Origin of the sequence: Pseudomonas morbosilactucae (assembly GCF_023241665.1) — a bacterium.
In the GTDB taxonomy this organism is placed as follows: domain Bacteria; phylum Pseudomonadota; class Gammaproteobacteria; order Pseudomonadales; family Pseudomonadaceae; genus Aquipseudomonas; species Aquipseudomonas morbosilactucae.
Genome location: NZ_JALQCX010000037.1, coordinates 56,035 through 112,025, shown reverse-complemented (window position 1 = coordinate 112,025; position 55,991 = coordinate 56,035). Strand labels below are relative to the sequence as shown.

55 protein-coding genes and 1 pseudogene (2 of these 56 only partly in view) are annotated in these 55,991 nt (G+C 61.8%); 37 read left to right on the top strand and 19 right to left on the bottom strand.

All coding sequences use genetic code 11. The features are described 5' to 3' along the window. From M1B35_RS20325 to M1B35_RS20285, 9 genes are all read left to right on the top strand, one after another. A protein-coding gene (locus M1B35_RS20325; protein ID WP_268262877.1) for an ATP-binding protein crosses the window boundary here: on the top strand, positions 1-1,114 show its 3' portion. The gene continues 149 nt to the left of window position 1, outside the view; the window shows 1,114 of its 1,263 coding nt (coding positions 150-1,263); its start codon lies beyond the left edge, outside the window; it ends in the stop codon at positions 1,112-1,114. After that, positions 1,107-1,667, top strand: a complete 561-nt coding sequence (locus tag M1B35_RS20320) for a response regulator transcription factor (protein WP_123337232.1) — start codon at positions 1,107-1,109, stop codon at positions 1,665-1,667. Before M1B35_RS20325 ends, M1B35_RS20320 begins: the two co-directional genes overlap by 8 nt. A 98-nt stretch (positions 1,668-1,765) precedes the next feature. Beyond that, positions 1,766-3,493, top strand: a complete 1,728-nt coding sequence (locus M1B35_RS20315) for an ABC transporter ATP-binding protein/permease (RefSeq protein ID WP_123337230.1) — start codon at positions 1,766-1,768, stop codon at positions 3,491-3,493. Positions 3,494-3,636: 143 nt separating this feature from the next. Beyond that, complete coding sequence (locus tag M1B35_RS20310; protein WP_123337228.1) at positions 3,637-4,386, top strand: FadR/GntR family transcriptional regulator; 750 nt, start codon at positions 3,637-3,639, stop codon at positions 4,384-4,386. Positions 4,387-4,777: 391 nt separating this feature from the next. Beyond that, the gene (gene kdgD, locus M1B35_RS20305) at positions 4,778-5,689 is read left to right on the top strand and encodes a 5-dehydro-4-deoxyglucarate dehydratase (protein ID WP_123337226.1); all 912 of its coding nucleotides are present in this window, start codon (positions 4,778-4,780) and stop codon (positions 5,687-5,689) included. A gap of 51 nt (positions 5,690-5,740) precedes the next feature. Then, positions 5,741-7,186 carry an aldehyde dehydrogenase family protein gene (locus tag M1B35_RS20300; RefSeq protein WP_123337224.1) on the top strand — a complete coding sequence of 482 codons (1,446 nt, stop codon included), beginning with the start codon at positions 5,741-5,743 and terminating at the stop codon, positions 7,184-7,186. A gap of 97 nt (positions 7,187-7,283) precedes the next feature. Further along, a complete protein-coding gene (locus M1B35_RS20295; protein ID WP_123337222.1) occupies positions 7,284-8,648 on the top strand; it encodes an MFS transporter in 1,365 nt (454 codons plus the stop codon). A gap of 12 nt (positions 8,649-8,660) precedes the next feature. Beyond that, entirely contained in the window at positions 8,661-10,214 is a 1,554-nt protein-coding gene (garD, locus tag M1B35_RS20290; protein ID WP_123337221.1) for a galactarate dehydratase, read from the top strand. 142 nt (positions 10,215-10,356) lie between these two features. Next, positions 10,357-11,298, top strand: a complete 942-nt coding sequence (locus tag M1B35_RS20285; RefSeq protein ID WP_268262876.1) for an AEC family transporter — start codon at positions 10,357-10,359, stop codon at positions 11,296-11,298. A 33-nt stretch (positions 11,299-11,331) separates the two neighbouring features. On the opposite strand, the gene M1B35_RS20280 is transcribed toward M1B35_RS20285, so the two are convergent. From M1B35_RS20280 to gatC, 6 genes and pseudogenes are all read right to left on the bottom strand, one after another. Next, the gene (locus tag M1B35_RS20280; protein WP_123337217.1) at positions 11,332-11,712 is read right to left on the bottom strand and encodes a carboxymuconolactone decarboxylase family protein; all 381 of its coding nucleotides are present in this window, start codon (positions 11,710-11,712) and stop codon (positions 11,332-11,334) included. 11 nt (positions 11,713-11,723) lie between these two features. Beyond that, the gene (locus M1B35_RS20275; RefSeq protein WP_123337535.1) at positions 11,724-12,764 is read right to left on the bottom strand and encodes a calcium/sodium antiporter; all 1,041 of its coding nucleotides are present in this window, start codon (positions 12,762-12,764) and stop codon (positions 11,724-11,726) included. Positions 12,765-12,814: 50 nt separating this feature from the next. After that, positions 12,815-13,189: a septal ring lytic transglycosylase RlpA family protein gene (locus M1B35_RS20270; RefSeq protein WP_268262875.1), complete on the bottom strand. Its 375-nt coding sequence runs from the start codon at positions 13,187-13,189 to the stop codon at positions 12,815-12,817. Positions 13,190-13,319: 130 nt separating this feature from the next. Beyond that, on the bottom strand, positions 13,320-14,765 hold the full coding sequence (gene gatB, locus M1B35_RS20265) for an Asp-tRNA(Asn)/Glu-tRNA(Gln) amidotransferase subunit GatB (protein ID WP_268262874.1): 1,446 nt from the start codon (positions 14,763-14,765) through the stop codon (positions 13,320-13,322). Positions 14,766-14,775: 10 nt separating this feature from the next. Further along, positions 14,776-16,226 (bottom strand): annotated as a pseudogene (gatA, locus tag M1B35_RS20260) (Asp-tRNA(Asn)/Glu-tRNA(Gln) amidotransferase subunit GatA). 16 nt (positions 16,227-16,242) lie between these two features. Then, positions 16,243-16,530 (bottom strand): Asp-tRNA(Asn)/Glu-tRNA(Gln) amidotransferase subunit GatC, encoded by a 288-nt coding sequence (gene gatC / locus M1B35_RS20255; protein ID WP_044461215.1) that lies wholly within the window; start codon positions 16,528-16,530, stop codon positions 16,243-16,245. A gap of 210 nt (positions 16,531-16,740) precedes the next feature. On the opposite strand from gatC, the gene mreB reads away from it, so the two are divergent. The 8 genes from mreB to tldD all read left to right on the top strand — a co-directional run bounded on the left by mreB (position 16,741) and on the right by tldD (position 27,912). Then, entirely contained in the window at positions 16,741-17,778 is a 1,038-nt protein-coding gene (mreB, locus tag M1B35_RS20250) for a rod shape-determining protein MreB (RefSeq protein WP_002555108.1), read from the top strand. Positions 17,779-17,920: 142 nt separating this feature from the next. Next, positions 17,921-19,009, top strand: coding sequence for a rod shape-determining protein MreC (gene mreC / locus M1B35_RS20245; protein ID WP_123337208.1), 1,089 nt, complete (start codon positions 17,921-17,923; stop codon positions 19,007-19,009). After that, entirely contained in the window at positions 19,009-19,500 is a 492-nt protein-coding gene (mreD, locus tag M1B35_RS20240) for a rod shape-determining protein MreD (protein ID WP_123337206.1), read from the top strand. Before mreC ends, mreD begins: the two co-directional genes overlap by 1 nt. Before the next feature lie 43 nt (positions 19,501-19,543). Further along, positions 19,544-20,149 (top strand): Maf family protein, encoded by a 606-nt coding sequence (locus tag M1B35_RS20235; protein ID WP_268262873.1) that lies wholly within the window; start codon positions 19,544-19,546, stop codon positions 20,147-20,149. A gap of 58 nt (positions 20,150-20,207) precedes the next feature. Then, a complete protein-coding gene (gene rng, locus M1B35_RS20230; protein ID WP_123337202.1) occupies positions 20,208-21,665 on the top strand; it encodes a ribonuclease G in 1,458 nt (485 codons plus the stop codon). Between the two features lie 75 nt (positions 21,666-21,740). Next, positions 21,741-25,544 carry a YhdP family protein gene (locus tag M1B35_RS20225; protein WP_268262872.1) on the top strand — a complete coding sequence of 1,268 codons (3,804 nt, stop codon included), beginning with the start codon at positions 21,741-21,743 and terminating at the stop codon, positions 25,542-25,544. A gap of 58 nt (positions 25,545-25,602) precedes the next feature. Continuing rightward, on the top strand, positions 25,603-26,442 hold the full coding sequence (locus M1B35_RS20220; protein WP_268262871.1) for a carbon-nitrogen hydrolase family protein: 840 nt from the start codon (positions 25,603-25,605) through the stop codon (positions 26,440-26,442). A gap of 27 nt (positions 26,443-26,469) precedes the next feature. Then, positions 26,470-27,912, top strand: coding sequence for a metalloprotease TldD (gene tldD / locus M1B35_RS20215; protein WP_268262870.1), 1,443 nt, complete (start codon positions 26,470-26,472; stop codon positions 27,910-27,912). A gap of 48 nt (positions 27,913-27,960) precedes the next feature. Here the strand turns inward: tldD and yjgA are convergent, their stop codons facing one another. Further along, complete coding sequence (gene yjgA, locus M1B35_RS20210) at positions 27,961-28,482, bottom strand: ribosome biogenesis factor YjgA (protein ID WP_123337194.1); 522 nt, start codon at positions 28,480-28,482, stop codon at positions 27,961-27,963. 108 nt (positions 28,483-28,590) lie between these two features. On the opposite strand from yjgA, the gene pmbA reads away from it, so the two are divergent. From pmbA to M1B35_RS20180, 6 genes are all read left to right on the top strand, one after another. Then, entirely contained in the window at positions 28,591-29,937 is a 1,347-nt protein-coding gene (pmbA, locus tag M1B35_RS20205) for a metalloprotease PmbA (protein ID WP_268262869.1), read from the top strand. A gap of 135 nt (positions 29,938-30,072) precedes the next feature. After that, positions 30,073-30,468, top strand: coding sequence for a FagA protein (locus M1B35_RS20200; RefSeq protein ID WP_123337190.1), 396 nt, complete (start codon positions 30,073-30,075; stop codon positions 30,466-30,468). Then, positions 30,461-31,837, top strand: coding sequence for a class II fumarate hydratase (locus M1B35_RS20195; RefSeq protein ID WP_123337188.1), 1,377 nt, complete (start codon positions 30,461-30,463; stop codon positions 31,835-31,837). Before M1B35_RS20200 ends, M1B35_RS20195 begins: the two co-directional genes overlap by 8 nt. A 27-nt stretch (positions 31,838-31,864) precedes the next feature. Beyond that, positions 31,865-32,314, top strand: coding sequence for a hypothetical protein (locus M1B35_RS20190; protein WP_123337186.1), 450 nt, complete (start codon positions 31,865-31,867; stop codon positions 32,312-32,314). Continuing rightward, entirely contained in the window at positions 32,315-32,926 is a 612-nt protein-coding gene (locus tag M1B35_RS20185) for a superoxide dismutase (RefSeq protein ID WP_268262868.1), read from the top strand. It begins immediately after the preceding gene. A gap of 31 nt (positions 32,927-32,957) precedes the next feature. After that, positions 32,958-33,851 (top strand): ZIP family metal transporter, encoded by an 894-nt coding sequence (locus M1B35_RS20180; protein WP_123337182.1) that lies wholly within the window; start codon positions 32,958-32,960, stop codon positions 33,849-33,851. 30 nt (positions 33,852-33,881) lie between these two features. On the opposite strand, the gene M1B35_RS20175 is transcribed toward M1B35_RS20180, so the two are convergent. From M1B35_RS20175 to M1B35_RS20130, 10 genes are all read right to left on the bottom strand, one after another. Continuing rightward, the gene (locus M1B35_RS20175) at positions 33,882-34,154 is read right to left on the bottom strand and encodes an HPr family phosphocarrier protein (RefSeq protein ID WP_060837549.1); all 273 of its coding nucleotides are present in this window, start codon (positions 34,152-34,154) and stop codon (positions 33,882-33,884) included. A 16-nt stretch (positions 34,155-34,170) separates the two neighbouring features. Further along, a complete protein-coding gene (gene rapZ, locus M1B35_RS20170) occupies positions 34,171-35,028 on the bottom strand; it encodes an RNase adapter RapZ (protein WP_123337179.1) in 858 nt (285 codons plus the stop codon). A 2-nt stretch (positions 35,029-35,030) separates the two neighbouring features. Then, positions 35,031-35,495 carry a PTS IIA-like nitrogen regulatory protein PtsN gene (gene ptsN / locus M1B35_RS20165; RefSeq protein WP_268262867.1) on the bottom strand — a complete coding sequence of 155 codons (465 nt, stop codon included), beginning with the start codon at positions 35,493-35,495 and terminating at the stop codon, positions 35,031-35,033. Between the two features lie 12 nt (positions 35,496-35,507). Further along, entirely contained in the window at positions 35,508-35,813 is a 306-nt protein-coding gene (gene hpf / locus M1B35_RS20160; RefSeq protein WP_016966642.1) for a ribosome hibernation-promoting factor, HPF/YfiA family, read from the bottom strand. 139 nt (positions 35,814-35,952) lie between these two features. Beyond that, positions 35,953-37,446 carry an RNA polymerase factor sigma-54 gene (locus M1B35_RS20155; RefSeq protein WP_123337175.1) on the bottom strand — a complete coding sequence of 498 codons (1,494 nt, stop codon included), beginning with the start codon at positions 37,444-37,446 and terminating at the stop codon, positions 35,953-35,955. A gap of 182 nt (positions 37,447-37,628) precedes the next feature. Further along, the gene (lptB, locus tag M1B35_RS20150) at positions 37,629-38,354 is read right to left on the bottom strand and encodes an LPS export ABC transporter ATP-binding protein (protein WP_123337173.1); all 726 of its coding nucleotides are present in this window, start codon (positions 38,352-38,354) and stop codon (positions 37,629-37,631) included. Then, positions 38,354-38,899: a lipopolysaccharide transport periplasmic protein LptA gene (gene lptA / locus M1B35_RS20145; RefSeq protein WP_268262866.1), complete on the bottom strand. Its 546-nt coding sequence runs from the start codon at positions 38,897-38,899 to the stop codon at positions 38,354-38,356. The genes lptB and lptA overlap by 1 nt, the downstream gene beginning before the upstream one ends. After that, positions 38,886-39,458, bottom strand: a complete 573-nt coding sequence (gene lptC, locus M1B35_RS20140; protein WP_123337169.1) for an LPS export ABC transporter periplasmic protein LptC — start codon at positions 39,456-39,458, stop codon at positions 38,886-38,888. Before lptC ends, lptA begins: the two co-directional genes overlap by 14 nt. A gap of 8 nt (positions 39,459-39,466) precedes the next feature. Next, on the bottom strand, positions 39,467-39,991 hold the full coding sequence (locus M1B35_RS20135; protein WP_123337167.1) for a KdsC family phosphatase: 525 nt from the start codon (positions 39,989-39,991) through the stop codon (positions 39,467-39,469). Next, positions 39,991-40,965, bottom strand: a complete 975-nt coding sequence (locus M1B35_RS20130; protein WP_123337165.1) for a KpsF/GutQ family sugar-phosphate isomerase — start codon at positions 40,963-40,965, stop codon at positions 39,991-39,993. Before M1B35_RS20130 ends, M1B35_RS20135 begins: the two co-directional genes overlap by 1 nt. Positions 40,966-41,227: 262 nt before the next feature. On the opposite strand from M1B35_RS20130, the gene M1B35_RS20125 reads away from it, so the two are divergent. From M1B35_RS20125 to hisC, 10 genes are all read left to right on the top strand, one after another. Continuing rightward, positions 41,228-42,037 carry an ATP-binding cassette domain-containing protein gene (locus tag M1B35_RS20125; protein ID WP_123337163.1) on the top strand — a complete coding sequence of 270 codons (810 nt, stop codon included), beginning with the start codon at positions 41,228-41,230 and terminating at the stop codon, positions 42,035-42,037. Continuing rightward, the gene (gene mlaE / locus M1B35_RS20120) at positions 42,037-42,834 is read left to right on the top strand and encodes a lipid asymmetry maintenance ABC transporter permease subunit MlaE (protein ID WP_123337161.1); all 798 of its coding nucleotides are present in this window, start codon (positions 42,037-42,039) and stop codon (positions 42,832-42,834) included. Before M1B35_RS20125 ends, mlaE begins: the two co-directional genes overlap by 1 nt. Further along, on the top strand, positions 42,834-43,301 hold the full coding sequence (mlaD, locus tag M1B35_RS20115; protein WP_123337159.1) for an outer membrane lipid asymmetry maintenance protein MlaD: 468 nt from the start codon (positions 42,834-42,836) through the stop codon (positions 43,299-43,301). Before mlaE ends, mlaD begins: the two co-directional genes overlap by 1 nt. Positions 43,302-43,312: 11 nt before the next feature. Next, positions 43,313-43,966 carry an MlaC/ttg2D family ABC transporter substrate-binding protein gene (locus tag M1B35_RS20110; protein WP_268262865.1) on the top strand — a complete coding sequence of 218 codons (654 nt, stop codon included), beginning with the start codon at positions 43,313-43,315 and terminating at the stop codon, positions 43,964-43,966. Continuing rightward, the gene (locus M1B35_RS20105; protein ID WP_123337154.1) at positions 43,963-44,268 is read left to right on the top strand and encodes an STAS domain-containing protein; all 306 of its coding nucleotides are present in this window, start codon (positions 43,963-43,965) and stop codon (positions 44,266-44,268) included. The genes M1B35_RS20110 and M1B35_RS20105 overlap by 4 nt, the downstream gene beginning before the upstream one ends. A 117-nt stretch (positions 44,269-44,385) precedes the next feature. After that, positions 44,386-44,637, top strand: coding sequence for a BolA family protein (locus M1B35_RS20100; protein WP_123337152.1), 252 nt, complete (start codon positions 44,386-44,388; stop codon positions 44,635-44,637). A gap of 25 nt (positions 44,638-44,662) precedes the next feature. Further along, positions 44,663-45,928, top strand: a complete 1,266-nt coding sequence (murA, locus tag M1B35_RS20095) for a UDP-N-acetylglucosamine 1-carboxyvinyltransferase (RefSeq protein ID WP_268262864.1) — start codon at positions 44,663-44,665, stop codon at positions 45,926-45,928. Between the two features lie 131 nt (positions 45,929-46,059). After that, positions 46,060-46,695, top strand: coding sequence for an ATP phosphoribosyltransferase (gene hisG / locus M1B35_RS20090; RefSeq protein WP_123337148.1), 636 nt, complete (start codon positions 46,060-46,062; stop codon positions 46,693-46,695). Between the two features lie 154 nt (positions 46,696-46,849). Then, a complete protein-coding gene (hisD, locus tag M1B35_RS20085; RefSeq protein WP_123337146.1) occupies positions 46,850-48,178 on the top strand; it encodes a histidinol dehydrogenase in 1,329 nt (442 codons plus the stop codon). 2 nt (positions 48,179-48,180) lie between these two features. Beyond that, positions 48,181-49,233: a histidinol-phosphate transaminase gene (hisC, locus tag M1B35_RS20080; protein WP_123337144.1), complete on the top strand. Its 1,053-nt coding sequence runs from the start codon at positions 48,181-48,183 to the stop codon at positions 49,231-49,233. Between the two features lie 45 nt (positions 49,234-49,278). Here the strand turns inward: hisC and M1B35_RS20075 are convergent, their stop codons facing one another. After that, a complete protein-coding gene (locus M1B35_RS20075; RefSeq protein ID WP_268262863.1) occupies positions 49,279-51,384 on the bottom strand; it encodes a TonB-dependent siderophore receptor in 2,106 nt (701 codons plus the stop codon). 84 nt (positions 51,385-51,468) lie between these two features. Further along, a complete protein-coding gene (gene algW / locus M1B35_RS20070; protein ID WP_123337140.1) occupies positions 51,469-52,623 on the bottom strand; it encodes a Do family serine endopeptidase AlgW in 1,155 nt (384 codons plus the stop codon). Between the two features lie 102 nt (positions 52,624-52,725). Between algW and M1B35_RS20065 the strand changes: the two genes are divergently transcribed. The 4 genes from M1B35_RS20065 to cysN all read left to right on the top strand — a co-directional run. Beyond that, positions 52,726-53,484 carry a Nif3-like dinuclear metal center hexameric protein gene (locus M1B35_RS20065; RefSeq protein ID WP_268262862.1) on the top strand — a complete coding sequence of 253 codons (759 nt, stop codon included), beginning with the start codon at positions 52,726-52,728 and terminating at the stop codon, positions 53,482-53,484. 256 nt (positions 53,485-53,740) lie between these two features. Beyond that, on the top strand, positions 53,741-54,658 hold the full coding sequence (gene cysD, locus M1B35_RS20060) for a sulfate adenylyltransferase subunit CysD (RefSeq protein WP_123337137.1): 918 nt from the start codon (positions 53,741-53,743) through the stop codon (positions 54,656-54,658). Between the two features lie 104 nt (positions 54,659-54,762). Next, positions 54,763-55,104, top strand: a complete 342-nt coding sequence (locus M1B35_RS20055) for a four helix bundle protein (RefSeq protein WP_268262861.1) — start codon at positions 54,763-54,765, stop codon at positions 55,102-55,104. Positions 55,105-55,157: 53 nt separating this feature from the next. Next, on the top strand, positions 55,158-55,991 hold the 5' portion of the coding sequence (gene cysN / locus M1B35_RS20050; protein ID WP_123337135.1) for a sulfate adenylyltransferase subunit CysN. 1,065 nt of this gene lie beyond the right edge of the window; only the first 834 of its 1,899 coding nucleotides appear in the window; its start codon is at positions 55,158-55,160; its stop codon lies off the right edge, out of view.

Here is a 55,991-nt window from a genome sequence, read left to right as displayed (position 1 = left end):
GGTGACCCTGGTGTTTTCCATGGTCCTGTGTGCCTTCACGGCCATTCGCCTGCGCACCTCGTGGCCGGTGACAGAGCTGGAATATGCCCTGCAACTGGCCTGTGACCTGTTTATCCACAGTGCCTTGCTGTATTTCTCCGGCGGTTCGACCAACCCCTTCGTCTCCTATTACCTAGTGCCGCTGACCATCGCCGCCGTGACCTTGCCCTGGCGTTTTTCAGTGGTGCTGTCGGGCATCGCCCTGACCCTCTACACCTTGCTGCTGATGCAGTTCTACCCGTTGGAGACCTTCCCCGTGGCTCGGGAGAAGATGCAGATCTACGGCATGTGGCTGAGCTTTGCCCTGGCCGCCGCCGTGATCACCTTCTTTGCCGCGCGCATGGCCGAGGAGTTGCGTCGCCAGGAGGAGCTGCGCGCCATCCGCCGCGAAGAGGGCCTGCGCGATCAGCAATTGCTGGCCGTGGCCACCCAGGCCGCCGGTGCCGCCCACGAACTGGGTACGCCTTTGGCGACCATGAGTGTGCTGCTCAATGAAATGAGCCAGGACCACCTCGACCCATTGCTGCAGGACGACCTGAAGGTGCTTCAGGACCAGGTCAAACTGTGCAAGCAAACCCTCCAGCAACTGGTGCGCGCCGCCGAGGCCAATCGCCGTTTGGCGGTGGAGGTGCAGGACGTCACCGTGTGGCTGGATGAAGCGCTGAACCGCTGGCACCTGATGCGCCCGGAAGCCAGTTATCGCTTCCTGCTGCTGGGCCAGGGCAAGGTGCCGCGCCTGGCGCCACCGCCGGACCTGACCCAAGCCCTGCTCAACCTGCTGAACAATGCCGCCGATGCCTGCCCCGAAGGGCTGGAGGTGCAGTTGGGCTGGGATGAAGAAAACCTCACCATCAGTATTCGTGACCACGGTCCCGGCGTACCCTTGGCCATCGCCGAGCAGATTGGCAAACCGTTTTTTACCACCAAGGGCAAAGGTTTCGGCCTCGGCCTGTTTTTGAGCAAGGCCAGCGTGACCCGCGCCGGCGGCTCAGTGAAACTCTACAGTCATGAGGAAGGCGGTACGCTCACCGAGCTGCGTCTGCCCCGTGTCGCCCCAGGAGAGCAACATGAGTGACGAGATCCAAGTCGAAGGCGAAGAACTGCCGCATTTGCTGCTGGTGGACGACGACGCCACCTTCACCCGCGTGATGGCAAGGGCCATGAGTCGCCGGGGGTTTCGTGTCAGCACCGCCGGCTCCGCCGAGGAAGGCCTGCTTATCGCCCAGCAGGACCTGCCGGACTACGCGGCCTTGGACCTGAAAATGGACGGCGATTCCGGCCTGGTGCTGCTGCCCAAGCTGTTGGAACTCGACCCGGAAATGCGCGTGCTCATCCTCACCGGTTATTCGAGCATCGCCACCGCCGTGGAGGCGATCAAGCGCGGTGCCTGCAACTACCTGTGCAAGCCGGCGGACGCGGACGATGTGCTGGCCGCGCTGCTTTCCGAGCACGCTGACCTCGACACCCTGGTGCCGGAAAACCCCATGTCGGTGGACCGCCTGCAGTGGGAACACATCCAGCGCGTGCTGACTGAGCACGAAGGCAATATCTCCGCCACTGCCCGGGCCCTGGGCATGCATCGCCGCACCTTGCAGCGCAAATTGCAGAAACGGCCGGTTCGTCGCTGAACCGCGACTGAACGAAAGTGCGCCGGGCATCGTGAAGAAGTGGGCCGATCTACTATGATCGGCCTCATACTTTTTCCCATCCCAACCGAGCCTGAACGATGAATCAGAACGCTGAATACTCTGCGGTCAACGATACGGTGCGCGGTGCTTTTTTCCGCCGGGTCTGGGCAATGACCACGCCTTACTGGCGCAGCGAAGAGAAGGGCAAGGCCTGGTTGCTGTTGATTGCGGTGATCGGCCTGTCGCTGTTCAGCGTGGCCATCTCGGTGTGGATCAACAGTTGGTACAAGGATTTCTACAACGCCTTGCAGAAGAAGGACGAAGCGGCGTTCTGGCAGTTGATCCTGTACTTCTGCGGCATCGCCGCCGTGGCGATCCTCGGCGCGGTCTATCGCTTGTACCTGACCCAGATGCTGACCATTCGCTGGCGGGCCTGGCTCACGGAGAATCACTTTGCCCGTTGGCTGGGGCACAAGAATTACTATCAGCTGGAGCAGGGCGGTTACACCGATAACCCGGACCAGCGGATTTCCGAAGACCTCAACAGCTTTACCAGCAGCACCTTGTCACTGGGCCTGGGCCTGATCCGCACCGTGGTCAGCCTGGTGTCGTTCTCGATCATTCTCTGGGGCGTGTCCGGCAGCATCGAAGTGTTCGGCTACACCATCCCCGGCTACATGTTCTGGTGCGCCCTGGTGTACGCGGTGGTGGGCAGTTGGCTGACGCACCTGATTGGCCGGCGTTTGATCGGTCTCAACAACCAACAACAACGCTTTGAAGCCGACCTGCGGTTCTCCATGGTGCGTATCCGCGAAAACGCCGAGAGCATCGCCCTGTACAACGGCGAGAAGAATGAGAACCAGCGCCTGAGCAGCCGCTTCGGCAAGGTCTGGCACAACTTCTGGGACATCATGAAGGTCTCCAAGCGCCTGACCTTCTTCACCGCCGGTTACGGCCAGATTGCGATCATCTTCCCGTTTATCGTCGCCGCGCCCCGTTACTTCGCTGGCAAGATCGAACTGGGCGAGCTGATGCAAATCAACTCGGCGTTCGGCAACGTGCAAGAGAACTTCAGCTGGTTCATCAGTGCTTACTCGGAACTGGCAGCCTGGCGCGCCACTTGCGACCGTCTGCTTAGTTTCCGCCAGGCCATGAGCGACAACGAGGAACGCCTGCCGGCGATTGACGTGCAGAACCAGGGCGAGGCCCTGCAGGTGCACGACCTGGGTCTGGACCTGGCGGACGGCCGGCACCTGTTGGCCGGTGCCGAGATGACCGTGGCCCAGGGCGAGCGACTGATGCTCAGCGGGCGCTCCGGCAGCGGCAAGAGCACCTTGCTGCGGGCGATGGGACGGCTGTGGCCTGCCGGCCATGGCGCGATTCGCATGCCCGACCAGCGTTATCTGTTCCTCCCGCAAAAGCCCTATCTACCCATTGGCAGCCTGCGTGAGGCGTTGAGTTATCCACAGGCGGGCGACACCTATGCCCATGAGCGTTATGTGCAAGTCCTGGAGACCTGCCGCTTGCCGCACCTGGTCGCGCGCCTGGACGAAAGCAATCACTGGCAGCGCATGTTGTCGCCGGGCGAGCAGCAGCGTCTGGCTTTTGCCCGGGCCCTGCTCTATGCACCGCAGTGGCTGTACATGGACGAGGCCACTTCAGCCATGGATGAGGAGGACGAGGCGACGCTGTACCAGGCCTTGATCGATCAACTGCCGGGCTTGAGCGTGGTCAGTGTCGGCCACCGCAGCAGCCTCAAGCGTTTCCACCCTCGGCATATCCGCATTGAACAAGGGCATTTGATCGAGCAGCCGCTGCCTGCTTGAGGCCTGAGTCATTGCCAGCGGCGCCTTGAGGGCGCCGCTTTTTGTTCGTCTTGAATTCGGCGGCGGGGCCCGGTTGTTCAACCACAATCGCAAACGCTGGCTGAGCTATGATGCGCCCTCAGTTGCCGACGAAGATGCCCACTATGGAAAACCAGAACGCCGCGTCCCGACTTCCCCGCAAGCGCCGCAGCCTCGCGCAGGAACTGGTGACGGTGTTGTCCGAACAGATCCGCGACGGCGAACTCAAGCGTGGCGACAAGTTGCCCACGGAGTCGGCGATCATGGAGGCCCATGGCATCAGCCGCACGGTGGTGCGTGAGGCGATCTCGCGCTTGCAGGCGGCGGGGCAAGTGGAAACCCGCCACGGCATCGGCACCTTTGTCCTCGATACCCCCAGCCCCAGCGGTTTTCGCATCGACCCCGCGACCGTAGTGACCCTGGGCGATGTGCTGGCAATTCTCGAGTTGCGCATCAGCCTGGAAGTGGAGTCCGCCGGCTTGGCGGCCCAGCGCCGCAGTGATGAGCAACTGGCGGCCATGCGTGCGGCACTGGATGAATTGGAGGCGCTGAACGCCATCGGCTCCGATGCGGCCGCCGCGGATTTTCAGTTCCACCTGCAGATTGCCCTGGCCACCGGCAACCGCTATTTCACCGACATCATGAGCCACCTGGGCACCAGCATCATTCCCCGCGCCCGGCTGAATTCCGCGCGCATCGTACGTGACGATCAGCAGCAGTACCTGCAACGCCTGGGGCGCGAACACGAAGACATCTACGCCGCGATTGCCCGTCAGGACGGGGAGTCGGCCCGCGCCGCCATGCGTCTGCACCTGACCAACAGCCGCGAGCGCCTGCGCCAGGCCCACGAAGAGGCTCAAGCCCAGCAGGGCTAGCCACCACACCTGCTGCACCCTCCCTCTAACGGGCCGACCAGCGCCGGTGGCAGACATTGATCTGTCGCCGGTGCTGGCCGGCCCGTTGTTCGTTTTGCGTTTTGTTTCAGATTACTCGCTTACATTGTAGGACAACGTACCTCAATGCGACTTTAGTGTGCCTGGGATGAATCAGCATCCGGGATGCGGGTGCCGGTGGCGCGCTATGTCACGGATTTAAAGGCTTTTCGTCTTTCTTCAGGCATCACTGGTCACGCGTCAGGCTCGGCTTTTTCCTCCGTACAGATGAAATGCGGTTGACGATTGTATTTTTAGTTGTACGATGACCTACAACTTCAGCCAGCCTGAGGTAATTTTTCATCACATACTTGTTTTCCAGGGTGTTCGCATAATGAATCCACAAGAACTGAAGTCCATCCTCTCCACCGGCCTGCTGTCGTTCCCGGTGACCGATTTCAATGCCCAAGGCGATTTCCATCGCGAGGGTTACATCAAGCGCCTTGAGTGGCTGGCCCCCTACGGCGCTTCGGCCCTGTTCGCCGCCGGCGGCACCGGTGAGTTCTTCTCCCTGGCCGCCAGTGAGTACTCGGCTGTGATCAAGACGGCCGTCGACACCTGCGCCACCAGCGTGCCTATCCTCGCCGGTGTCGGTGGCTCCACCCGCCAGGCCATCGAATACGCTCAAGAAGCCGAGCGCCTGGGCGCCAAAGGCTTGCTGCTGCTGCCTCACTACCTGACCGAAGCCAGCCAGGACGGGGTGGCCGCGCACGTAGAAGCCGTGTGCAAATCGGTGAAAATCGGCGTGGTGGTCTACAACCGCAACGTCTGCCGCCTGAACGCGCCGTTGCTGGAGCGCCTGGCTGAGCGTTGCCCGAACCTGATCGGCTACAAGGATGGCCTGGGTGACATCGAGTTGATGGTGTCGATCCGCCGTCGCCTGGGCGATCGCTTCACCTACCTCGGCGGCCTGCCGACCGCTGAAGTCTATGCCGCGGCCTACAAGGCCCTGGGCGTCCCGGTTTACTCCTCGGCGGTGTTCAACTTCATCCCGAAAACCGCGATGGATTTCTACCACGCCATTGCCCGCGAAGATCACGCCACCGTTGGCAAGATCATCGACGACTTCTTCCTGCCGTACCTGGACATCCGCAACCGCAAAGCCGGTTACGCGGTGAGCATCGTCAAGGCCGGTGCCAAGATCGTCGGCCACGACGCAGGTCCGGTGCGTGCCCCGCTGACCGACCTGTTGCCAGAAGAATATGAAGCGCTGGCGGCGTTGATCGACGCCCAGGGCGCCCAGTAATTCACCCAAGGCCGCTGAGCAATCAGCGGCTTTTTGCGTAAGGAGCTAGTCGTGGCAGAAGTAAAACGTTTCGATAACTACATTGGCGGCCAGTGGGTCGCAGGCGCCGACTATTCGAGCAACGTCAACCCGTCCGATCTGTCGGATGTGATCGGTGACTACGCCAAGGCCGACCTGGCCCAGGTGAATGCCGCCATCGACGCCGCTCGCGCCGCGTTCCCGGCCTGGTCGACGTCGGGTATCCAGGCGCGCAGCGACGCCCTGGACAAGGTCGGCAGCGAAATCCTCGCCCGGCGTGAAGAGCTCGGCAACCTGCTGGCTCGGGAAGAGGGCAAGACCCTGCCCGAGGCCATCGGCGAAGTCAGCCGCGCCGGCAACATCTTCAAGTTCTTCGCCGGCGAATGCCTGCGCCTGTCGGGTGACTACCTGCCGTCGGTGCGCCCGGGCGTCAACGTTGAAGTGACCCGTGAAGCCCTGGGCGTGGTCGGCCTGATCACGCCGTGGAACTTCCCGATTGCCATCCCGGCCTGGAAGATCGCCCCGGCCCTGGCTTACGGCAACTGCGTGGTGCTCAAGCCGGCGGACCTGGTGCCGGGTTCGGCCTGGGCCCTGGCAGAAATCATTTCCCGCGCTGGCTTCCCGGCCGGGGTGTTCAACCTGGTGATGGGCAGCGGCCGAGTGATCGGCGACGCCATGGTCAACAGCCCGAAAGTCGACGGCATCAGCTTCACCGGTTCCGTGGGTGTGGGTCGGCAGATCGCCGCCAACTGCGTGGCCCGTCAGGCCAAGGTGCAGTTGGAGATGGGCGGCAAAAACCCGCAGATCATCCTCGATGACGCGGACCTGGCCCAGGCCGTGGAACTGTCGGTGCAAAGCGCCTACTACTCCACCGGCCAGCGCTGCACGGCGTCGAGCCGACTGATCGTCACGGCCGGCATCCACGACAAGTTCGTCGCGGCCATGGCCGAGCGCATGCAGTCGATCAAGGTCGGCCATGCCTTGAAGAGCGGTACCGACATCGGCCCGGTGGTGTCCCAGGCGCAGTTGGAGCAAGACCTCAAGTACATCGATATCGGTCAGTCCGAAGGGGCTCGTCTGGTCAGCGGTGGTGGTTTGGTGACTTGCGATACCGAAGGTTACTTCCTGGCGCCCACGCTGTTTGCCGACAGTGAGGCCTCGATGCGTATCAGCCGTGAAGAGATCTTCGGTCCCGTGGCCAACGTGGTCCGCGTCGCGGATTACGAAGCGGCCCTGGCCATGGCCAACGACACCGAATTCGGTCTGTCGGCGGGCATCGCCACCACCTCCTTGAAGTACGCCAACCACTTCAAGCGCCACTCCCAGGCAGGGATGGTGATGGTCAACCTGCCGACCGCCGGCGTCGATTACCACGTGCCGTTCGGTGGTCGCAAAGGTTCGTCTTACGGTTCGCGCGAGCAAGGTCGCTATGCGCAGGAGTTCTACACCGTGGTGAAGACCTCCTACATCGGATCCTGAGTCCGTTGTCTCCCCGGAAGGCCTTGGCCTGAGGTCTTTCGGGGCGTTTCAAAAAGAATGTTGACCCGCATAAAAATAATTCGTGGGAGTGCATCGTATGCAATCGACCAAGCCGACCCGTGTCCGCTATTTGATCTTGCTCATGCTGTTTCTGGTGACGACGATCAACTACGCCGACCGCGCCACCATCGCTATCGCGGGCTCCAGCCTGCAAAAAGACCTCGGCATTGATGCCGTCACCCTGGGCTACATCTTCTCCGCATTCGGCTGGGCCTACGTGGCCGGGCAGATCCCCGGCGGCTGGCTGCTGGACCGTTTCGGTTCGAAGAAAGTCTATGCCCTGAGCATTTTTACCTGGTCGCTGTTCACCGTGCTGCAAGGCTATGTCGGTGAGTTCGGTGTCTCCACGGCCGTCGTTGCGCTGTTTATGCTGCGCTTCCTGGTTGGCCTGGCCGAGGCGCCGTCCTTCCCTGGCAACGCGCGCATCGTCGCGGCCTGGTTCCCCACGTCCGAGCGCGGCACCGCCTCGGCGATCTTCAACTCGGCGCAGTACTTCGCCACGGTGTTGTTTGCCCCGCTGATGGGCTGGATCGTCTACCGCTTCGGCTGGCAGCACGTGTTTATCGTCATGGGTGTGATCGGCATCGTGTTCTCGCTGATCTGGCTGAAAGTCATCTACGGCCCGCGCCAGCACCCGCTGATCAACGAAGCCGAGTTCCAGCACATCGCTGACAACGGCGGCCTGGTGGACATGGATCAGGACAAGGTCAAAGGCAAGCGCAACGACGGTCCGAAGTGGGACTACCTGCGGCAGCTGCTGACCAACCGCATGATGCTTGGCGTCTACCTGGGCCAGTACTGCATCAACGGCATCACCTATTTCTTCCTCACCTGGTTCCCGGTGTACCTGGTGCAGGACCGCGGCATGACGATTCTCAAAGCAGGTTTCATTGCGTCCTTGCCGGCCATCTGCGGGTTTATCGGCGGGGTACTGGGTGGGGTGATTTCCGACTACCTGTTGCGCAAAGGCCACTCCCTGACCTTCGCCCGCAAGGCGCCGATCATCGCCGGCTTGCTGGTCTCCAGCAGCATCGTGGCCTGCAACTATGTCGAGATCGAATGGATGGTGGTGGGCTTCATGGCCCTGGCGTTCTTCGGCAAGGGCGTGGGTGCTCTGGGCTGGGCCGTGGTTTCCGACACTTCGCCGAAACAGATCGCCGGCCTCAGCGGCGGCCTGTTCAACACCTTCGGCAACCTGGCCTCGATCACCACGCCGATCGTCATCGGCTACATCATCACGGCCACCGGTTCGTTCAAATGGGCCTTGGTGTTCGTCGGCTGCAACGCCCTGGTGGCTGTGTTCAGCTACCTGGTCATCGTTGGCCCGATCAAGCGCGTGGTGCTCAAGGAACCGCCAAGCAGCGGTTCGCCAGTGACCCAGCTTTCTCATGCTAATTCCTGAAGGGGCGGCATCATGCAGTTGATTGAACATGCCGACTCGCCGCGTTACATCCGCCTGCACGAGCGCGATAACGTGGTGGTCGTGGTTAACGACCAAGGGGTGCCGGCCGGCACTGAATTCGATAACGGACTGGTCACCGTGGACTTCGTGCCGCAAAGCCACAAAGTCACCCTGGTGGACATTCCCCAGGGCGGTGAAGTGATCCGCTACGGCCAGACCATCGGCTACGCCTTGCAGCCGATCCCGCGTGGCAGTTGGGTCAAGGAAGACCAGTTGCGCATGCCCACCGCGCCGCCCCTGGACAGCCTGCCGCTGTCCACCGAGGTGCCCGAGGCCCAGGCGCCGCTGGAAGGCTTTACCTTCGAGGGTTATCGCAATGCCGACGGCACTGTGGGCACGCGCAATATCCTCGGCATCACCACCACGGTGCAGTGCGTCACCGGGGTTCTGGACCACGCGGTCAAGCGCATCAAAGACGAGTTGCTGCCCAAGTACCCCCACGTCGATGACGTGGTGGCCCTGACCCACAGCTACGGCTGCGGCGTGGCCATCACCGCCACCGACGCCTACATCCCGATTCGCACCGTGCGCAACCTGGCACGCAACCCTAACCTTGGCGGCGAAGCCCTGGTCATCAGCCTGGGCTGTGAAAAGCTGCAGGCCGGGCAGGTGATGCACGACAACGACAGTTCCGTGGACCTCAGCGAGCCCTGGCTGTATCGCCTGCAGGACGCCAGCCACGGTTTTGGCGAAATGATCGAGCAGATCATGGCCCTGGCTGAAGTGCGCTTGAAGAAGCTCGACCAGCGTCGCCGGGAAACCGTGCCTGCGTCGGAACTGATCCTCGGCATGCAATGCGGTGGCAGCGATGCCTTCTCCGGGATCACCGCCAACCCGGCGCTGGGCTTTGCCTCCGACCTGCTGTTGCGGGCCGGGGCCACGGTGATGTTTTCCGAAGTCACCGAGGTGCGCGATGCCATCTACCTGCTGACCTCGCGTGCCCAGGACCAGGACGTGGCCCGGGAGTTGGTGCGGGAGATGGACTGGTACGACCGTTACCTGGCCAAGGGTGAAGCGGACCGCAGTGCCAACACCACGCCCGGCAACAAGAAGGGCGGGCTGTCGAACATTGTCGAGAAGTCCCTGGGCTCCATTGTCAAATCCGGCAGCAGCGCGATCAATGGGGTGCTGGGCCCGGGCGAGCGCTTCAAGCGCAAGGGGCTGATCTTCTGCGCCACGCCGGCCAGTGATTTTGTCTGCGGCACCTTGCAGTTGGCGGCCGGGATGAACCTGCACGTGTTCACCACGGGGCGCGGCACGCCCTATGGCCTAGCCATGGCGCCGGTGGTCAAGGTGTCGACCCGCACCGAGCTGGCTCAGCGCTGGCCGGACTTGATCGATATCGACGCCGGGCGCATCGCCACCGGGCGCGCCACGATCGAGGAGTTGGGCTGGGAGCTGTTCCACTTCTACCTGGACGTGGCCAGTGGCAAGAAGCAAACCTGGGCCGAGCAGCAGAAACTGCACAACGACATCACCCTGTTCAATCCGGCGCCCATCACCTGAGGCTGGGTATCCGGGCTGACCGACCTGCGTCCACAGGCCTGTTAGCCCGGATGATGGATCTGCGACGTAAATCCATGAGGTTCAACCGCCGACGCTGGCTTATCATTAGCGTCCTAACGACACTCCTCAAGGTTCACCTTCCATGTTGGCCATTTTCCTCGCCACCCTGAGCATTACCGCACCGGTCTTTGCCATGTTGTTTCTCGGTGTGCTGCTCAAGCGCGTGGGTTGGATCAACGACAACTTTATCCACACCGCGTCGGCCCTGGTGTTCAACGTCACCATGCCGGCGTTGTTGTTTCTGGGCATCCTCCATGCCGACCTGCACTCGGCGCTCAAACCGGGCTTGTTGATCTATTTTGCCGTGGCCACTCTGGTGAGCTTTGCTGGCGCCTGGCTGTGGGCCATCTGGCGTTGCCCCAGGGAAGACCGCGGGATCTACACCCAGGGGGCGTTTCGCGGCAATAACGGGGTCATCGGCCTGGCGCTGGCGGCCAGCATGTACGGCGATTACGGGATTTCCCTGGGGGCAATCCTCGCGGCCCTGGTGATCCTTTTCTACAACACCCTGTCGACCATCGTCCTGGCGGTGTACAGCCCGGTGATCAAGTCTGATCCGTGGAGCATCTTCAAGAGCGTGGTCAGCAACCCCTTGATCATCAGCGTGCTGTCAGCGGCGCCCTTCGCTTATTGGCAAATCAGTCTGCCCGGCTGGCTGGACAGCGCCGGCCAGGACCTGGCGGCCATGACCCTGCCCCTGGCATTGATCTGCATCGGCGGCACCTTGTCCATGGCGGCGCTGCGCAAAAGCGGCAGCCTGGCCCTGAGTTCGAGCCTGGTGAAGATGGTCGGCTTGCCGGTGCTGGCGACCTTTGGCGCCTGGTGGTGCGGGTTTCGCGGGGCCGAGTTGGGGATTCTGTTTCTGTACTTCGGCAGCCCGACGGCAGCGGCCAGCTTTGTCATGGCCCGGGCGGCGAATGGCAATCACGAGCTGGCGGCGGCGATCATCGTCATCACCACGCTGATGGCGGCGCTGACCACCAACATCGGGATCTTCGTGCTGCAGTGGGGCGGGTGGATATAACGCTGTTCGCCGGCAAGCCAGCGAAGAACGGGGTCACTGCGGTTGCTGGTAGGCGTCGATCACTTCCTGGGCCGCGCGGAAGGCATCAATGGCCGCTGGCACGCCTGCGTAGACCGCGCAATGCAGCAGCGCTTCACGGATTTCCTCGACGGTGCAGCCATTGTTCAGCGCGCCGCGCACGTGGCCTTTCAACTCTTGCGGGCATTTCAATGCGGTCAGGGCGGCGAGGGTGATCAGGCTGCGGGTTTTCAGCGGCAAGCCTTCACGGTTCCAGACGCTGCCCCAGGCGTGTTCGTTGACGAAGTCCTGCAGCGGCTGGGTGAACTCGGTGGCGTTGCCCAAGGCGCGATCGACGAAGGCGTCGCCCATCACTTGGCGGCGCATTTCCACGCCGGGCTTTTTCTCTGCAGTCATTGGTTTTCCCTCTAGTGTTGGCGGCGCCAGGCTCGCAGCGAACTGAGCAGCAGAAACGCCACCAGCGCCGGCAGGACGAAAAACAGCATCAGGTGTTCCAGCTTGCCGGCCAGGGGCATGCCGGTGGTGAACGACACCACATGCAGCCCGTACGCCAGGTACAGGGCGAGAAACAGCAGGCCCTCGGCCCGGGTCACGCGGTAGCCAGAATAGAACACCGGCAGGCACAACAGCGTCACGCCGAGCATCACGGGCAAGTCGAAATCCAGGGCGTTGGGCGAGACCGACAGCGGTGTCGGCGCCACCAGGGCGGTGATCCCTAGTACCCCCAGCAGGTTGAACAGGTTGCTGCCGATCACGTTGCCCACGGCGATGTCGCGCTGCCCGCGCACGGCGGCGATCAGTGAGGTGGCCAGCGCCGGCAGCGAGGTGCTGACGGCGATGATGGTCAGGCCGATGATGCGTTCCGACAGCCCCAGGTCAGAGGCCACGGTCACCGCGGCCTGCAGCAGCCAGTGGCCGGCGAGGGCCAGCAGTGCCAGGCCCAGCAGCATCAGCAGCAGGCTGCTCAGCCACGGAGCGGGCGGCGTCTGTGTCAGGTGTGGTGGGCGGTGGGCATGGCGCGACTGGTACAGCAGCAGGCCCAGGTAGATGACCAGGGCCGTCAGCAGGATCAGGCCGTCCACGGGCGTCAGTTCTTCGTTGTAGGCCAGCACGAACACCAACAGGCTGGCGCCGATCATCAGCGGGATGTCCAGGCGCACCAGTTGCCGGGAAACCCTCAGGGGAATGATCAGGGCCGATAAGCCCAGGGTGACCAGGATGTTGAAGATGCTGCTGCCGATCACGCTGCCCACGGCGATGTCGGTGTTTTCCGCCAGGGTGGCTTGCAGGCTGACCGCCATCTGCGGCGCGCTGCTGCCGAAGGCGAGGATGGTCAGGCCGATAATCAGCGGGCGCACTTGCAGGCGTGCGGCCAGGCGCACCGCGGCCCGGACCAGGAGTTCGGCGCCGGCAATCAGCATCAGCAGGCCGCTGAAAAGCTGGAGCACGCTGAGCAGGGGCAAATCGGCTAGTCCGAAAATGGGCAGGGCTCCGTCGATCAGTCGCTGAGGGCTTGCACGCGCACCCGTGCGGTGCCGCTGCGCAGCATACCCAGTTGTTCGGCGGCGCCCCGTGACAGGTCGATCAAGCGGCCACGGGTGTGGGGGCCGCGATCGTTGATGCGAACCACGACGCTTTTGTCGTTGCCCAGGTTGGTGACCATCACCCGTGTGCCGAAGGGCAGTTCGCGATGGGCGGCGGTCATGCCGTGCTGGTCGAAGGGTTCGCCGCTGGCGGTGCGTTTGCCGTGATGCCGGGCACCGTAATAAGAGGCGGTGCCGGTCTGGTCATAACCGCGCGGGTCGACCACGTGGCTGGTGGCGCAGCCGGCGAGCAGGGAGAGCAGGGCACAGGCACTAAGCAGACGCTTCATGGGTGAACCGCTCTCTTTGAGGGGAATTCGAGTGAATCGGTGTGTCGCGGGTGAGCGGCGCGGGCTGACCGGCCAAAACGAGGTGTCAGGCACCCTGTTTTCTCCGGCCAGCCGCGCGTTCACTGGATCGTCAGCCTTCGAGCTTGCTTTTCAGCAACTCGTTGACCTGTTGCGGGTTGGCCTTGCCTTTGGACGCCTTCATCGCCTGGCCGACGAAGAAGCCGAACATCTTGCCGCGCTTGGCCTCATCGGCGGCACGGTATTGTTCGACCTGCTCGGCGTTGGCCGCGAGCATTTCGTCCAGCACCGCCGAGATCGCGCCGCTGTCGGTGACTTGCTTGAGGCCACGCTTGTCGATGATCTCGTCAGCGCTGCCTTCGCCATTGGCCATGGCTTCAAACACGGTCTTGGCGATTTTGCCGGAGATGGTGTTGTCTTTGATGCGCAGCAGCATGCCGCCCAGTTGCTCGGCGGAGACCGGCGCCGCGTCGATTTCCAGGCCTTGCTTGTTCAACAGGCTGCCCAGTTCGACCATGACCCAGTTGGCCGCCAGTTTGGCGTCGCCGGCAATCTTCACCACGTGCTCGAAGTAGTCAGCCTGCTCGCGGCTCGAGGCCAGGACGCTGGCGTCGTATACCGAGAGGCCGAACTGCTCCTGGAAGCGCTCGCGCTTCTGCGGTGGCAGTTCCGGCAGGGTGGCGCGAACGTCATCGATGAACGAGTCTTCGATGACCACCGGCAGCAGGTCCGGGTCGGGGAAGTAACGGTAGTCGTTGGCTTCCTCTTTGCTGCGCATCGGACGGGTTTCGTCCTTGTTCGGGTCGTAGAGGCGGGTCTGCTGGATGACTTTGCCACCGTCTTCGATCAGCTCGATCTGGCGCCGCACTTCGGTGTTGATGGCCTTCTCGATGAAGCGGAACGAGTTGACGTTCTTGATCTCGCAGCGGGTGCCGAACTCGACCTGGCCCTTGGGCCGGATCGACACGTTGCAGTCGCAACGCAGGGAGCCTTCGGCCATGTTGCCGTCGCAGATGCCCAGGTAGCGCACCATGGCGTGGATCGCCTTGACGTAAGCCACGGCTTCCTTGGCGTTGCGCATGTCCGGCTCGGAAACGATTTCCAGCAGCGGTGTGCCGGCGCGGTTCAGGTCGATGCCGCTGGCACCGTTGAATTCTTCATGCAGGCTCTTGCCGGCGTCTTCTTCCAGGTGCGCGCGGGTGATGCCGACGCGCTTCATGGTGCCGTCTTCCAGGGGGATGTCCAGGTGGCCCTTGCCAACGATCGGCAACTCCATCTGGCTGATCTGGTAGCCCTTGGGCAGGTCCGGGTAGAAGTAGTTCTTGCGGGCAAACACGTTGTGCTGGCCAATCTCGGCATCCACGGCCAGGCCGAACATCACCGCCATGCGCACCGCTTCCTGGTTCAGCACCGGCAGCACGCCGGGCATGCCCAGGTCTACCAGGCTGGCCTGGGTGTTGGGCTCGGCGCCGAAGGCGGTGGAGCTACCGGAGAAAATCTTCGATTTGGTGGTGAGCTGGGTATGAATCTCCAGCCCGATCACGACTTCCCATTGCATGTGTTTCTCCTCAGAAGCCGGTTGGGGTGCGGGTGTGCCAGTCAGTGTTGAGCTGATACTGGTGGGCGACGTTCAACAAGCGGCCTTCCTGGAAATACGGGGCGAGCAACTGCACGCCGACCGGCAAGCCATCGACAAAACCTGCTGGCATGGACAAGCCCGGCAGACCCGCGAGGTTGGCGGTGATGGTGTAGACGTCTTCCAGGTACGCGGCGACCGGGTCGCTGCTCTTGGCGCCGATTTTCCAGGCCGGGTTGGGCGTGGTTGGGCCGAGGATGACGTCGACTTCATTAAAGGCAGCCATGAAGTCGTTCTTGATCAGGCGACGGATTTTCTGCGCCTTGAGGTAGTAGGCGTCGTAGTAGCCGGCCGACAGGGCGTAGGCACCGACCATGATCCGGCGCTGGACTTCAGTGCCGAAGCCTTCGCCACGGGAGCGTTTGTACAGGTCGCTGAGGTTGACCGGGTTCTCGCAGCGGTAGCCGAAGCGCACGCCGTCGAAGCGCGACAGGTTGGAGGAGGCTTCCGCTGGGGCGATCACGTAGTACGCAGGAATCGCGTGCTGCATGTTCGGCAGGCTGATTTCCTTGATCACCGCGCCGAGCTTTTCCAGCTCCTTGACGCTGTTGTGAATCAGCTCGGCAATGCGCGGGTCGAGGCCGGCGCTGAAGTATTCCTTCGGCACACCGATGCGCAGGCCCTGCAGCGAACCGTTGAGGCTGGCGCTGTAGTCCGGCACAGGTTCGTCGATGCTGGTGGAGTCGTTCGGGTCGAAGCCGGCCATGCCTTGCAGCAGGATCGCGCAGTCTTCAGCGGTACGCGCCAACGGGCCACCCTGATCGAGGCTGGACGCGTAGGCGATCATGCCCCAGCGCGAAACACGACCGTAGGTCGGCTTGAGGCCGGTGAGGTTGGTCAGGGCCGCAGGCTGGCGAATCGAGCCGCCCGTGTCGGTGCCGGTAGCCGCCGGCAGCAGGCGCGCGGCCACGGCGGCGGCCGAACCGCCGGACGAACCGCCCGGCACGTGTTCCAGGTTCCACGGGTTTTTCGCCGCGCCGTAGTAGCTCGACTCGTTGCCCGAGCCCATGGCGAATTCGTCCATGTTGGTCTTGCCCAGGGTCACGGCCCCGGCAGCGGCCAGCTTGGCGACCACGGTGGCGTCGTAGGGCGCCTTGAAGTTGTCGAGCATCTTCGAGCCGCAACTGGTGCGGATGCCTTGGGTGCAGAACAAGTCTTTGTGGGCGATCGGCGCACCGAGCAGGGCGCCGCTCTCACCGTTGGCGCGACGGGCGTCGGCGCCTTGGCCTGGGTCAGCGCCAGGTCTTCGGTGAGGCTGATGAAACTGTTGAGCTGAGGGTCCAGCTGGGCGATACGCGCCAGCAGGGTTTGGGTCAGCTCTTCGGAGGAAAACTGTTTGTCGGCGAGTCCGCGGGCGATCTCGGCCAGGGTCATGTGATGCATTGCAGGCTCTTTCCCTTTAGTCGATGACTTTCGGAACCAGGTACAGGCCGTTTTCGACCGCTGGCGCGATGGACTGATAAGCCTCGCGGTGATTGGACTCGGTCACAACGTCTGCGCGCAGGCGCTGGCTGGCTTCCAGTGGGTGGGCCAGGGGCTCGATACCGTCGGTATCGACTGCCTGCATTTCATCCACCAGCCCCAGAATGCTGTTGAGGGCGGAGGTGATGTGTGGAAGATCGGCGTCATTGAGGCCAAGGCTGGCCAGATGCGCGATTTTTTCCACGTCGGAGCGTTCAAGCGCCATGGGATTCTCCAGTGGAAAACAGAACGGAAGTCGTCCGTGTGTTAGATTGTCGGAACACTACCGCATTTCTACGGTCTTATGGCCGCGATCGAGGGGGTTGGTGCACAGAAAAGCGGCCAATTTAACATATTGGCGCCTTGCCCAAAATCCCTGTCGTTGTTAGAGTTTGCCGCACTTTTTTACCCACGCGTTGCCTAGGGTCCCTTTCCCATGTTCAAGAAACTGCGTGGCATGTTTTCCAGCGATCTTTCCATTGACCTGGGCACTGCCAACACCCTTATTTACGTGCGCGAGCGCGGTATTGTCCTGAATGAACCATCGGTTGTGGCCATTCGGACCCACGGTAATCAGAAGAGTGTTGTCGCGGTTGGTACCGAAGCCAAGCGCATGCTCGGTCGTACACCGGGCAACATTGCCGCCATTCGTCCGATGAAGGACGGTGTGATCGCCGACTTCAGCGTCTGTGAAAAGATGCTGCAGTACTTCATCAACAAGGTTCACGAAAACAGCTTTCTGCAGCCTAGCCCTCGTGTGCTGATCTGCGTTCCATGCAAGTCCACTCAAGTTGAGCGTCGTGCCATCCGTGAATCGGCCCTGGGTGCCGGTGCCCGTGAAGTGTTCCTGATCGAAGAGCCAATGGCCGCTGCGATCGGTGCCGGCCTGCCGGTTGAAGAAGCCCGTGGTTCGATGGTCGTGGATATCGGTGGTGGTACCACTGAAATCGCGCTGATCTCCCTGAACGGTGTGGTCTACGCCGAATCCGTACGTGTTGGCGGTGACCGTTTCGACGAGGCAATCATCACTTACGTGCGTCGCAACTACGGCAGCCTGATCGGTGAATCCACCGCTGAGCGCATCAAGCAGGAAATCGGCACTGCCTACCCAGGTGGTGAAGTACGTGAAGTCGACGTACGTGGCCGTAACCTGGCCGAAGGTGTGCCACGTGCTTTCACCCTGAACTCCAATGAAGTGCTGGAAGCTCTGCAAGAGTCCCTGGCAACCATCGTTCAGGCCGTGAAGAGTGCCCTGGAGCAGTCGCCTCCGGAACTGGCTTCGGATATCGCCGAGCGTGGCCTGGTGCTGACCGGTGGTGGCGCCTTGCTGCGCGACCTCGACAAGTTGCTGGCCCAGGAAACCGGTCTGCCGGTGATCGTCGCCGAAGACCCGCTGACCTGTGTTGCTCGCGGCGGTGGCCGTGCATTGGAAATGATGGATAAGCACACCATGGACCTGCTCTCCAGCGAGTGATTTCGCTGCAGGCATCTATGCTGTTTCGCTCACAGGCAGCACTTTGCAGTGCTGCCTGTGGCGTTTAACTTCTGTCAATCTGCATCCAGGCCGGTTTGATGCCTTATGAATAAAGACAACATTTGCCTGGGAGGAGCGGCTTATTAAACCGCTTTTCGCCAAAGGCCCCTCATTGGGCGTGCGCCTGTTGGTGCTGGTCGTGCTGTCGGTCGCGCTGATGGTGGTCGATGCCCGCTTCACACTGTTCAAGCCAGTGCGTAGCCAGATGTCGCTGGTGCTGATGCAGTCCTACTGGATCACCGACCTGCCGCAACGGCTATGGCAGGGTGTGGCCAGCCAGTTTGGCAGCCGTACCGAATTGGTGGCCGAGAACGAAAAACTCAAGACCGAGAACCTGCTGCTGCAGGGGCGCATGCAAAAGCTCGCGGCCCTGACCGAGCAGAACGTCCGTCTGCGCGAGTTGCTCAATTCCTCTGCGTTGGTCAACGAGAAGGTCGAAGTGGCCGAGTTGATCGGCATGGACCCCAACCCCTTCACCCATCGCATCATCATTAATAAAGGTGAGCGTGACGGCGTGTTCCTGGGGCAGCCGGTGCTCGATGCCCGCGGTCTGATGGGGCAGGTGGTCGAACTGATGCCGTACACCTCCCGTGTGTTGCTGCTGACCGACACCACCCACAGCATTCCCGTGCAGGTCAATCGCAACGGCTTGCGGGCGATCGCCAGCGGCACCGGTAATCCGGAGCGCCTGGAGTTGCGCCATGTGGCCGACACCGCGGATATCAAGGAAGGCGATCTGCTGGTCAGCTCCGGTTTGGGCCAGCGGTTCCCGGCCGGCTATCCGGTGGCGACGGTCAAGGAAGTGATCCACGATTCCGGCCAGCCGTTCGCCATTGTGCGTGCCGTGCCGACCGCAGCGCTGAACCGCAGCCGCTACTTGCTGTTGGTGTTCAGCGACCCGCGCACTGCCGAAGAGCGCGCCAACGACGCCGCCCAGGCCCAGGAAGCCCAGGATCAGCAAGGCGCCGCACCGGTCGTGCCGGCCACTGTGCCCAAGCCTGCGACCGCCGCTCCGGCCACTCCGGCAGCGGCCACCACTGCGCCAGCGCCTGCGGCTACCCCGGCCAAGCCTGTGGCCACCCCGGTCAAACCGGTCACTAAACCTGTGGTGAAGCCGGCGGCCAGCAAGCCGCCCGCTGCAGCACCGGCCACCACCGGAGGACGAGAATAATGCCGGGTACCAAATACTCCCAGAATGGCTGGATGGTCTGGTTGACGTTCGCCGTCGGCATGTTGCTCAGCGTCTCGCCGTTGCCGCAATTCATGGAAATCCTGCGCCCACTCTGGCTGGCCCTGTTGCTGGCTTTCTGGGCCCTGGCCCTGCCGCACAAGGTGGGCATGGTCACCGCCTGGTGCCTGGGATTGGCAGAGGATGTGCTGTACGGCACCCTGCTGGGCCAGAACGCCTTGATCCTGACCCTGATCACCTTCCTGGTGCTGTCCTTGCAACAGCGCCTGCGCATGTTCCCGATGTGGCAGCAGAGCCTGGTGATCCTGGTGATCTTCGGCCTGGCGCAGTTGGTCCAGCTCTGGCTCAGCGCCCTGACCGGCAACCGCCAACCCACCCTGGCCCTGGTGCTGCCCGCCTTGGTCAGCGCCTTGCTCTGGCCGTGGGTCAGCTTCGGTCTGCGTGGCTTGCGCAGACGTTTCAAAATCAACTAATTCGGTCAGGCATTGGCCCGCACCTCGACAGGGAGATGTCTTGATGAGTCCGCTTTACCTCGCTTCCGGCTCGCCGCGTCGGCGTGAACTGCTGACGCAGATCGGCGTGCCGTTCACCGCCATCAGTGCGGACATCGATGAAACCCCTCTGCTTGATGAGTCGCCTGCGGCCTATGTCGAACGCCTGGCGCGTGGCAAGGCCGCCGCCGGCCTGGGCCTGATCGCCAGCAGCCATTCCCTGGCCCCAGCCTGTGTGCTGGGCGCCGACACCGCGGTGGTGCTCGACGGACGGATCCTCGGCAAGCCGTTGGATCAGGCTGACTCCCTGGCCATGCTCCTGGCGTTATCGGATCGCGAACATGAAGTGCTGACCGCCATTGCCGTGCTCGACAAGCAGCGTTGCGAGTCGCGAGTGGTGCGCAGCCTGGTGCGTTTTCGCTCCATCAGCCCTGAAGAGGCGGCGGCCTATTGGGCCAGCGGCGAGCCCCAGGACAAAGCCGGCGGTTATGGCATTCAGGGGCTTGCTGCGGTGTTTGTCGCGGGGCTCAATGGCAGCTATTCCGCTGTAGTTGGCCTGCCGCTGTGCGAAACCGCAGAACTGCTCGGCCATTTCGGCATACCCTGTTGGCAAAACCTTACAGTGCGCTAAGCGCCGTACTCACCGATGCGGCCTTCTTATCGTGAATATGCCTGAACGAGATCCTGCCATGAGTGAAGAGATTCTGATCAACATCACGCCGATGGAATCGCGCGTGGCGGTGGTCGAAAACGGAGTTCTGCAAGAAGTTCATGTCGAGCGCACCCAGCGTCGCGGCATCGTCGGCAACATCTATAAAGGCAAGGTGGTGCGGGTACTGCCCGGCATGCAGGCGGCCTTCGTCGATATTGGTCTGGATCGGGCGGCGTTTATCCACGCTTCGGAAATCTCCGTACGTGAAGGCCCGGCGGTGGAAAGCATCAGCGCCCTGGTGCACGAAGGGCAGAGCCTGGTGGTGCAGGTCACCAAGGACCCCATCGGTTCCAAGGGCGCGCGCCTGACTACTCAGTTGTCGATCCCTTCACGTTACCTGGTGTACATGCCGCGTACCGCCCATGTCGGGATTTCCCTGAAGATCGAAGACGAAGGCGAGCGCGAGCGCTTGAAGAAAGTGGTCAGCGACTGCGTGGCCCAGGAAGGCATCAAGGAAGCGGGCGGTTTTATCTTGCGCACGGCCGCCGAGGGCGCCGGGGTCGACGAGATCATGATGGACATCCGCTATCTGCGGCGTCTGTGGGACCAGATCGGCACCCAGATCAAGACCATCGGCGCCCCGAGCGTGATCTACGAAGACCTGGGTCTGGCCCTGCGTACCCTGCGTGACCTGGTCAGCCCGAAGATCGAGAAAATCCGTATCGACTCCCGGGAAACCTTCCAGAAGACCACTCAGTTTGTTGCCGAGCTGATGCCGGAAATCGCCGATCGCCTGGAGCATTATCCGGGTGAAAGGCCGATCTTCGATTTGTATGGGGTCGAGGACGAGATCCAGAAAGCGCTGGAGCGCAAGGTGCCGCTCAAGTCCGGTGGCTACCTGGTGGTGGACCCGGCGGAAGCCATGACCACCATCGACGTCAACACTGGCGCCTTTGTGGGCCATCGCAACCTTGAAGAAACCATCTTTAAGACCAACCTCGAAGCCGCCACTGCTATCGCTCGCCAACTGCGCCTGCGCAACCTGGGCGGCATCATCATCATCGACTTCATCGACATGGAAGATGAAGAGCATCAGCGTCAAGTCCTGCGCACCCTGGAAAAACAGCTGGAGCGGGACCACGCCAAGACCAACATCATCGGCATCACCGAGCTGGGCCTGGTGCAGATGACCCGCAAGCGCACCCGGGAAAGCCTGGAGCAAGTGCTGTGCGAACCCTGCAGCAGTTGCCAGGGACGGGGCAAATTGAAAACCCCGGAAACCATCTGTTACGAAATTTTCCGCGAGATTCTGCGTGAAGCCCGGGCTTATCAGGCAGAAGGGTATCGGGTGCTGGCCAATCAGAAAGTGGTCGACCGCTTGCTCGATGAAGAGTCAGGCAATGTCGCGGAGTTGGAAGGCTTTATCGGCCGGACCATCAGGTTCCAGGTCGAAACCATGTATTCCCAGGAACAATACGACGTGGTGCTGCTCTGAATCCGCGTGTTTTTCAGGATTGGAAACGGCTGGTCTCAGCTTTTTGCATGACTATTGCCTTGGGAGCCAACTGACATGGAGCGGCTGATCCGCGTGTTCTCCGCGCTGACTCGCTGGGGGCTGGGCCTCTGCGCATTGGCGCTGGTCCTGGCGGCCTTGTACGTCAGTCTCGGCCGGGAGTTGACCCCGCTGGTGGCCGAGTATCGAGCCGAGGTCCAGGCCAAGGCCGAGGATGCCCTGGGCATGCCCGTGCACATCGGTCGCCTGGAGGGCACCTGGAGCGGTTTCTCTCCGACCTTGTTGGCCCATGACGTGATGATCGGTGACGGTGCCAATGCCTTGCGCCTGGATCAGGTGCGGGTGGTGCCGGATATTTCCGCGAGCCTGCTGGCCCGTGAAGTGCGTATCGGGCTGCTGCAGCTCAGCGGCCTTAGCCTGAGCCTCAAGGAAGACCAGGATGGCCACTGGCGCCTGGAAGGCTTGCCGGTGCAGGACGACCAGCCGTTCGACCCCGAACAGATGCTCACCCGCATGCAGGTGCTTGGCGAACTGTCGCTGCTCGACAGCCAAGTAACGTTGCAGCCTTTTGAACACCCGGCCCTGACCCTGACCTACGTAGGCCTCAACCTGCGCACCGGCCCAAGCCGCCAGCGCCTGGACGCACGCCTGACTCTGCCCGACGGCCAGCCCCTGGCCTTGAGTTTGCGTACCCGCCTGAAGGCCAACGCCTGGCGCGAAGCTCGGGCCGATGGCTACGTGAGCCTGCCGCAAAGCGATTGGGCCCGGTGGCTGCCGCCGCGCCTGACCCGGCAGTGGCACTTCTCCGAACTCAAGGCCGGTGGCGAGCTGTGGTTCGCCTGGGACAAGGGCGCGTTGCAAAGCGCCAGCCTGCGCCTGAACGCACCGCAACTGACCGGCGCTTATGCGGAGCGCAAACCGATCACCCTCAAAAACCTGGCACTCAATGCCAACCTCCAGCGCAGCGACGATGGCCTGCGGGTGCAGCTCGACAGCCTGGCGATGAACCTCGGGGAAACCCGCTGGGAGTCCCGGCTGCAAGTGCAGCAGAAGCGGGCCGACGACCCGGCCCAGGAAGTGTGGAACTTGCAGGCCGACCGTCTCGACCTGACGCCCATCACCCCCGTGCTGGATGCCCTCGTGCCGCTGCCTGAAGGGGTGGCCAAGGCGGTGGACAGCCTCAAGGTCACGGGCGCGTTGCGCAATGTGTTGTTGGACGTGCGGCCCCAGGCCACGGGCGATCAGCGTCTGAGTTTCGCCGCCAACCTGGAGCGGGTCGGCTTTGATGCCTACCACGGCGCCCCGGCGGCACGGAATGTCACCGGCAGCATCAGTGGTGACCTGGGGCAGGGCGAGTTGCGCATGGACAGCAAGGATTTCTCCTTGCACCTGTATCCGATCTTCGCCAAGCCCTGGCAGTACATCCAGGCCAACGCCAAGCTCACCTGGAAGCTGGATCAGGACGGTTTTACCCTGATTTCCCCTTACCTGAAGGTACTGGGCGAGGAGGGCAAGATCGCTGGCGACTTCCTGATCCGCCTGCATTTCGATCACACCCAGGAAGACTACATGGACTTGCGGGTCGGGCTGCTGGAGGGGGACGGGCGCTACACCGCCAAGTACCTGCCGCAAGTCCTGAGCCCGGCATTGGATGAGTGGTTGCGCACGGCGATTCTCAAGGGTGCAGTGGACCAGGGCTTTTTCCAGTATCAGGGTTCGCTCAATCACGGCGCCCTCGACACGGCCCGCAGCATCAGCCTGTTCTTCAAGGTGCATGACGCCGAACTGGCCTTCCAGCCAGGCTGGCCGCACCTGACCAAAGTCAACGGTGATGTGTTTATCGAAGACAGCGGCGTGCGCATTGTTGCCAGCAAGGGGCAGTTGCTGGACACCCGGGTCCGCGATGTTTTCGTCAACATCCCCCATGTTGCCAGCGGCGAGCATTCCCATATGTTCATCGATGGCCAGTTTGCCGGCGGCCTTGGCGATGGCGTGAAGATTCTTCAGGAAGCGCCCATCGGCACCGGCTCGACCTTTGCCGGTTGGCAGGGAGAGGGCGACCTGCAGGGCAAGTTGAACCTGGACATCCCGCTGGTCAAAGGCGATACGCCGAAAATCCAGGTGGACTTCAAGACCGACAAGGCGCGACTCAAGTTGAGCGAGCCCGCCTTGGAGCTGACCCAGCTCAAGGGTGACTTCCGTTTTGACAGCAGCAAGGGCCTGAGTGGGCAGAACATCAGCGCCCAGGCGTTCGACCGGCCCGTGACGGCGCAGATCTTTGCCGATGGCAAGGCCGGCAAGCCCAACACCCGAGTGGTTGCCAAGGGCCAAGTGGCGGTGAAAAAACTCACCGACTGGCTGAGTGTCAGCCAGCCGTTACCCGTGTCGGGGGATGTGCCGTATCAGCTGCAACTGAATCTGGATGGCGCCGATAGCCAGTTGATCGTCAGTTCGAGCCTCAAGGGCGTGGCCGTGGACCTGCCGGCACCCTTCGGCATGGCCGCGAGCACCGGGCGCGAGAGTATTTTCCGCATGACCCTGCAAGGGGCCGAGCGCCGTTATTGGTTCGATTATGGCGACCTGGCCAACTTCACCTTTGCCGCGCCAGCGGGCAACTTCTCCGATGGGCGTGGCGAGTTGTTCCTGGGAGGGGGCGACGCACAGTTGCCGGCCGGCAAAGGCCTGCGGGTCCGCGGCGTGTTGTCGGAACTGGATGTCGAGCCCTGGAAGGCCCTGGTGGATCGTTACGCCGGCAAGGACCCGGGCGGCAGTGCCAAGCAACTGCTCAGCGGTGCCGATTTCAAAGTGGGCAAGCTCAGCGCCTTTGGCACCACCCTGGATCAAGTCAGCCTGCAACTGGACCGCAAGCCGGCGGCCTGGGCCCTGCAGATCGACAGCCAGCAAGCCAAGGGCAAGGTGAGCATCGCCGACGCCAAGGCGGTGCCGATGACCATCGACATGCAGTACATCCGCCTGCCGGCGGTCGATCCCCAGGTGCAGGCCGACGAGAATGCACCGGACCCCCTGGCCTCGGTGGACCCCAAGAATGTTCCGGCCATGGATATCTCCATTGCCCAGCTGTTCCAGGGGCCTGACCTGGTGGGCAAGTGGGCGCTCAAAGTGCGCCCCACCGCCAAGGGCATGGCCTTCAACAGCTTGAGCCTGGGGCTCAAGGGCATGGTGCTGGAGGGCGAGGGCGGCTGGGAAGGTGTGCCGGGTGCCCGCGGCAGTTGGTATCGCGGGCGCCTGGGCGGTGGCAACCTGGCCGATGTGCTCAAGGGCTGGGGCTTCGCGCCCACCGTGACCAGTGAGGATTTCCACCTGGATGTCGACGGTCGCTGGCCCGGCTCGCCGGCCTGGGTGGCGCTCAAGCGCTTCTCCGGAAGCCTGGATGCCACCTTGCGCAAAGGCCAGTTCGTCGAAGTGGAAGGCGGCGCCCAGGCGTTGCGGGTGTTTGGCCTGCTCAACTTCAACTCCATCGGCCGGCGCTTGCGCCTGGACTTCTCCGACCTGTTCGGCAAGGGCTTGAGCTATGACCGGGTCAAGGGCCTGCTGGTGGCCAGCGATGGCGTGTACGTCACCCGTGAACCCATCACCCTGACCGGACCTTCGAGCAATCTGGAACTCAATGGCACCCTGGACATGGTGGCCGACCAAGTGGACGCCAAGCTGGCAGTGACCCTGCCGGTGACCAATAACCTGCCGATCGCCGCGCTGCTGGTGGGCGCTCCGGCGGTGGGCGGTGCCTTGTTCCTGATCGACAAACTGATCGGTGACCGCGTGGCGCGCTTCGCCAGCGTCAAATACAACGTCAAAGGCCCTTGGAAAGAGCCGAAAATCACCTTCGACAAACCTTTTTGAGAGCCTTGGGTATTGCTCCATGGAGTAGCATGGCGGCCTACCCGATACGGAGTGCGCCATGTCTCTTGCGGTGATTCAAATGGTCAGCCAGAGCGATGTGCTGGCCAATCTGGCCCAGGCCCGACGCCTGCTTGAGCAGGCTGCGGCCGGTGGTGCGCGCCTGGCGGTCCTGCCGGAAAACTTCGCTGCCATGGGGCGTCGCGACGTGGCCGCTATCGGTCGCGCCGAAGCCTTGGGCGAAGGGCCGATCCTGCCCTGGTTGAAACAGACCGCCCGCGACCTCACGTTATGGATAGTGGGCGGCACGTTGCCGTTGCCACCGTTGCATCAGCCCGAAGGCAAAGCCAATGCCTGTTCGCTGTTGATCGACGAGCACGGCGAGGTGGCCGCCCGTTACGACAAGCTGCACTTGTTCGATGTGGACGTGGCCGATCAGCGTGGCCGTTACCGTGAATCCGATGACTATGCTCATGGCAGCCAAGTGGTGGTGGCGGATACCCCGGTCGGCCGCTTGGGCCTGACGGTCTGTTACGACCTGCGCTTTCCCGAGTTGTACAGCGAGTTGCGCGCTGCCGGGGCGGAGCTGATTACCGCGCCCTCGGCGTTCACCGCGGTAACCGGCGCGGCGCATTGGGAGGTGCTGATTCGCGCCCGTGCCATCGAGACCCAGTGCTACCTGCTGGCGGCTGCCCAGGGCGGCGTTCACCCAGGCCCCCGCGAGACCTTTGGCCATGCCGCCATTGTCGATCCCTGGGGGCGGGTGCTGGCAGAACAGGATCAAGGCGAGGCCGTGCTGCTGGCCCAACGCGATAGCAGCGAACAGGCGTCCATCCGGGCGCGGATGCCGGTGGCCAGTCACCGGCGCTTTTTCTCGCAAGGCGCCCAGCGACTTGCTTAAGAACGACGAATTTAAGGCGCAAAGCATATGAGCGGGTTGTTGTCCTCAGTCAGTGAACACCTTTTAGCCCCTGGTGGCGTGACCATTGAAAGCCTGCAGAGTGTGCTGGGCGATCTGGCCGGCCCTGGGATCGATGCTGCCGACCTGTATTTCCAGGGGCAGATTTCCGAGTCCTGGTCCCTGGAAGACGGCATCGTCAAGGAAGGCAGTTTCAACCTTGATCAGGGCGTTGGCGTGCGGGCGCAATCCGGTGAGAAGACCGGCTTTGCCTACAGCAATGCCATCACCCTCGAAGCGCTGGGCCAGGCGGCGCGTGCGGCGCGCTCGATTTCCCGGGCCGGGCAGAACGGCAGCGTGCAGGCCTTCAGCACTCAGGACGTGGCGCAGTTGTACGCGCCGGATAACCCCCTAGAAGTCATCAGTCGTGCCGAGAAGGTCGAGCTGCTCAAACGCATCGATGTCGCCACCCGTGCCCTGGACCCGCGCATCCAGCAGGTGAGCGTGAGCATGGCCGGGGTCTGGGAGCGCATCCTGGTGGCTTCCACCGATGGCGGCTTGAGCGCCGATGTGCGGCCGCTTGTGCGTTTCAATGTCAGCGTGATTGTCGAGCAGAACGGCCGGCGCGAGCGCGGCGGCCATGGTGGCGGTGGGCGCACCGACTACCGGTACTTCCTCAGTGAAGACCGCGCCATGGGGTATGCCCGTGAAGCGCTGCGCCAGGCCCTGGTGAACCTGGAAGCCATTCCGGCACCGGCCGGCACCTTGCCAGTGGTGCTGGGCTCCGGCTGGTCCGGGGTGTTGCTGCACGAAGCGGTGGGCCACGGCCTGGAAGGCGATTTCAACCGCAAGGGCAGTTCGGCCTACAGCGGGCGCATGGGTGAAATGGTCGCCTCCAAGCTGTGCACCATCGTCGATGATGGCACCCTGGCTGGCCGTCGCGGCTCACTGACCGTGGACGATGAAGGCACCCCGACCGAGTGCACCACCCTGATCGAAAACGGCGTGCTCAAAGGCTATATGCAGGACAAGCTCAACGCCCGCCTGATGGGCGTGGCGCGCACCGGCAACGGTCGTCGCGAATCCTATGCGCACCTGCCGATGCCGCGCATGACCAATACTTACATGCTGGCGGGCGAAAGCGACCCGGCGGAAATCATTGCCTCGGTGAAAAAGGGTATCTACTGCGCCAACCTGGGTGGCGGCCAAGTAGACATCACCAGCGGCAAGTTCGTGTTCTCCACCAGCGAGGCGTACCTGATCGAAGACGGCAAGATCACCGCTCCAGTCAAGGGCGCGACCCTGATCGGCAACGGCCCGGAAGCCATGAGCAAAGTGTCCATGGTCGGCAATGACTTGTCGCTGGACAGCGGCGTGGGGACCTGTGGCAAGGATGGCCAATCGGTGCCGGTGGGCGTGGGTCAGCCGACCCTGAAAATCGATGGCATCACAGTGGGTGGCACGGGGGCTTGAGGCGTGGAGCGGCGGGTGGGCTGCGTGGCAACCCACCCGGTGCGAGGATCAGCGCAGACCGCGTTGAACTTCGTCCAGCTCACGGATGTACTTGAAGATTTTACGGCTGGAGGCCGGCGCCTTGTTATGGGCCAGCTCATGCTGCGCCTGACGGATCAGGGAGCGCAGTTGTTGACGGTCCGCTTCCGGATAGTCAACGACGAACTTCTCCAGCACGCCGTCATCGCCTGCGATCAGGCGATCGCGCCAGCGTTCCAGGCCGTGGAAGCGTTCGTTGTACTGCCGGGTGGAGGCATCGAGTTGGTCAAGCAGTTGCAGAATCGCCGCAGTGTCCTGGTCACGCATCAGCTTGCCGATGAATTGCAGGTGGCGTTTACGGGCGATGTTCGCAGTGTGCTTGGGCGCATCGGCCAGAGCCCGGCGCATGGCGTCGGTCAACGGCAGTTTTGCCAGCAAGTCGGGTTTGAGTGTTGTAAGGCGCTCGCCGAGGTCAACCAGAGCATGCAGCTCGCGTTTGACCTGGGATTTGCTTTTCTCCCCATCGAGGGAGTCATCGTAAGAATCAACCATGGTGGCAGTCCGCAAAGAAACGCCGCCATGATAACCAGTCGGGGGCCGCTTGTCCGGCCTGGTCGCTCGAAGGCCTTAACCGAAAGCAGAATTTGAGTGGAGAAAACCATGAGTGCAGCAGAAAGCGTCGGCCCACAAGCTTTGCCGGCACTGCAGGAACAGGTTGAGCAGATCATCGCCGAGGCCAAGCGCCAGGGCGCCAGCGCCTGTGAGGTCGCGGTTTCTCTGGAGCAGGGCCTGTCCACGTCGGTGCGTCAGCGGGAAGTGGAAACCGTCGAGTTCAATCGCGACCAGGGCTTTGGCATCACCTTGTATGTCGGCCAGCGCAAGGGCTCGGCCAGCACCTCCGCCAGCGGCCCGGATGCCATTCGCGAGACCGTCGCCGCGGCGCTGGCCATTGCCAAGCACACCTCGGAAGACGAGGCGTCGGGCCTGGCCGATGCGGCGCTGATGGCCAAGGACCTGAAGGACTTCGATCTGTTCCACGCCTGGGACATCACCCCGGAGCAAGCTATCGAGCAGGCGCTGGCCTGCGAAGCGGCAGCCTTTGCCGCTGACAGCCGGATCAAGAACGCCGATGGCACCACCCTGAGCACCCATCAAGGTTGCCGCGTCTATGGCAACAGCCACGGCTTTGTTGGCGGTTATGCCTCGACCCGGCACAGCCTGAGCTGCGTGATGATTGCCGAGGCCAATGGCCAGATGCAGCGTGATTATTGGTACGACGTCAGCCGCCAGGGCAACCTGCTGGCTGACCCGGCCAGCATCGGCCAGAAAGCTGCACAGCGGGCCGCCAGCCGTCTGGGCGCGCGCCCGGTGCCGACCTGTGAAGTGCCTGTGCTGTTCTCCGCAGAACTGGCCGGTGGCTTGTTCGGCAGCTTCCTGGGGGCGATTTCCGGTGGCAATCTGTACCGCAAATCGTCATTTCTGGAGGGCGCCCTGGGCCAGCAACTGTTCCCGGAATGGCTGACCATCGACGAGCGCCCACACCTGATGCAGGCCATGGGCAGCGCGGCTTTCGACGGTGATGGCCTGGCCACTTACGCCAAGCCGTTCGTCGAGAAGGGCGAGTTGGTGTCTTACATTCTTGGCACTTACTCCGGGCGCAAGCTGGGGCTGCCGAGCACCGCCAACGCCGGCGGTGTGCACAACCTGTTTGTCACCCACGGCGACGAAGACCAGGCGGCGTTGTTGCGGCGCATGGGCCGCGGCCTGTTGGTCACCGAGTTGATGGGCCATGGCTTGAACATGGTCACCGGCGACTACTCCCGCGGCGCGGCGGGCTTCTGGGTGGAGAACGGCGAGATCCAGTTCGCGGTCCAGGAAGTGACCATCGCCGGCAACATGCGCGACATGTTCAAGCAGATCGTTGCCGTGGGTAATGACCTGGAACTGCGCAGCAATATCCGCACCGGTTCGGTGTTGATTGAGCGGATGACCGTCGCGGGCAGCTGATCTGATTGCAGGGCCCCAGGCGCGCCACCTTTTCGGGTGGCGCGCTTTTTTTTGAGCAAAATTCGTACACGCCAGATTGATTTGATTATCAATATCAGATAACAATGAGTCTCATTTCGTAGATGAGCCCCGGTCATGAGTACTGCCCTGCACGAGCAGCATTACCTCGAAAGCTGGCGTTGGATGAGCCGCCAGATCCGTTGTGCCCTTGATCCAGACGAGCCTCGCCTGATCGAACATTACCTGGCCGAGGGGCGCTATCTGGCCTGTTGCACCAGCACTTCCGCCTGGACCGTGGCTGAAACCTCCTTCCGTTTGTTGCTCGATACCGCGCTCGACACGGCCTTGCCCTGGCATTGGCGCAGCCAGTGCCTGGACCAGGCCTGGCGCCCCCTGCGTGATCTGGAGCGACTCTCTTTGTGCAAATGCCGGCTCAAGCGCTGGCAAAGCTATGCCTGGCAGTTGGCGACGTGCTCGCTGCTGCCTTCCATCCCCCTGATCGAACTGGTGCAAGGATTTCCCGATGAGTAATACCCGTATCGAACGCGACAGCATGGGCGAGTTGCAGGTCCCCGAGCACGCGTTGTATGGCGCGCAAACCCAGCGTGCGGTGGATAACTTTCCCATCAGCGGGCAGCGCATGCCGGCGCAGTTCATTCGCGCCTTGATCCTGGCGAAGGCTGCTGCGGCCAAGGCCAACGTCGAACTCCAGCAACTGAGCGAGTCGCAGGGCAAGGCCATTGTCGATGCCGCCCAGGGCCTGCTGGAAGGCGACTACATGCAGCACTTCCCGGTGGATATCTTCCAGACCGGTTCCGGAACCAGTTCGAACATGAACGCCAACGAAGTGCTGGCAACCCTGGCCAGCCGCCTGTTGGGCGAGGCGGTGAACGCCAACGACCATGTCAACTGCGGCCAGAGCAGCAACGACATTATCCCTACCACCATTCACGTCAGTGCCGCCTTGACCCTGCACGAACAACTGCTGCCGGCGCTGTTGCACCTGGTGGCAGTGATCGAGCGCAAGGCGGTCGAAGTTCATCCGTTCATCAAGACCGGGCGTACTCACCTCATGGACGCGATGCCAGTGCGTATGAGCCAGGTGCTGGAAGGCTGGGCCCAGCAACTCAAGGCCAATATCGGTCACCTGCAAGACCTGCTGCCGAGCCTGCAGGCGCTGGCGCAGGGCGGCACGGCCGTCGGCACCGGGATCAACGCTCACCCTGAATTCGCCGCGCGGTTCAGCCAGCAGTTGAGCCGCTTGACCCAAGTGACCTTCACCCCGGGTGTGAACCTGTTCGCCCTGATCGGCTCCCAGGACACCGCTGTAGCAGTGTCCGGCCAGCTCAAGGCGATTGCGGTCTCGCTGATGAAGATCGCCAACGACTTGCGCTGGATGAACTCCGGTCCGCTGGCGGGCCTCGGCGAGATCGAACTGGAAGGCCTGCAGCCGGGCTCCTCGATCATGCCGGGCAAGGTCAACCCGGTGATACCGGAAGCCACCGCCATGGTGGCGGCGCAAGTGATTGGCAATGACTCGGTGATCACCGTGGCCGGCCAGTCGGGCAACTTCGAACTCAACGTGATGCTGCCGATCATTGCCCAGAATTTGCTGAGCAGTATCGAGTTGCTGGCCAACTCCAGCCGCCTGCTGGCCGACAAGGCCATCGCCAGCTTCAAGGTCAATGAACCCAAGCTCAAGGAAGCGCTGTCGCGCAACCCGATCCTGGTAACCGCCTTGAACCCGATCATCGGTTATCAAAAAGCCGCGGAAATCGCCAAGACCGCCTACAAGCAAGGGCGTCCGGTGATCGATGTGGCCCTGGAACACACCGATCTTTCCCGTAGCCAGCTGGAAGTCCTGCTGGATCCGGAAAAGCTCACCGCCGGCGGCGTGTAATCCCCGATCCGGCTTTGGAGGCTCACCATGGAACACTGGAAACGCACGATCGAAAGGGCCAATCGCTTCTTCATTCAGGGCGATCTTGTGGATGCTCGCGAGTATTACCTGCAGGCGCTGGCCTTGGCCCAGGTGCTGTTCGAGCGCTGGTCGGATGCCGACGAAGCCGTTGCGGCCTGCGTCATTTCCCACCACAACCTGGCCGACCTGCACTTGCGCCTGAACCAGCCGGAGGAAAGCGCGGAGTACCTCTGCGCGATCCACCAGCGCCTGTTGCAGACCCTGCAGGACAACCGGCTGCCTCTCGCTTTGCGCGAAGCGGCGTTTCGCCAAAGCAGCAAGACCTACGTTGAGCTGCTGAATTTCATCAGTGAACACGGCGAATACCCGCGTACGCATCGCCTGCTGGAGAACCACGTCGCGCAAATGGCGCCTGACGTCGCGATCCCGAATGGCCCACATTACGGAGCACATTGAATGTCCTTTACCTTGCCTGCACTGCCTTACGCCTACGACGCCCTGGAACCGCACATCGATGCACAGACCATGGAAATTCACTACAGCAAGCACCACCAGACGTACATCAACAACCTCAATGCCGCGGTAGAAGGCACCGAGTGGGCTGACTGGTCGGTTGAAAAGCTGGTGGCCAGCGTCCAGCAGCTTCCAGAAAAACTCCGCGCAGCGGTGATCAACCAGGGTGGCGGGCATGCCAACCATTCGCTGTTCTGGGCGGTCATGACGCCGTCGGGTGGCGGCAAACCCGAGGGCGCTCTGTGGCAGGCCATCGAGGAACAACTGGGGGGCTTCGACAACTTCAAAGAGGCGTTCACCAAAGCGGCGCTGACCCGTTTCGGTAGCGGCTGGGCCTGGCTCAGCGTGACCCCGGAGAAAAAGCTGGTGGTGGAGAGCAGCGGCAATCAGGACAGCCCGCTGATGAACGGCAACACCCCAATCCTTGGCCTGGACGTGTGGGAACACGCTTATTACCTGCGTTACCAGAACCGCCGGCCGGAATACATCAACGCGTTCTACAACGTCATCAACTGGCCTGAAGTGGCTCAGCGCTATCAAGCAGCCGTGGCTTGAGTCTCCAACTTGACAAGATCTAAGGCCGACTATGGGCACTGAAACACTGGCGATCAGCGGCGGACGAATGTTTCGTTATGCGTTCGGTTCGCTGTTGCTGTTGGCGGGGACCGCATTGCTGGTGGCTCAAGGACTGAGCTGGCTGAACCTGGAGCCGCGACTGTTGCGGGCGTTACAAGGCGGGGCGATCTGTGCCCTGGGCACGGCCCTTGGGGCTGTGCCGGTGCTGGTGATCCGCCGGATGCCTGTGGCGTTGAGCGACACATTGTTGGGGTTTGGTGCGGGCGTGATGCTGGCGGCCACCGCCTTTTCATTGATTGTGCCGGGTATTGCGGCCGCTGAAAGCCTGGGGCTTTCGCCTTGGGCCTCCAGTGGCCTGATCAGCTTGGGCATCATGCTGGGCGCGTTCTGCCTGTTTCTCGTGGACCGCCGGCTCTCCGGCGTCACTCCGGAGGTGCTGGTGGGCACGCCGCAGCACCCGTTGATTCCGCCGCGTATCTGGCTGTTTGTGTTTGCGATCATCGCCCACAACATTCCCGAAGGCATGGCGGTGGGGGTGTCGGCCGGTGGCGGTATGGCCGACGCTGACAGCCTGGCCATGGGCATTGCCCTGCAGGATGTGCCAGAGGGGCTGGTGATCGCGTTGGTGTTGGCAGGGGCGGGGATGTCGCGGGTCAGGGCGTTCCTGATCGGTGCGGCGTCCGGCCTGGTTGAGCCGGTCTTCGCCCTGCTCTGTGCCTGGCTGGTCAGCCTTGCCGAGCTGTTGTTGCCCTTGGGCTTGGCCTTGGCGGCGGGGGCGATGCTCTTGGTGGTGACTCAGGAAGTGATTCCGGAGTCGCGACGCAACGGCAATGAAAAACTCGCCAGCCTTGGGCTGTGCATCGGCTTTTGTCTGATGATGGTGATGGATACGGCACTCGCTTGAGTGCCTGGCGGCAGGCTTGCCCTGTCGCCTTTACTCGCCTTCGTCGAAATAATTGTTGATCAGTGCCACCAGCGCATCCAGCGCTTCCTGCTCCTGCTCGCCTTCGGTTTTCAAATGAATCTTGGTGCCCTTGCCGGCGGCCAGCATCATCATGGCCATGATGCTTTTGCCGTCGACCATGGATTCCGGGGTTCTGCCCGCTCTGATCTGGCAAGGAAACTGACCGGCAACGCCGACGAATTTGGCTGAAGCACGGGCATGCAAGCCCAGTTTGTTGATGATTTCAATTTCCAGAGCAGGCATCGCGGGGTAGATCCTTTCAGCTAAGGTCGCGGTGGCGAACCTGGACGTTCTTCAGGGATTGTTGCAGCACCTGACCCAGGCGTTCGGTCAGGTAGACGGAGCGGTGATGCCCGCCCGTGCAGCCAATGGCAATAGTGACGTAGGCGCGGTTGCTGGCAGCGAAGCGCGGCAACCACTTGAGCAGGTAGCTGGAGATGTCCTGGAACATCTCCTCGACATCCGGCTGTGCCGCCAGGTACTCGGCAACCGGTTGATCCAGCCCCGACTGGTCGCGCAGCTCGGGTTTCCAATAGGGGTTGGGCAGGCAGCGCACATCGAATACCAGGTCCGCATCCACCGGCATCCCGCGTTTGAACCCGAAGGACTCCACCAGGAACGCCGTGCCCGGTTCAGGCTGGTTCAACAGGCGCAACTTGATGGTGTCGCGCAGTTGGTACAGGTTCAGGTTGGTGGTGTTGACCTTGAGGTCGGCCAGATCGACGATCGGCCCGAGCAATTGGGTTTCGTCGTGAATGGCCTCCGCCAGGGAGCGATTAGCGCTGCTGAGCGGATGGCGCCGGCGGGTTTCCGAGAAGCGCTTGAGCAGGGTTTCCTCGTCGGCGTCCAGGTACAGCACATCGCACTGGATGTGCCGGGCACGGACTTCTTCCAGGAGCTCGGGGAAGCGCGACAAGTGGCTGGGCAGGTTGCGTGCGTCAATGGACACCGCCACCAGCGGTTGTGCCAGCTCGGTGTGGATCAACGCACGCTCGGCCAGTTCGGGCAGCAACCCGGCGGGCAAGTTGTCGATGCAGTAGTAACCGTGGTCCTCAAGAACATCGAGGGCGGTGCTTTTACCCGAGCCGGAACGGCCGCTGACGATGATCAAACGCATGGCTAGTGACCGTTCTGTTCGTCCAGGACAACCTGATACAGGGCTTCATTGCTGGAGGCGCTGCGCAGCCGGTCACGCACTTCCTTGCGATCCAGCATGCTGGCGATCTGCCGGAGCAGTTCCAAGTGAGCATCGGTGGCCGCTTCCGGGACCAGCAATACGAACAGCAGGTCGACCGGAGCGCCATCAATGGCGTCGAAATCGATAGGGGCGTCCAGGTGCATCAAGGCGCTGATAGGCGACGCGCACCCTTTTAGACGGCAGTGAGGAATAGCGATGCCGTTGCCAAAACCCGTAGAACCGAGTTTTTCACGGGCAATCAGGCTCTCGAAGACATCCTGCATCTCCAGATCAGGCACTTCGCGGCTGATCAGGTTGGCAATTTGTTCGAGGGCGCGTTTTTTACTGCCGCCCGGCACGTTCACGAGGGAACGGCCGGGGGTCAGGATGCTTTCAAGTCGGATCATGGGAGGGGAGTGTTAGCGACCCGTGCCTTGGAGAAGGTGGAGTTGCTTTTCCTTATGCTTTTTCAGTTGGCGGTCGAGCTTGTCCGTGAGCAGGTCAATCGCAGCATACATATCGTCATGTTCTGCATTGGCGACAACCTCCCCACCGTGGATGTGCAGCGTGGCTTCGATTTTCTGTTTCAGTTTCTCGACAGCCATCGTTACCTGCACATTGGTAATCTTGTCAAAGTGGCGCTCCAGTCGGTCGAGTTTTTCGCCGATATAAGCGCGCAGGGGTTCGGTCACTTCCAGTTGGTGTCCACTGATGTTGACTTGCATACAGCTTCTCCTTCGTTGCCAGTGCATAAGGCGGCAGGCTGGGTTGCCTGCCACTTAGGTTGTGTCCGAAATCATCCTTGCCTGATTGCTGCTCGGTTGCTTTCGAACACACCCTGGAACGCTGTGGCTAGCCCGGCGACTACATCAACCGCTTCCGTTCGCTGGAAGGCGCGATCCCAAGGGATTCGCGGTACTTGGCGACGGTACGACGGGCTACCTGAATGCCTTGTGCCTCCAGTAAACCAGCGATCTTGCTGTCACTCAACGGCTTTTTCTGATTTTCCGCAGCGACCAGTTTTTTGATGATCGCGCGGATCGCCGTGGACGAGCATTCGCCGCCTTCGGAGGTGCTGACGTGGCTGGAGAAAAAGTATTTCAGTTCATATATGCCCCGTGGGGTATGCATGAATTTTTGCGTGGTCACCCGGGAAATGGTCGATTCGTGCATGCCCACCGCCTCAGCGATATCGTGCAGGACCAACGGCTTCATCGCTTCGTCACCGTACTCGAGGAAGCCCCGCTGGTGTTCGACGATCTGGGTGGCGACCTTCATCAGGGTTTCGTTGCGGCTTTGCAGGCTCTTGATGAACCAGCGCGCTTCCTGCAGTTGGTTGCGCATGAAGGTGTTGTCGGCGCTGGTGTCGGCGCGGCGGACAAAACCAGCGTATTGCGCATTCACTCGCAGGCGCGGTACGGATTCCTGATTGAGCTCTACCAGCCAGCGCTCGTTGTCCTTGCGCACAATAACGTCGGGCACAACGTATTCGGCTTCGCTGGACTCGATTTGCGAGCCCGGGCGCGGGTTGAGGCTCTGTACCAGTTCGATGACTTGGCGCAGCTCGTCTTCCTTGAGCTTCATGCGCCGCATCAGTTGGCTGTAGTCGCGGCTGCCCAGCAGGTCAATGTAGTCGGTGACCAGGCGCTGGGCTTCGGCCAGCCATGGGGTCTTGGCCGGCAGTTGACGCAATTGCAGGAGCAGGCATTCGCCTAGGTTGCGGGCGCCGATGCCGGCCGGTTCGAATTGCTGGATGCGGTGCAGGACGGCTTCGATCTCGTCCAGTTCGATGTCCAGTTCCGGATCGAAGGCGTCGAGGATCTCCTCGAGGGTTTCATCCAGGTAGCCCTGATTGTTGATGCAATCGATCAGGGTCACGGCGATCAGGCGATCGGTGTCCGACATCGGGGCCAGGTTCAATTGCCAGAGCAGATGGCTCTGCAGGCTTTCGCCGGCGGAGGTACGGGTGGTGAAGTCCCACTCGTCGTCATCGTTGCTCGGCAGGCTGCTGGCGCTGGTCTGGTAGACGTCTTCCCAGGCAGTGTCGACGGGCAGCTCGTTGGGGATGCGCTCGTTCCATTCGCCTTCCTCGAGGTTGTCCACCGTGGGGGCGGTTTCCTGGTAGGAGGGTTCCTGGATGTCGGTGTTGGGTTTCTGCTCGGCGTTGTCGGCCAATGGGTCGCTGTTATCGAAGTCGTCGCCTTCTTCCTGGCGTTCGAGCATCGGATTGGACTCCAGGGCCTCCTGGATTTCCTGTTGCAGGTCCAGGGTCGACAATTGGAGCAGGCGGATGGCCTGTTGCAGCTGCGGTGTCATCGTCAGCTGCTGGCCCATTCTCAGGACTAGCGATGGTTTCATGGCAGGGGCTTAACACCTTATTCGCCGGCGCACATGCGCCATCCACTACAGGGCGCCGAGGCGCCAAACATAAGCAAATTATATGCCTGAAACTGAAGTGTTTGCCTAGAGCGCTGTAACAATAAAAATTGCAGGATTTTATTGCTTGCGGCGCCCCGGCGACTGGCCAAACACCTCAGTGCTTACAGGCGGAACTCATGGCCCAGGTAGACTTCCTTGACCAATTCATTGGCCAGGATGGTCTCGGAGTCGCCTTCGGCAATCAGCTGGCCGTCGTTGACGATGTAAGCGGTTTCGCAGATATCCAGGGTTTCACGGACGTTATGGTCGGTGATCAGCACACCAATGCCCTTGGCCTTGAGGTGATGAATGATCTGCTTGATGTCGCCGACCGAGATCGGGTCGACACCGGCGAAGGGTTCGTCCAGCAGGATGAACTTTGGTGCGGTAGCCAGGGCGCGAGCAATTTCCACACGGCGGCGTTCACCACCGGACAGGCTCATGCCCAGGTTGTCGCGGATGTGGTTGATGTGGAATTCCTGCAGCAGGCTCTCCAGCTCTTTGCGCCGACCGGCCTTGTCGAGTTCCTTGCGGGTCTCGAGGATGGCCATGATGTTGTCGGCCACCGACAGCTTGCGAAAGATCGAGGCTTCCTGGGGCAGATAACCGATACCGGCACGGGCGCGGCCGTGCATGGGTTGGTGGCTGACATCCAGGTCGTCGATCATGACCCGGCCCTGATCCGCCTGGACCAGGCCGACGATCATGTAGAAGCAGGTGGTCTTGCCGGCGCCGTTGGGACCGAGCAGGCCGACGATCTGGCCGCTGTCGATGGACAGGCTGACGTCACGCACGACCTGACGGCTCTTGTAGCTCTTGGCCAGATGCTGAGCTTTCAGAGTTGCCATTACTGGGCCTTCTGCTCTTCAGTTTTCTTTTTCGGCTGGATCACCATGTCGATCCGCGGACGTGGCGCGGTTACCGAGCTGCCATTGGCGCGGCCGGCATTGGCGACCTGCTTGACGGTGTCGTAGACGATTTTCTCGCCTTCGGTGGTGTTGCCGTCATTGATGACCTTGGCTTTGTCGATCAGCACGATGCGGTTCTGCTGGGCGTGGTACTGGATGGTCACTGCGTAGGCCTGGACCGGTTTCTGGTCGGTGGCTTTCTGCAGTTGCTCGAAGTAGGCCAGGTTGCCCACCGAGGTCACCACGTCGATCTCGCCCGAGTTGGCGCGGGTGATGGTCACGGTGTTGCCGGTGATCTTCATCGAACCTTGGGTAATGATCACGTCACCCTTGTAGGTGGCGATGCCTTGTTTGTCATCCAGTTGCGCGTCATCGGCCTGGATGCGGATGGGTTGCTGGCTATCGTTCGGCAGAGCCCAGGCGCTCACGCTTCCCAGTGCTGCGCCCAGACTGAGCAAAATAGGGAGGGTTTTAACGAGCCTCATACTGTCCTCTTACGTTCGATAGCAGGTTCATCCTGCCGTCTTTCAAATACGCTTTCATTCCCTTGGCAGTCGTCACGCCGCCGGCGCCGTCGATTCTAACGGCTTGCTCGGTCTGCGCATATTGCTTCTGCGGGAATACTGTCATCCGGCTGGTGGTGATCAGCAGGTTGCGATTCTTGTCGTCTTTGCGGGCAACCCGTACCGAATCGATCAGCTCGACCTGGGTGCCGTCCGGGTTGACCTCGCCACGCTCGCTCTGGACGTGCCAGGGGAAGGTGGTGCCGCGGTACATCTGCAGGTCAGGCTTGGTCAGCAGGGTGACTTCGGTGGTCTTGACGTGCTCGACCTTGTCCGAGGTCATTTCGTACTGCATCTTGCCGTCGGGCAGGTACTGCACGCTGCGGGCGTTGATCACGTAATAGTCGATGGCGCTTTCGTCGACCTGGGCCACAGGCTTGTCGAGAAAACGTTCCGGGCTGATGTTCCAGTAGCCCACGGCCGCGAACAAAGCGGCGATGACCCCGAAAATCAGGATGTTGCGAATCTTTTTGCTCAGCATAAGGGGCTCTATAAGTAAGCGGCGTTGGCCGCATCGAGGCTGCCTTGGGCACGCAGGATCAATTCGCAGAACTCACGTGCGGCGCCTTCGCCGCCCCGGGCCTGGGTGATGCCGTGGGCGTGCTCGCGGACGAAGCTGGCCGCATTGGCCACAGCCATGCCCAGGCCGACGCGACGGATCACGGGCAGGTCCGGCAGATCGTCACCCAGGTACGCGACCTGTTCGTAGCTTAGGTTGAGTTGGCCGAGAAGCTCGTCCAGGACCACCAATTTATCCTCGCGGCCCTGATACAGGTGGGGAATCCCCAGGTTCTTGGCGCGGCGCTCGACCACCGGGGTCTTGCGCCCGCTGATGATTGCCGTCTGCACGCCGGCGGCCATCAGCATCTTGATGCCTTGGCCATCCAGGGTGTTGAAGGTCTTGAATTCGCTGCCGTCTTCGAGAAAGTACAGGCGGCCATCGGTGAGCACGCCGTCGACGTCGAACACCGCCAGTTTGATGTGTTTGCCACGTTGCAGCAGATCGTCGCTCATTACATGACTCCCGCGCGCAGCAGGTCGTGCATGTTCAAGGCGCCGATGGGGCGGTCATCCTTGTCCACCACCACCAGGGCGCTGATTTTGTGATCTTCCATGATTTTCAGGGCTTCGGCCGCGAGCATGTCGGCGCGGGCGGTCTTGCCGTGAGGGGTCATGACGTCATCGATGCTGGCTTCATGGATGTTGATGGCGCGGTCCAGGGTCCGGCGCAAGTCACCGTCGGTGAAGATCCCGGCCAGGCGGCCATCGGCTTCGAGGACCACGGTCATGCCCAAACCTTTACGAGTCATTTCCATGAGCGCGTCTTTAAGCAGGGTGCCGCGCTGCACGTTCGGCAGTTCGGCGCCTTCGTGCATCACGTTCTCGACTTTCAGCAGCAGGCGACGGCCCAGCGCGCCACCTGGGTGCGAGAAGGCGAAGTCTTCGGCGGTGAAGCCACGGGCTTCCAGCAGGGCCACGGCCAGGGCATCACCCATTACCAGGGCGGCGGTGGTCGAGGAGGTTGGTGCCAGGTTCAGCGGGCAGGCCTCGGTCTCGACGTGCACGTTGAGGTTGACCTCGGCGGCCTTGGCCAGCGGCGAGTTCGGGTTGCCGGTGATGCTGATCAGCTGGATGCCCAGGCGTTTGATCAGCGGCAGCAGGGTGACGATTTCGTTGGTGGAGCCGGAGTTGGACAGCGCCAGGATCACGTCATCCCGGGTGATCATGCCCATGTCGCCGTGGCTGGCTTCGGCTGGGTGGACAAAAAATGCCGTGGTGCCGGTGCTGGCCAGGGTGGCGGCAATCTTGTTGCCGATGTGCCCGGACTTGCCCATGCCGACCACGACCACTCGGCCCTTGCTGGCCAGAATCATCTCGCAAGCGCGTACGAAATCTGCGTCGATATGGGGCAGCAAGCCTTCTACGGCCTGAATTTCGAGGCGGATGGTGCGTTGTGCTGATTGAATCAGGTCGCTGGATTGGCTCATGTCTGAAATCGTATAGCCCGATGAAAAGGCGGCGATTATAGCGGTAATGAACAAATCCCTCACGCAAGTTCGTCAGGCTTTGTTGCGTCGGGCTAGGGAAAGCGCTGAATCGCCTGTCCTCGACCTGAACGGCCTCGGCTTCGGCCTTGGGCGCTCCGTATCAGCAGTGATATAGTTCGCCGCCAGTTCGGCCTGCCCTGAGGATGTACTCCCGGCAGGGAGCCAAGCGTCCGAGTGAAAGGCTGCATCGCAAGGAGTTTAGATGAGTGCCGATAACGCCTACGCGGTCGAGCTGAAGGGGCTGTCCTTCAAGCGCGGTGCGCGCAGCATCTTCAATAATGTCGATATCCGTATTCAGCGGGGCAAGGTCACCGGCATCATGGGGCCTTCCGGCTGCGGGAAAACCACGCTGCTGCGGCTGATGGGCGCGCAATTGCGGCCCAGCGCCGGCGAAGTGTGGGTCAACGGGCAGAACCTGCCCGCGCTGTCGCGCAGTGACCTGTTCGATGCCCGCAAGCAAATGGGCGTGCTGTTCCAGAGCGGGGCCCTGTTCACCGACCTCGACGTCTTCGAGAACGTGGCTTTCCCCTTGCGGGTTCATACCGAGCTGCCGGAAGAGATGATCCGCGACATCGTCCTGCTCAAGTTGCAGGCCGTCGGGCTGCGCGGCGCCATCGACCTGATGCCGGATGAGCTGTCCGGGGGCATGAAGCGCCGGGTGGCCCTGGCGCGCGCCATTGCCCTGGATCCGCAGATTCTTATGTACGACGAGCCGTTCGTGGGCCAGGACCCGATTGCCATGGGCGTCCTGGTGCGCCTGATCCGCTTGCTCAATGATGCCCTGGGCATCACCAGCATCGTGGTCTCCCACGATCTGGCCGAAACGGCGAGCATCGCTGACTACATCTATGTGGTGGGCGATGGCCAGGTGCTGGGCCAGGGAACTCCTGCCGAGCTGATGGACTCCGACAATCCGCGCATCCGTCAATTCATGAAAGGCGATCCTGACGGCCCGGTACCGTTCCACTTTCCAGCGCCGGACTACCGCGCAGATCTCCTGGGGAAGCGCTGATGCGCAAAATATCGTTACTCGAACGGGTTCGCCTCTTCGGTCGTTCAGGCATTGATGTCCTGGCGGTACTGGGGCGTTCCAGTCTGTTTCTGTTCCATGCCTTGTTGGGGCGCGGCGGCATTGGCGGTGGCTTTGGCCTGTTGGTCAAGCAACTGCACTCGGTGGGGGTGATGTCCCTGGTGATCATCGTGGTTTCCGGGGTGTTCATCGGCATGGTGCTGGCCCTGCAGGGGTTCAACATCCTGTCCAGCTACGGTTCCGAGCAAGCGGTGGGGCAGATGGTCGCCCTGACGTTGCTGCGTGAACTCGGCCCGGTGGTGACGGCGCTGCTGTTCGCCGGTCGCGCGGGTTCGGCCCTGACCGCGGAAATCGGCAACATGAAGTCCACCGAGCAACTCTCCAGCCTGGAGATGATCGGTGTCGACCCGCTCAAATACATCATTGCCCCGCGCCTGTGGGCGGGTTTCATTTCCCTGCCGTTGCTGGCGATGATTTTCAGCGTAGTGGGGATCTGGGGTGGCTCCTGGGTGGCAGTCGACTGGCTGGGGGTCTATGAAGGTTCCTACTGGTCGAACATGCAAAACAGCGTGACCTTCAGTGGTGACGTGCTCAATGGTGTGATTAAAAGTATTGTTTTCGCCTTTGTAGTGACCTGGATCGCCGTATTCCAAGGCTACGACTGTGAGCCCACTTCAGAGGGGATCAGCCGTGCCACTACCAAGACCGTGGTGTACGCCTCCCTGGCGGTGCTCGGCTTGGACTTTATTCTGACCGCCTTGATGTTTGGAGATTTCTGATGCAAAACCGCACCCTGGAAATCGGTGTCGGCCTTTTCTTGCTGGCTGGCATCCTGGCTTTGCTGTTGCTGGCCTTGCGGGTCAGTGGCTTGTCGGCCGCCGCGAGCACCGATACCTACAAACTTTACGCGTACTTCGACAATATCGCCGGTTTGACTGTCAGAGCTAAAGTGACCATGGCCGGTGTGACTATCGGCAAGGTCACGGCTATCGATCTGGACCGCGACAGCTTCACCGGCCGGGTGACGATGCAACTGGAAAAGCGCGTGGATAATCTGCCGACTGACTCCACTGCATCTATTCTGACTGCGGGCTTGTTGGGTGAGAAATACATCGGCATCAGCGTGGGTGGGGAAGAGTCCCTGCTCAAGGATGGTGGCACCATCCATGACACTCAGTCGTCGCTGGTACTGGAGGACCTGATCGGTAAGTTCCTGCTCAATACCGTTAGCAAAGACGCTAAATGAGGAGTTTGTTCATGATCTCTACCTTGCGACGTGGCCTGTTGGTGTTGCTTGCGGCGCTACCTTTGATGGCTAACGCCGTGACCGGGCCTTCCGCCCATGAACTGGTTCAAGACACCACCAACCGCCTGCTGGCGGACCTGGCGGCCAATAAAGAACAGTACAAGCAGAGCCCGAGCGCCTTCTACGATGCCTTGAACGGTATCGTCGGCCCGGTGGTGGATGCCGATGGCATCTCCCGCAGCATCATGACCGTGAAGTACTCGCGCAAAGCCACCCCGGAGCAGATGACCCGCTTCCAGGAAAACTTCAAGCGCAGCCTGATGCAGTTCTATGGCAACGCCTTGCTCGAGTACAACAACCAGGGCATTACGGTGTCCCCGGCCAAGGATGAAAGCGGCACCCGCACCAGCGTCGATATGCAGGTCAAGGGCAATAACGGGGCGATTTACCCCGTGTCCTACACCCTGGAGAAGATCAACGACCAGTGGAAAGTGCGCAACGTGATCATCAACGGCATCAACATCGGCAAGCTGTTCCGTGATCAGTTCGCCGATGCCATGCAGCGCAATGGCAATAACCTAGACAAGACCATCGACGGTTGGGCCGGGGAAGTGGCCAAGGCCAAGGAAGTGACCGAAGACGCCGCGCAGAAGGCTGCGCAATGAGTGAGGCGGCCGTCCGTTCCGGGGCTGCTGGCGAACTGTTGCTCAGTGGCGTGCTGGACTATCGCACCGGCCCTGGCCTGCGCAAGCAGGGCCAGGCCCTGATCAAGTCCAGCGCGGTGCCGGACCTGGTTGTGGATTGTTCGGCAGTGTCGAAGTCCAGCAGTGTCGGCCTTGCGCTGTTGCTGGCGTTCATGCGTGATGCCCAGGCGGCCGGCAAGGCCCTGAGCATCCGCGCCTTGCCCGAGGACATGCGCGAAATCGCCGAGGTTTCTGGCTTGACCGAAATCCTCACCCATCCTTAGTAACCCACATCTATATAGAAGCCCCCCGTCAGAGTCCTGCTATGCGGGGTTCGCAGGCGCGGGGCTTTTTTGTATGATGTGCGACCCGCGCGCACAGGGCGCCGATTGAGGTTGAGCATGCAGGCCACCGAAGTGAAGAGCTTCCTTGAAGGAAAGCTGTCCGAGACTCTTTTATCCGTACAGGTAGAAGTTGAGGGCGAAGGCTGCAACTTTCAGCTGAACGTGATTAGTGACGAACTGGCGGCCTTGAGCCCGGTTAAGCGTCAGCAGAGCATCTATGCCCATTTGAACCCATGGATCGCCGATGGCAGCATCCACGCGGTCACTATGAAATTTTTCAGCCGCGCGGCCTGGGCCGAGCGCACCTGAGCAGCCCAAGGGCGTCGAGATTCTTATGGATAAATTGATTATTACCGGCGGCGTTCGCCTTGATGGCGAAATCCGCATTTCCGGGGCCAAGAACTCCGCGCTGCCGATCCTGGCGGCAACCCTGCTGTGCGATGGCCCGGTCACTGTGGCCAACCTGCCGCACCTGCACGACATCACCACCATGATCGAGCTGTTCGGTCGCATGGGCATCGAGCCGGTGATCGACGAGAAACTCAGCGTCGAAATCGACCCACGCACCATCAAGACCCTGATCGCGCCGTACGAGCTGGTGAAAACCATGCGTGCCTCGATCCTGGTACTGGGCCCGATGGTTGCCCGTTTCGGTGAAGCTGAAGTCGCCCTGCCTGGCGGTTGCGCCATCGGCTCGCGTCCGGTGGACCTGCACATCCGTGGCCTGGAAGCCATGGGCGCGGTGATCGACGTCGAAGGCGGCTACATCAAGGCCAAGGCCCCTGAAGGCGGCCTGCGCGGTGCGAACTTCTTCTTCGATACCGTGAGTGTGACCGGTACCGAGAACATCATGATGGCCGCTGCCCTGGCCAAAGGCCGCAGCGTGCTGCAAAACGCCGCCCGCGAGCCTGAAGTCGTGGACCTGGCGAACTTCCTGATCGCCATGGGCGCGAAGATCTCCGGTGCCGGCACCGACACCATCACCATCGATGGCGTCGAGCGCCTGCATCCGGCGTTCTACAAAGTCATGCCGGACCGCATCGAAACCGGCACCTACCTGGTGGCGGCTGCCGTCACCGGCGGCCGGGTCAAGGTCAAGGACACCGATCCGACCATCCTTGAAGCGGTCCTGGAAAAGCTCAAGGAAGCCGGTGCAGAAGTCACCACCGGTACCGACTGGATCGAGCTCAACATGCACGGCAAGCGCCCCAAGGCTGTCAACGTGCGTACCGCGCCGTACCCGGCGTTCCCGACGGACATGCAAGCGCAGTTCATTTCCCTGAACGCCATTGCCGAAGGCACGGGTGCGGTCATCGAGACGATCTTCGAAAACCGCTTCATGCACGTTTACGAACTGCACCGCATGGGCGCCAAGATCCAGGTCGAAGGCAACACTGCCATCGTGACCGGCACTGAAATCCTCAAGGGCGCGCCCGTCATGGCCACCGACCTGCGGGCTTCGGCCAGCCTGGTGATTTCGGCTCTGATGGCCGAAGGCGACACCCTGATCGATCGCATTTACCACATAGATCGTGGTTATGAGTGCATCGAAGAGAAGCTGCAGATGCTCGGCGCCAAGATTCGCCGCGTACCGGGCTAGTCGGTGTCATGGGCACAAGGACGTGCCCACACCTTGATTGAGTTTCAAGTCGAGCCTGTCATCAGGCTCGATCTGTGTCTGGCGCCATTTGCGACCGGGCATCAGTAGCCTGATAAGGACTGACGTTTCCCATGTTGACCATCGCATTGTCCAAGGGCCGTATCCTTGACGACACGCTGCCGCTTCTGGCTGAAGCGGGCATCGTGCCGACCGAGAATCCGGACAAGAGCCGCAAGCTGATCATTCCCACGACCCAGGCCGATGTGCGCCTGCTGATCGTGCGCGCCACCGATGTGCCGACCTACGTCGAGCATGGGGCCGCTGACCTCGGGGTCGCTGGCAAGGACGTGCTGATGGAATACACCGGCCAGGGCCTGTACGAACCGCTGGACCTGCAGATTGCTAAGTGCAAGCTGATGACCGCCGGTGCCATCGGTGCCGCCGAGCCCAAGGGCCGGCTGCGCGTGGCCACCAAGTTCGTCAATGTGGCCAAGCGTTACTACGCCGAACAGGGTCGCCAGGTCGACATCATCAAGCTCTACGGTTCGATGGAGCTGGCGCCGCTGATCGGCCTGGCGGACAAGATCATCGACGTGGTCGACACCGGCAACACCTTGCGGGCCAATGGCCTGGAGCCCCAGGAGCTGATCGCCACCATCAGTTCGCGCCTGGTGGTCAACAAGGCTTCGATGAAAATGCAGCACGCCCGCATCCAGGCGTTGATCGACACCCTGCGCAAAGCAGTGGAGTCGCGACACCGCGGCTGATTCACATGCGTGGCCTTGAGCCACGCCCATCTATCCGCGTCATAGCCAGAATGCTCAGGTGCCCACGCGGATGGCTTGGTAGTCTTGCGGCGCCTGAGCTTTGCAAAACCAAGCTTGTCCTTTTGAGCACTCGCCAATAAATGAGGCCTTCGCTATGACCGCTCCCACTGCAATTCGCCGACTCAACGCTGCCGACCCGGATTTCGCCCAGCATCTGGATCATCTGCTGAGCTGGGAAAGTGTCTCTGACGACTCGGTCAATCAGCGGGTGTTGGACATCATCAAGGCCGTGCGTGAACGCGGCGATGCGGCGCTGGTGGAATTCACCGAGCGCTTCGATGGCTTGCAGGTCAGCTCCATGGCCGACCTGATCCTGCCCCGCGAGCGCCTGGAACTGGCCCTGACCCGCATCACCGTGCCCCAGCGCGAAGCCCTGGAAAAAGCCGCCGCGCGGGTCCGCAGCTACCACGAAAAACAGAAACAGGATTCCTGGACCTACACCGAGGCCGACGGCACCGTGCTGGGGCAGAAAGTCACCCCGTTGGACCGTGCCGGCCTGTATGTGCCCGGTGGCAAGGCGTCCTACCCGTCCTCGGTGTTGATGAACGCGATCCCGGCCAAAGTGGCGGGGGTCACCGAGGTGGTGATGGTGGTGCCTACGCCGCGTGGCGAGGTCAATGAGCTGGTGCTGGCCGCAGCCTGCATCGCCGGGGTCGACCGGGTGTTTACCATCGGTGGCGCCCAAGCGGTTGCCGCCCTGGCCTATGGCACCGAAAGCGTGCCCCAGGTGGACAAGGTGGTCGGCCCGGGCAACATCTATGTGGCCACCGCCAAGCGCCACGTGTTTGGCCAGGTGGGCATCGACATGATTGCCGGCCCCTCCGAGATCCTCGTGGTCTGTGACGGCCAGACCGACCCGGACTGGATCGCCATGGACCTGTTTTCCCAGGCTGAGCACGACGAAGACGCCCAGGCGATCCTGGTCAGCCCGGACGCCGAGTTCCTCGACCAAGTGGCGGCGAGCATCGCCAAGCTGCTGCCGACCATGGAGCGTGCCGAAATCATCAATACCTCGATCAATGGCCGTGGCGCCCTGATCAAAGTGCGCGACATGCAGCAGGCCATCGACGTGGCCAATCGCATTGCACCGGAGCACCTGGAGTTGTCTGTGGCCGATCCGCAAGCCTGGCTGCCGCAGATTCGTCACGCGGGGGCGATCTTCATGGGGCGTCACACCTCCGAAGCCCTGGGCGACTACTGTGCCGGCCCGAACCACGTGCTGCCGACCTCCGGCACCGCGCGTTTCTCCTCGCCACTGGGCGTGTACGACTTCCAGAAACGTTCGTCGATCATCTTCTGCTCCGAGCAGGGCGCATCCGAACTGGGCAAGACCGCGTCGGTTCTGGCTCGTGGCGAGTCGCTGACCGCCCACGCCCGCAGTGCCGAATACCGCATCGTCGACGATCAAGCAAAGGGGCAATGAGCATGAGCAAATTCTGGAGTCCGTTCGTCAAGGATCTGGTGCCTTATGTGCCGGGTGAACAGCCAAAGCTGACCAAGCTGGTCAAGCTCAACACCAACGAAAACCCTTATGGCCCGTCGCCCAAGGCCCTGTCGGCGATGCAGGCCGAGCTCAATGACAACCTGCGCCTGTACCCGGACCCCAACAGCGACCTGCTGAAGCAGGCGGTGGCTGGCTATTACGGCGTGCAGAGCAACCAGGTGTTCCTCGGCAACGGTTCGGATGAAGTCCTGGCGCACATTTTCCACGGCTTGCTGCAACACGATCAGCCGTTGCTGTTCCCGGACATCAGCTACAGCTTCTACCCGGTGTATTGCGGCCTGTACGGCATCGACTTCGAAGCGGTGCCCCTGGATGAGCAGTTCCAGATCCGCACGGCGGACTATGCCAAGCCCAATGGCGGGATCATCTTCCCTAACCCGAACGCGCCCACCGGCTGCCTGCTGCCCCTGGACGCGGTGGAGCAGATCCTCAAGGCCAGCCCGGATTCGGTGGTGGTGGTCGACGAAGCCTATATCGACTTTGGCGGTGAGACGGCCATTGGCCTGGTGGATCGCTATCCGAACCTGCTGGTGACCCAGACCCTGTCCAAGTCGCGCTCCCTGGCGGGCTTGCGGGTCGGCCTGGCGGTGGGTCATCCGGACCTGATCGAGGCCTTGGAGCGGATCAAGAACAGCTTCAATTCCTACCCCCTGGACCGCTTGGCGATTGTCGGTGCAACCGCCGCGTTCGAAGACCACGAGTACTTCCAGAGCACCTGCCAGCGGGTGATCGACAGCCGCGACTACGTGGTGGCGCAACTGCAGGCCAAGGGGTTCGAGGTGCTGCCGTCGGCGGCCAACTTCATCTTTGCCCGCCACCCTGGGCACGACGCGGCCGGCCTGGCGGCCAAGCTGCGGGAGCAAGGAGTGATCGTCCGCCACTTCAAGCAGCAGCGCATTGCCCAGTTCCTGCGTATCTCCATCGGTACGCCGGAGCAGAACCAGGCGCTGATTGACGGACTGGGCGAGCTTTAAGCCCTTGAAGATAGAAAGCCCGCTCCCTCACAGGAGCGGGCTTTTTTATAGGCTGAGGGTCAGGCTCAGGGTGAAGTTGCGCGGCTCCCCGGGGTTGACCCAGTAGTTGCTGTAAGAGCGCTCGTAGTACTTCTCATCGAACACATTGTTCAGGTTCAGGCCCAGGGTCACCTGCTCACTGGCCTTGTAGTGGGCCAGCAGGTCCACGGTCTGGTAGGCCGGCAACTCGAAGCGCCCCCCGGCTTCCCCGGAGCGGTCGCCCACGTACGTGAAGGCTGCGCCGACATCAGAGCCGCGCAATGTCCCCTCCTGGAACTCATAGACCCCCAGCACGCTGCCGCTGCGCTTGGCCACGCCAAGAATGCGGCTGCCGGCGGGAATTGACCTATCGCCCTCAGTGACCTTGGCGTCGATGTAGGCGAAGGCGCCGATCAGCCGCACCGCATCGGTGAGCTGCCCGGTCACTTGCAGGTCCAGGCCCTGGCTGCGGGCTTTGCCCATGGCCCGGTTGCTGTTGGTGGCGGGGTCGAGGGCCAAGACGTTTTCCTTTTCGATGTGGAAAGCGGCGAGGGTGCTGCTCAGGCGCTCGTCGAACAGCTCGCTCTTGATCCCCACTTCATAACCGACGCCTTCTTCGGGCTTGAAGGTTTTGCTCTCGGCGTCCAGGCCGTTGTTGGGCTTGAACGAGGTGGAGGCGTTGGCGAATAGGCCCACTTGAGGGGTCAGTTGGTACAGCAGGCCGGCGCGCTGGGTCAGGGCGTCGTGAGTCTGGCGCGAGGGGAGGCCACTGACGTGGTCGTCGATGCGTTGTTCGAAGTGTTCGAAGCGCGCCCCGAGCATGCCCCGCAGGCGGTCGCTGAAGATGATCTGGTCCTGCAGGTTCAACGCCTGGCTTTGTACGTGCTCGGAGAAGTCGGTGCCGGAGCGCAGGCCATTTGGCTTGGGTTGGCCGTACACCGGGTTATAGATGTCGATGGGGTAGGTGCTGCCCGCAATGGTGGTGACCCGTTCGTTCTTGCGGTAGTTCTCGTATTCGCTGCCGATCAGCAACTGGTGTTGCCAACTGCCGATATCCACCAGACCGTGGAGTTCCAGCTGGGTGATGCTGTCATGCCAGTTGCTGTCGCGCTCGCGATAGCGCCGATTGACCGTGTGCTGGTCGGCATTCAGAGGCCGGGCTTCCGAGGCGAACCCCCAGAGCTTGCCCTCCTTGTAGTGGCTGGCCAGGCGCAACTTCCAGGCGTCGTTGAGGTGATGCTCCAGGGCTGCTTGCAGCATGTTGTTGTGGTTGTCGATGTTGCCGTCATTGGGTTCGCCGAGGAAGGTCGAGCGTGACACGCCGCTCCAGCGATTGTTCGGCGCGACGATGCCGCGATCGAAGGTCGAGCTGTGGCGCACGAATTCGCTTTCCAGCAACAGGTGGGTGTCTGGGTTGATCTGCCAGCTCAGGGAGGGTGCGACGAACACCCGTTGGCTGTCGACGTGATCGCGGAAACTCTGGTTGTCTTCGACTGCCAGGTTGACCCGGGACAGGACCTGGCCTTGCTCGTCCAGCGGCGTGTTGAGGTCCAGGGCGGTGCGGTAGCGGTCCCAGCTGCCGACGCTGCTCTGCAGGGTGGTGAAGGCTTCCGGCTGAGGCTTCTTGCTGACAATGTTCACCGTGCCACCCGGGTCGCCACGGCCATAGAGACTGGCGGCGGGGCCTTTGAGCACTTCGATGCGTTCGATATTGGCCGCATCCGGTGTGCTCGGGTAGCCGCGGTTGGCGCTGAAGCCATCCTTGTAGAACTCCGACGTGGTGAAGCCGCGCACGCTGTATTCGTAGAGCGTCAGGCCGCCGAAGTTGTTTTGCTTGGAGACACCGCCGGCGAATTCCAGGGCGCGCTCGACACTCGTGCTGCCCAAGTCCTTGAGCACGCTGGCCGGGATCACGCTGATGGACTGGGGAATGTCACGGATCGCTGTGTCGGTCTTGGTCGCACTGGAGGCGCGGCTTGCCCGATAACCCTTGAGCGGGTCGTTGGCGGATTCGTATTCGGAGGTGATGCTGGTGGCGTCGAGTTCGAGCGGCTGGGGTTCTTCGGCGAGCAGGGGATCGGCCAGCAGGCCCAGGGTCAGGCCTGCCAGGGAGGCAAATGTTCGAGACGTCATGAAAGGGTTCCAATATCGATATTGAAACAATATAACATGACCAATGAGAATTTATATTGTTAGCCCGGCGTGCCGGGCTACGACTTACTCTTCTTCTTTGACCGGCGCCGGTGGCGGACGCAGGCCGATCTCGGCGGTGAGCTTGATCTCCTTGCCATTGCGCATCACCAGGATGCTCACCTTGTCGCTGGGCTTGATCCGCGCGACCTGGTTCATCGAGCGGCGACCGTCGCCGGCGGGTTCTCCGTCGATGCTGAGAATCACGTCACCCAATTGCATGCCGGCCTTCTGCGCCGGGCCATCGCGGAAAATCCCCGCAACCACGATCCCGGGGCGCCCGGACAGGCCAAAGGACTCCGCCAGTTCCTGGGTAAGTGGCTGCACTTCGATGCCCAGCCAGCCACGAATGACCTGGCCGTGCTCGATGATCGACTTCATCACCTCCATGGCCAGCTTGATCGGGATGGCGAAGCCGATGCCCTGGGAGCCGCCGGACTTGGAGAAGATCGCGGTGTTGATCCCGGTCAGGTTGCCGTTGGCATCCACCAGGGCGCCGCCGGAGTTGCCCGGGTTGATCGCCGCGTCGGTCTGGATGAAGTCTTCGTAGTTGTTCAGGCCCAACTGGTTGCGCCCGGTGGCGCTGATGATGCCCATGGTCACGGTCTGGCCGACACCAAAGGGGTTGCCGATGGCCAGCGCAACGTCACCCACGCGGATGTTTTCCGAGCGGCCAATGGTGATCGATGGCAGGTTTTTCAGGTCGATCTTGAGGACTGCGAGGTCGGTTTCCGGGTCGCTGCCGATGACGCGGGCCAGGGTTTCACGGCCGTCCTTGAGTGCCACCACGATTTGCTCGGCGCCGGAGGTCACATGGTTGTTGGTCAGCAGGTAGCCTTCGGGGCTCATGATCACCCCCGAACCCAGGCTCGACTCCATGCGCTGCTGCTTGGGCAGGTTATCGCCGAAGAACCGGCGAAATTGCGGGTCCTCGAACAACGGGTGGGCGGGTTTGTTGATGACCTTGGTGGTGTAGAGGTTGACCACTGCCGGCGCGGCAATCACCACAGCGTCCGCGTAAGAGACCGGGCCCTGCTGAGTGTTGCTGGTCTGCGGCGCCTGTTGCAGGTTGACGTCCAGGCTGGGCAGCCCGACCCACTCCGGATAACGCTGGATAATCAGTAACGCGATAAGCACACCGGCCAGCAGCGGCCAGCCAAAAAAACGCAGAGCCTTGAACATTGAGCAAGTCCTGGGTGGTTGCGAAGGACCGCGCACGGCCCATAATGTCGCGCATTATACGAGGCCAAGCGCGCCTCTGAACGGGATATTTAGGAGACTTTTATGGCCGTTGCCCTGAGCACCCTGGTGGAAGAAGCCGACCGTTATCTGGGCAGTTCGCGGATTGCCGACTATTGCCCCAATGGCCTGCAGGTCGAGGGGCGCCCGCAGGTGATGCGCATCGTCAGTGGGGTCACCGCCAGCCAGGCATTGCTCGATGCTGCCGTCGAGGCCAAGGCCGATCTGGTGCTGGTGCACCATGGTTACTTCTGGAAAGGCGAGAACCCGTGCATCACGGGCATGAAGCAGCGGCGCCTGAAAACCCTGCTCAAGCACGACATCAGCCTGCTGGCCTACCACTTGCCCCTGGATCTGCATCCGGACGTGGGCAACAACGTGCAACTGGCGCGGCAACTGGACATCACCGTCGAAGGGCCCTTGGACCCGGACAACCTGAAAATCGTCGGCCTGGTGGGCTCACTCAACGAACCCATGACGCCACGGGACTTTGCCCGACGCGTGCAGGAAGTCATGGGGCGCGAGCCGTTGTTGATCGAAGGCGAGGACATGATCCGCCGCGTCGGCTGGTGCACCGGCGGTGGCCAGGGCTACATCGACCAGGCCGTGCAGGCCGGCGTCGACCTGTACCTGAGCGGCGAAGCCTCGGAGCAGACCTATCACAGCGCCCGGGAGAACGGCATCAGTTTTATTGCCGCCGGCCATCACGCCACCGAGCGTTATGGCGTCCAGGCCCTGGGTGATTACCTGGCCCGGCGCTTCGCCCTGGAGCACCTGTTCATCGACTGCCCCAACCCCATCTAACGCTCCGCCTGTTGGCGCCGGCTTGTCGGCGATCGCCGTTTGAGGGGCATCCGACGTCGCCGCCCCCGGCGATTTCACGATCGCCAACCTCGGCCAGCCGGCACCCCACAAGCCACGGACAGACCCAAACGAGGCGATATATTCATATATCGTTTCGTTCTATTTGGCGCCCTGAATAGAAGCGGCACGCTGTGCTAGCATGCCCCGCTCGAACACGGCCCGATGGCCGTTCATAAGAAAGCTTTCGTGAGTAGCCATGGTCGACAAACTGACGCATCTGAAACAGCTGGAGGCGGAAAGCATCCACATCATCCGCGAGGTGGCCGCCGAGTTCGATAACCCGGTGATGCTGTACTCCATCGGTAAAGACTCCGCCGTGATGCTGCATCTGGCACGCAAGGCGTTCTTCCCGGGCAAGCTGCCGTTTCCGGTGATGCACGTCGATACCCAGTGGAAATTCCAGGAAATGTACAAGTTCCGCGATCGCATGGTCGAAGAGCTTGGCCTGGACCTCATCACCCACGTCAATCCTGACGGTGTGGCGCAGGGTATCAACCCCTTCACCCACGGCAGTGCCAAGCACACCGACATCATGAAGACCGAGGGCCTGAAACAGGCACTGGACAAGCATGGTTTCGACGCAGCGTTCGGCGGTGCCCGTCGCGATGAAGAGAAGTCCCGCGCCAAAGAGCGCGTGTATTCCTTCCGCGACAGCAAGCACCGTTGGGACCCGAAGAACCAGCGCCCCGAGCTGTGGAACGTCTACAACGGCAACGTCAACAAGGGCGAGTCGATCCGCGTGTTCCCGCTGTCGAACTGGACCGAGTTGGACATCTGGCAGTACATCTACCTGGAAGGCATCCCGATCGTGCCGCTGTACTTCGCTGCCGAACGTGAAGTGATCGAGAAGAACGGCACGTTGATCATGATCGACGACGACCGCATCCTCGAACACCTGTCCGACGAAGACAAAGCCCGAATCGTCAAAAAGAAAGTACGTTTCCGTACCCTTGGCTGCTACCCGTTGACGGGTGCGGTGGAGTCCGAAGCCGAGACGCTGACGGACATCATTCAGGAAATGCTCCTGACGCGAACTTCCGAGCGCCAGGGCCGTGTCATCGACCACGATGGTGCAGGCTCGATGGAAGACAAGAAGCGTCAGGGGTACTTCTAAGCTTCGAGTTACAAGCGGCAAGCTGCAAGTTAAAGGCGGTATGCGTAACTTCGCAGCTTGGCGCTTGCGGCCTGTTGCTGTGAGCCGGGATCGAGTGACTCGTAATGGATTTCGAGAAGCTGATTGTTTGGCAGCGAAGCAAGTGTTTGGCAGTAGGGATCTACAAAGAATTTGCGCGATGTGGGGATTTTGGGTTCAAGGATCAAATCACCCGCTCGGCACTTTCAGTGCCTTCCAATATTGCTGAAGGCATGGAACGTCGCAGTGCCAAGGAGAAGGTTCGTTTTCTCTGGATTGCGAAAGCGTCCTGTGGGGAGTTACGTACCCAAGTCCTTATTGGTCGAGACATTGCTTACATCGCAGACCCGCTGGCCGAAAATTGGATTATGGAAACCCGCGAACTCTCAAGAATGCTGCGCGGGTTGATCAACAAAATTTCTGACTAGCTGTACGCCGACAAGCTTGCCGCTTGAAGCTTACAGCTCGGAGCTTGAACCCAATGAGCCACCAATCTGATTTGATCAGCGAGGACATCCTCGCCTACCTGGGCCAGCACGAGCGCAAGGAAATGTTGCGCTTCCTGACCTGCGGCAACGTCGACGACGGCAAGAGCACCCTGATCGGGCGCCTGCTGCACGACTCCAAGATGATCTACGAAGATCACCTGGAAGCCATCACCCGCGACTCGAAGAAAGTCGGCACCACCGGCGACGATATCGACCTGGCGTTGCTGGTTGACGGCCTGCAGGCCGAGCGTGAGCAGGGCATCACCATCGATGTTGCCTACCGCTACTTCTCCACTGCCAAGCGTAAATTCATCATCGCCGACACTCCCGGCCATGAGCAGTACACCCGTAACATGGCCACCGGTGCGTCCACCTGTGACCTGGCGATCATCCTGATCGACGCCCGCTACGGCGTGCAGACCCAGACCCGTCGCCACAGCTTTATCGCCTCGTTGCTGGGGATCAAACACATCGTGGTGGCCGTCAACAAGATGGACATCAATGGCTTCGATCAAAGCGTATTCGAGCAGATCAAGGCCGATTACCTGAAGTTCGCCGACGGTATTGCCTTCAAGCCGAGCACCCTGGCTTTCGTGCCGATGTCGGCGCTCAAGGGCGACAACGTGGTGAACAAGAGCGAGCGCTCGCCTTGGTACACCGGCCAGTCGTTGATGGAGATTCTGGAAACCGTCGAGATCGCCAACGACCGCAACTACACCGACCTGCGTTTCCCGGTGCAGTACGTCAACCGTCCGAACCTGAACTTCCGCGGTTTCGCCGGCACCCTGGCTAGCGGCATCGTGCACAAGGGCGACGAAGTCGTGGTC

Bases quoted from the DNA above. Each gene is read 5' to 3' on its own strand.
- hisG (WP_123337148.1), top strand. From the start codon at position 46,060: ATGTTGACCATCGCATTGTCCAAGGGCCGTATCCTTGACGACACGCTG.
- M1B35_RS20055 (WP_268262861.1), top strand. From the start codon at position 54,763: ATGGATTTCGAGAAGCTGATTGTTTGGCAGCGAAGCAAGTGTTTGGCA.
- M1B35_RS20225 (WP_268262872.1), top strand. From the start codon at position 21,741: ATGGAGCGGCTGATCCGCGTGTTCTCCGCGCTGACTCGCTGGGGGCTG.
- pmbA (WP_268262869.1), top strand. From the start codon at position 28,591: ATGAGTGCAGCAGAAAGCGTCGGCCCACAAGCTTTGCCGGCACTGCAG.
- M1B35_RS20220 (WP_268262871.1), top strand. From the start codon at position 25,603: ATGTCTCTTGCGGTGATTCAAATGGTCAGCCAGAGCGATGTGCTGGCC.
- M1B35_RS20105 (WP_123337154.1), top strand. From the start codon at position 43,963: ATGAGTGAGGCGGCCGTCCGTTCCGGGGCTGCTGGCGAACTGTTGCTC.
- M1B35_RS20175 (WP_060837549.1), bottom strand. From the start codon at position 34,154: ATGCCTGCTCTGGAAATTGAAATCATCAACAAACTGGGCTTGCATGCC.
- mlaD (WP_123337159.1), top strand. From the start codon at position 42,834: ATGCAAAACCGCACCCTGGAAATCGGTGTCGGCCTTTTCTTGCTGGCT.
- lptB (WP_123337173.1), bottom strand. From the start codon at position 38,354: ATGGCAACTCTGAAAGCTCAGCATCTGGCCAAGAGCTACAAGAGCCGT.
- M1B35_RS20100 (WP_123337152.1), top strand. From the start codon at position 44,386: ATGCAGGCCACCGAAGTGAAGAGCTTCCTTGAAGGAAAGCTGTCCGAG.
- cysD (WP_123337137.1), top strand. From the start codon at position 53,741: ATGGTCGACAAACTGACGCATCTGAAACAGCTGGAGGCGGAAAGCATC.
- rapZ (WP_123337179.1), bottom strand. From the start codon at position 35,028: ATGCGTTTGATCATCGTCAGCGGCCGTTCCGGCTCGGGTAAAAGCACC.
- M1B35_RS20270 (WP_268262875.1), bottom strand. From the start codon at position 13,189: ATGAAGCGTCTGCTTAGTGCCTGTGCCCTGCTCTCCCTGCTCGCCGGC.
- M1B35_RS20190 (WP_123337186.1), top strand. From the start codon at position 31,865: ATGGAACACTGGAAACGCACGATCGAAAGGGCCAATCGCTTCTTCATT.
- M1B35_RS20155 (WP_123337175.1), bottom strand. From the start codon at position 37,446: ATGAAACCATCGCTAGTCCTGAGAATGGGCCAGCAGCTGACGATGACA.
- hisC (WP_123337144.1), top strand. From the start codon at position 48,181: ATGAGCAAATTCTGGAGTCCGTTCGTCAAGGATCTGGTGCCTTATGTG.
- ptsN (WP_268262867.1), bottom strand. From the start codon at position 35,495: ATGATCCGACTTGAAAGCATCCTGACCCCCGGCCGTTCCCTCGTGAAC.
- M1B35_RS20195 (WP_123337188.1), top strand. From the start codon at position 30,461: ATGAGTAATACCCGTATCGAACGCGACAGCATGGGCGAGTTGCAGGTC.
- rng (WP_123337202.1), top strand. From the start codon at position 20,208: ATGAGTGAAGAGATTCTGATCAACATCACGCCGATGGAATCGCGCGTG.
- M1B35_RS20135 (WP_123337167.1), bottom strand. From the start codon at position 39,991: ATGAGCGACGATCTGCTGCAACGTGGCAAACACATCAAACTGGCGGTG.
- tldD (WP_268262870.1), top strand. From the start codon at position 26,470: ATGAGCGGGTTGTTGTCCTCAGTCAGTGAACACCTTTTAGCCCCTGGT.
- M1B35_RS20310 (WP_123337228.1), top strand. From the start codon at position 3,637: ATGGAAAACCAGAACGCCGCGTCCCGACTTCCCCGCAAGCGCCGCAGC.
- kdgD (WP_123337226.1), top strand. From the start codon at position 4,778: ATGAATCCACAAGAACTGAAGTCCATCCTCTCCACCGGCCTGCTGTCG.
- M1B35_RS20180 (WP_123337182.1), top strand. From the start codon at position 32,958: ATGGGCACTGAAACACTGGCGATCAGCGGCGGACGAATGTTTCGTTAT.
- mlaE (WP_123337161.1), top strand. From the start codon at position 42,037: ATGCGCAAAATATCGTTACTCGAACGGGTTCGCCTCTTCGGTCGTTCA.
- gatB (WP_268262874.1), bottom strand. From the start codon at position 14,765: ATGCAATGGGAAGTCGTGATCGGGCTGGAGATTCATACCCAGCTCACC.
- garD (WP_123337221.1), top strand. From the start codon at position 8,661: ATGCAGTTGATTGAACATGCCGACTCGCCGCGTTACATCCGCCTGCAC.
- M1B35_RS20235 (WP_268262873.1), top strand. From the start codon at position 19,544: ATGAGTCCGCTTTACCTCGCTTCCGGCTCGCCGCGTCGGCGTGAACTG.
- M1B35_RS20130 (WP_123337165.1), bottom strand. From the start codon at position 40,965: ATGAGCCAATCCAGCGACCTGATTCAATCAGCACAACGCACCATCCGC.
- M1B35_RS20200 (WP_123337190.1), top strand. From the start codon at position 30,073: ATGAGTACTGCCCTGCACGAGCAGCATTACCTCGAAAGCTGGCGTTGG.
- M1B35_RS20280 (WP_123337217.1), bottom strand. From the start codon at position 11,712: ATGACTGCAGAGAAAAAGCCCGGCGTGGAAATGCGCCGCCAAGTGATG.
- mreB (WP_002555108.1), top strand. From the start codon at position 16,741: ATGTTCAAGAAACTGCGTGGCATGTTTTCCAGCGATCTTTCCATTGAC.
- M1B35_RS20110 (WP_268262865.1), top strand. From the start codon at position 43,313: ATGATCTCTACCTTGCGACGTGGCCTGTTGGTGTTGCTTGCGGCGCTA.
- M1B35_RS20315 (WP_123337230.1), top strand. From the start codon at position 1,766: ATGAATCAGAACGCTGAATACTCTGCGGTCAACGATACGGTGCGCGGT.
- hisD (WP_123337146.1), top strand. From the start codon at position 46,850: ATGACCGCTCCCACTGCAATTCGCCGACTCAACGCTGCCGACCCGGAT.
- lptC (WP_123337169.1), bottom strand. From the start codon at position 39,458: ATGCTGAGCAAAAAGATTCGCAACATCCTGATTTTCGGGGTCATCGCC.
- lptA (WP_268262866.1), bottom strand. From the start codon at position 38,899: ATGAGGCTCGTTAAAACCCTCCCTATTTTGCTCAGTCTGGGCGCAGCA.
- M1B35_RS20065 (WP_268262862.1), top strand. From the start codon at position 52,726: ATGGCCGTTGCCCTGAGCACCCTGGTGGAAGAAGCCGACCGTTATCTG.
- M1B35_RS20075 (WP_268262863.1), bottom strand. From the start codon at position 51,384: ATGACGTCTCGAACATTTGCCTCCCTGGCAGGCCTGACCCTGGGCCTG.
- M1B35_RS20185 (WP_268262868.1), top strand. From the start codon at position 32,315: ATGTCCTTTACCTTGCCTGCACTGCCTTACGCCTACGACGCCCTGGAA.
- murA (WP_268262864.1), top strand. From the start codon at position 44,663: ATGGATAAATTGATTATTACCGGCGGCGTTCGCCTTGATGGCGAAATC.
- mreD (WP_123337206.1), top strand. From the start codon at position 19,009: ATGCCGGGTACCAAATACTCCCAGAATGGCTGGATGGTCTGGTTGACG.
- M1B35_RS20320 (WP_123337232.1), top strand. From the start codon at position 1,107: ATGAGTGACGAGATCCAAGTCGAAGGCGAAGAACTGCCGCATTTGCTG.
- M1B35_RS20285 (WP_268262876.1), top strand. From the start codon at position 10,357: ATGTTGGCCATTTTCCTCGCCACCCTGAGCATTACCGCACCGGTCTTT.
- algW (WP_123337140.1), bottom strand. From the start codon at position 52,623: ATGTTCAAGGCTCTGCGTTTTTTTGGCTGGCCGCTGCTGGCCGGTGTG.
- gatC (WP_044461215.1), bottom strand. From the start codon at position 16,530: ATGGCGCTTGAACGCTCCGACGTGGAAAAAATCGCGCATCTGGCCAGC.
- yjgA (WP_123337194.1), bottom strand. From the start codon at position 28,482: ATGGTTGATTCTTACGATGACTCCCTCGATGGGGAGAAAAGCAAATCC.
- M1B35_RS20295 (WP_123337222.1), top strand. From the start codon at position 7,284: ATGCAATCGACCAAGCCGACCCGTGTCCGCTATTTGATCTTGCTCATG.
- M1B35_RS20125 (WP_123337163.1), top strand. From the start codon at position 41,228: ATGAGTGCCGATAACGCCTACGCGGTCGAGCTGAAGGGGCTGTCCTTC.
- hpf (WP_016966642.1), bottom strand. From the start codon at position 35,813: ATGCAAGTCAACATCAGTGGACACCAACTGGAAGTGACCGAACCCCTG.